This is a genomic window from Streptococcus sp. AS20, assembly GCF_000524255.1.
Lineage (GTDB): Bacteria > Bacillota > Bacilli > Lactobacillales > Streptococcaceae > Streptococcus > Streptococcus constellatus.
The window spans coordinates 1-50,150 of sequence record NZ_JANS01000017.1; the positions used below are offsets into that span (position 1 = coordinate 1).

Annotated in this window: 55 protein-coding genes, 1 tRNA gene, 2 pseudogenes and 1 riboswitch; of the genes and pseudogenes, 52 read left to right on the forward strand and 6 right to left on the reverse strand. The window is 37.9% G+C overall.

The features are described from left to right. The first annotated feature begins 44 nt into the window (after nt 1-44). From HMPREF1514_RS08760 to HMPREF1514_RS08820, 14 genes and pseudogenes are all read left to right on the forward strand, one after another. A tRNA-Pro gene (locus tag HMPREF1514_RS08760) sits at nt 45-118 on the forward strand. Nucleotides 119-538: 420 nt separating this feature from the next. Beyond that, nucleotides 539-1,387, forward strand: coding sequence for an SAM hydrolase/SAM-dependent halogenase family protein (locus HMPREF1514_RS08765; protein WP_006270191.1), 849 nt, complete (start codon nt 539-541; stop codon nt 1,385-1,387). A gap of 14 nt (nt 1,388-1,401) precedes the next feature. Then, nucleotides 1,402-1,947 carry an ECF-type riboflavin transporter substrate-binding protein gene (locus HMPREF1514_RS08770; protein WP_037598773.1) on the forward strand — a complete coding sequence of 182 codons (546 nt, stop codon included), beginning with the start codon at nt 1,402-1,404 and terminating at the stop codon, nt 1,945-1,947. A gap of 144 nt (nt 1,948-2,091) precedes the next feature. Then, complete coding sequence (locus HMPREF1514_RS08775) at nt 2,092-2,298, forward strand: hypothetical protein (RefSeq protein WP_037598774.1); 207 nt, start codon at nt 2,092-2,094, stop codon at nt 2,296-2,298. After that, nucleotides 2,282-2,494 (forward strand): helix-turn-helix transcriptional regulator, encoded by a 213-nt coding sequence (locus tag HMPREF1514_RS08780; protein WP_037598776.1) that lies wholly within the window; start codon nt 2,282-2,284, stop codon nt 2,492-2,494. Before HMPREF1514_RS08775 ends, HMPREF1514_RS08780 begins: the two co-directional genes overlap by 17 nt. Next, a complete protein-coding gene (locus HMPREF1514_RS08785) occupies nt 2,484-2,960 on the forward strand; it encodes a DUF6773 family protein (RefSeq protein WP_037598777.1) in 477 nt (158 codons plus the stop codon). The genes HMPREF1514_RS08780 and HMPREF1514_RS08785 overlap by 11 nt, the downstream gene beginning before the upstream one ends. Nucleotides 2,961-2,973: 13 nt before the next feature. Then, nucleotides 2,974-3,312: a hypothetical protein gene (locus tag HMPREF1514_RS08790; RefSeq protein WP_037598778.1), complete on the forward strand. Its 339-nt coding sequence runs from the start codon at nt 2,974-2,976 to the stop codon at nt 3,310-3,312. A 13-nt stretch (nt 3,313-3,325) separates the two neighbouring features. Further along, entirely contained in the window at nt 3,326-3,493 is a 168-nt protein-coding gene (locus tag HMPREF1514_RS09745) for a hypothetical protein (RefSeq protein ID WP_225908970.1), read from the forward strand. Continuing rightward, nucleotides 3,459-3,806, forward strand: a complete 348-nt coding sequence (locus tag HMPREF1514_RS09800) for a DUF6773 family protein (RefSeq protein ID WP_332252854.1) — start codon at nt 3,459-3,461, stop codon at nt 3,804-3,806. The genes HMPREF1514_RS09745 and HMPREF1514_RS09800 overlap by 35 nt, the downstream gene beginning before the upstream one ends. A 566-nt stretch (nt 3,807-4,372) precedes the next feature. Beyond that, nucleotides 4,373-5,133: pseudogene (locus HMPREF1514_RS08800) on the forward strand (nucleoside phosphorylase). An 11-nt stretch (nt 5,134-5,144) separates the two neighbouring features. Beyond that, on the forward strand, nt 5,145-6,824 hold the full coding sequence (locus HMPREF1514_RS08805; protein ID WP_037598779.1) for an ABC transporter ATP-binding protein: 1,680 nt from the start codon (nt 5,145-5,147) through the stop codon (nt 6,822-6,824). Continuing rightward, nucleotides 6,817-7,653, forward strand: coding sequence for an energy-coupling factor transporter transmembrane component T family protein (locus HMPREF1514_RS08810; protein ID WP_037598781.1), 837 nt, complete (start codon nt 6,817-6,819; stop codon nt 7,651-7,653). The genes HMPREF1514_RS08805 and HMPREF1514_RS08810 overlap by 8 nt, the downstream gene beginning before the upstream one ends. A gap of 32 nt (nt 7,654-7,685) precedes the next feature. After that, complete coding sequence (locus tag HMPREF1514_RS08815; RefSeq protein ID WP_003068106.1) at nt 7,686-8,438, forward strand: SDR family oxidoreductase; 753 nt, start codon at nt 7,686-7,688, stop codon at nt 8,436-8,438. A 15-nt stretch (nt 8,439-8,453) separates the two neighbouring features. Further along, on the forward strand, nt 8,454-9,278 hold the full coding sequence (locus HMPREF1514_RS08820; RefSeq protein ID WP_037598782.1) for a glycosyltransferase family 8 protein: 825 nt from the start codon (nt 8,454-8,456) through the stop codon (nt 9,276-9,278). A gap of 51 nt (nt 9,279-9,329) precedes the next feature. On the opposite strand, the gene rsmG is transcribed toward HMPREF1514_RS08820, so the two are convergent. Next, complete coding sequence (gene rsmG, locus HMPREF1514_RS08825; RefSeq protein WP_037598783.1) at nt 9,330-10,043, reverse strand: 16S rRNA (guanine(527)-N(7))-methyltransferase RsmG; 714 nt, start codon at nt 10,041-10,043, stop codon at nt 9,330-9,332. 147 nt (nt 10,044-10,190) lie between these two features. Between rsmG and HMPREF1514_RS08830 the strand changes: the two genes are divergently transcribed. Together HMPREF1514_RS08830 and htpX are read left to right on the forward strand one after the other, a co-directional pair. Continuing rightward, nucleotides 10,191-10,751, forward strand: coding sequence for a LemA family protein (locus HMPREF1514_RS08830; RefSeq protein ID WP_003068112.1), 561 nt, complete (start codon nt 10,191-10,193; stop codon nt 10,749-10,751). A gap of 1 nt (nt 10,752) precedes the next feature. Beyond that, entirely contained in the window at nt 10,753-11,649 is an 897-nt protein-coding gene (gene htpX / locus HMPREF1514_RS08835; RefSeq protein WP_037598784.1) for a zinc metalloprotease HtpX, read from the forward strand. Nucleotides 11,650-11,717: 68 nt separating this feature from the next. Here htpX and HMPREF1514_RS08840 read toward each other — a convergent pair whose 3' ends face one another. Then, nucleotides 11,718-12,977, reverse strand: a complete 1,260-nt coding sequence (locus tag HMPREF1514_RS08840; RefSeq protein WP_037598785.1) for a hypothetical protein — start codon at nt 12,975-12,977, stop codon at nt 11,718-11,720. A 187-nt stretch (nt 12,978-13,164) separates the two neighbouring features. Between HMPREF1514_RS08840 and HMPREF1514_RS08845 the strand changes: the two genes are divergently transcribed. From HMPREF1514_RS08845 to HMPREF1514_RS08925, 17 genes and pseudogenes are all read left to right on the forward strand, one after another. Further along, nucleotides 13,165-13,701, forward strand: coding sequence for a YceD family protein (locus HMPREF1514_RS08845; protein ID WP_006268073.1), 537 nt, complete (start codon nt 13,165-13,167; stop codon nt 13,699-13,701). A 91-nt stretch (nt 13,702-13,792) separates the two neighbouring features. Beyond that, nucleotides 13,793-15,217, forward strand: a complete 1,425-nt coding sequence (gene gndA, locus HMPREF1514_RS08850; RefSeq protein WP_003071834.1) for an NADP-dependent phosphogluconate dehydrogenase — start codon at nt 13,793-13,795, stop codon at nt 15,215-15,217. Nucleotides 15,218-15,225: 8 nt separating this feature from the next. After that, nucleotides 15,226-15,915, forward strand: a complete 690-nt coding sequence (locus HMPREF1514_RS08855; protein ID WP_003068120.1) for a response regulator transcription factor — start codon at nt 15,226-15,228, stop codon at nt 15,913-15,915. 210 nt (nt 15,916-16,125) lie between these two features. After that, nucleotides 16,126-18,315: a PTS transporter subunit IIBC gene (locus tag HMPREF1514_RS08860; protein WP_037598786.1), complete on the forward strand. Its 2,190-nt coding sequence runs from the start codon at nt 16,126-16,128 to the stop codon at nt 18,313-18,315. 16 nt (nt 18,316-18,331) lie between these two features. Beyond that, entirely contained in the window at nt 18,332-19,147 is an 816-nt protein-coding gene (locus HMPREF1514_RS08865) for an endonuclease/exonuclease/phosphatase family protein (protein ID WP_003068124.1), read from the forward strand. Between the two features lie 182 nt (nt 19,148-19,329). Further along, a complete protein-coding gene (gene nrdR / locus HMPREF1514_RS08870) occupies nt 19,330-19,803 on the forward strand; it encodes a transcriptional regulator NrdR (protein WP_003068126.1) in 474 nt (157 codons plus the stop codon). After that, entirely contained in the window at nt 19,804-20,955 is a 1,152-nt protein-coding gene (locus HMPREF1514_RS08875; protein WP_037598787.1) for a DnaD domain protein, read from the forward strand. Then, complete coding sequence (gene dnaI, locus HMPREF1514_RS08880; RefSeq protein WP_037598788.1) at nt 20,956-21,855, forward strand: primosomal protein DnaI; 900 nt, start codon at nt 20,956-20,958, stop codon at nt 21,853-21,855. Nucleotides 21,856-21,933: 78 nt separating this feature from the next. Further along, on the forward strand, nt 21,934-23,244 hold the full coding sequence (gene der / locus HMPREF1514_RS08885) for a ribosome biogenesis GTPase Der (RefSeq protein WP_037598789.1): 1,311 nt from the start codon (nt 21,934-21,936) through the stop codon (nt 23,242-23,244). 460 nt (nt 23,245-23,704) lie between these two features. Continuing rightward, nucleotides 23,705-26,815 carry a DEAD/DEAH box helicase gene (locus HMPREF1514_RS08890; protein ID WP_037598791.1) on the forward strand — a complete coding sequence of 1,037 codons (3,111 nt, stop codon included), beginning with the start codon at nt 23,705-23,707 and terminating at the stop codon, nt 26,813-26,815. Nucleotides 26,816-26,856: 41 nt separating this feature from the next. Next, a complete protein-coding gene (locus HMPREF1514_RS08895; RefSeq protein ID WP_006269471.1) occupies nt 26,857-27,489 on the forward strand; it encodes a hypothetical protein in 633 nt (210 codons plus the stop codon). Nucleotides 27,490-27,571: 82 nt separating this feature from the next. Further along, a complete protein-coding gene (gene murC, locus HMPREF1514_RS08900; protein WP_037598792.1) occupies nt 27,572-28,903 on the forward strand; it encodes a UDP-N-acetylmuramate--L-alanine ligase in 1,332 nt (443 codons plus the stop codon). Then, nucleotides 28,893-29,406: pseudogene (locus HMPREF1514_RS08905) on the forward strand (GNAT family N-acetyltransferase). Before murC ends, HMPREF1514_RS08905 begins: the two are co-directional and overlap by 11 nt. A gap of 2 nt (nt 29,407-29,408) precedes the next feature. Next, nucleotides 29,409-29,906 carry a GNAT family N-acetyltransferase gene (locus HMPREF1514_RS08910; RefSeq protein WP_037598793.1) on the forward strand — a complete coding sequence of 166 codons (498 nt, stop codon included), beginning with the start codon at nt 29,409-29,411 and terminating at the stop codon, nt 29,904-29,906. A gap of 110 nt (nt 29,907-30,016) precedes the next feature. After that, nucleotides 30,017-31,621, forward strand: a complete 1,605-nt coding sequence (mltG, locus tag HMPREF1514_RS08915) for an endolytic transglycosylase MltG (protein WP_037598794.1) — start codon at nt 30,017-30,019, stop codon at nt 31,619-31,621. A gap of 202 nt (nt 31,622-31,823) precedes the next feature. Continuing rightward, nucleotides 31,824-32,306, forward strand: coding sequence for a transcription elongation factor GreA (greA, locus tag HMPREF1514_RS08920; protein WP_003068147.1), 483 nt, complete (start codon nt 31,824-31,826; stop codon nt 32,304-32,306). A 76-nt stretch (nt 32,307-32,382) separates the two neighbouring features. Next, complete coding sequence (locus HMPREF1514_RS08925) at nt 32,383-32,847, forward strand: 8-oxo-dGTP diphosphatase (RefSeq protein ID WP_037598795.1); 465 nt, start codon at nt 32,383-32,385, stop codon at nt 32,845-32,847. A 132-nt stretch (nt 32,848-32,979) separates the two neighbouring features. Here the strand turns inward: HMPREF1514_RS08925 and yidC are convergent, their stop codons facing one another. Together yidC and HMPREF1514_RS08935 are read right to left on the reverse strand one after the other, a co-directional pair. Further along, nucleotides 32,980-33,897 carry a membrane protein insertase YidC gene (yidC, locus tag HMPREF1514_RS08930; protein ID WP_037598796.1) on the reverse strand — a complete coding sequence of 306 codons (918 nt, stop codon included), beginning with the start codon at nt 33,895-33,897 and terminating at the stop codon, nt 32,980-32,982. Nucleotides 33,898-33,977: 80 nt separating this feature from the next. Beyond that, nucleotides 33,978-34,256, reverse strand: coding sequence for an acylphosphatase (locus HMPREF1514_RS08935; protein ID WP_003068151.1), 279 nt, complete (start codon nt 34,254-34,256; stop codon nt 33,978-33,980). Between the two features lie 31 nt (nt 34,257-34,287). Here HMPREF1514_RS08935 and HMPREF1514_RS08940 point away from each other — a divergent pair, with 31 nt between their 5' ends. The 13 genes from HMPREF1514_RS08940 (at nt 34,288) to yidD (ending at nt 42,649) form a co-directional block, all read left to right on the forward strand. Next, entirely contained in the window at nt 34,288-35,028 is a 741-nt protein-coding gene (locus HMPREF1514_RS08940) for a TrmH family RNA methyltransferase (RefSeq protein ID WP_037598797.1), read from the forward strand. Between the two features lie 45 nt (nt 35,029-35,073). Next, nucleotides 35,074-35,565 carry an HDIG domain-containing metalloprotein gene (locus HMPREF1514_RS08945; RefSeq protein WP_003068154.1) on the forward strand — a complete coding sequence of 164 codons (492 nt, stop codon included), beginning with the start codon at nt 35,074-35,076 and terminating at the stop codon, nt 35,563-35,565. Between the two features lie 25 nt (nt 35,566-35,590). Beyond that, entirely contained in the window at nt 35,591-36,274 is a 684-nt protein-coding gene (locus HMPREF1514_RS08950) for a Bax inhibitor-1/YccA family protein (RefSeq protein WP_003068155.1), read from the forward strand. Between the two features lie 338 nt (nt 36,275-36,612). Continuing rightward, on the forward strand, nt 36,613-36,861 hold the full coding sequence (locus HMPREF1514_RS08955) for a YneF family protein (RefSeq protein ID WP_037598798.1): 249 nt from the start codon (nt 36,613-36,615) through the stop codon (nt 36,859-36,861). Nucleotides 36,862-36,953: 92 nt separating this feature from the next. Further along, on the forward strand, nt 36,954-37,748 hold the full coding sequence (racE, locus tag HMPREF1514_RS08960; RefSeq protein WP_037598799.1) for a glutamate racemase: 795 nt from the start codon (nt 36,954-36,956) through the stop codon (nt 37,746-37,748). After that, the gene (locus HMPREF1514_RS08965) at nt 37,745-38,731 is read left to right on the forward strand and encodes a nucleoside-triphosphate diphosphatase (RefSeq protein WP_003068158.1); all 987 of its coding nucleotides are present in this window, start codon (nt 37,745-37,747) and stop codon (nt 38,729-38,731) included. Before racE ends, HMPREF1514_RS08965 begins: the two co-directional genes overlap by 4 nt. Beyond that, the gene (locus HMPREF1514_RS08970; protein ID WP_006269447.1) at nt 38,707-39,228 is read left to right on the forward strand and encodes a metallophosphoesterase; all 522 of its coding nucleotides are present in this window, start codon (nt 38,707-38,709) and stop codon (nt 39,226-39,228) included. Before HMPREF1514_RS08965 ends, HMPREF1514_RS08970 begins: the two co-directional genes overlap by 25 nt. Beyond that, complete coding sequence (gene cbpB / locus HMPREF1514_RS08975; RefSeq protein ID WP_003071900.1) at nt 39,225-39,686, forward strand: cyclic-di-AMP-binding protein CbpB; 462 nt, start codon at nt 39,225-39,227, stop codon at nt 39,684-39,686. Before HMPREF1514_RS08970 ends, cbpB begins: the two co-directional genes overlap by 4 nt. After that, entirely contained in the window at nt 39,683-40,414 is a 732-nt protein-coding gene (gene xerD / locus HMPREF1514_RS08980) for a site-specific tyrosine recombinase XerD (protein WP_037598800.1), read from the forward strand. The genes cbpB and xerD overlap by 4 nt, the downstream gene beginning before the upstream one ends. Beyond that, the gene (locus tag HMPREF1514_RS08985; RefSeq protein WP_037598801.1) at nt 40,414-41,124 is read left to right on the forward strand and encodes a segregation/condensation protein A; all 711 of its coding nucleotides are present in this window, start codon (nt 40,414-40,416) and stop codon (nt 41,122-41,124) included. Before xerD ends, HMPREF1514_RS08985 begins: the two co-directional genes overlap by 1 nt. Then, nucleotides 41,117-41,680, forward strand: a complete 564-nt coding sequence (gene scpB, locus HMPREF1514_RS08990; RefSeq protein ID WP_037598802.1) for an SMC-Scp complex subunit ScpB — start codon at nt 41,117-41,119, stop codon at nt 41,678-41,680. The genes HMPREF1514_RS08985 and scpB overlap by 8 nt, the downstream gene beginning before the upstream one ends. After that, on the forward strand, nt 41,670-42,395 hold the full coding sequence (locus HMPREF1514_RS08995; protein WP_003076243.1) for a pseudouridine synthase: 726 nt from the start codon (nt 41,670-41,672) through the stop codon (nt 42,393-42,395). The genes scpB and HMPREF1514_RS08995 overlap by 11 nt, the downstream gene beginning before the upstream one ends. Next, nucleotides 42,395-42,649, forward strand: coding sequence for a membrane protein insertion efficiency factor YidD (gene yidD, locus HMPREF1514_RS09000; RefSeq protein WP_037598803.1), 255 nt, complete (start codon nt 42,395-42,397; stop codon nt 42,647-42,649). Before HMPREF1514_RS08995 ends, yidD begins: the two co-directional genes overlap by 1 nt. Nucleotides 42,650-42,681: 32 nt before the next feature. On the opposite strand, the gene HMPREF1514_RS09005 is transcribed toward yidD, so the two are convergent. Next, complete coding sequence (locus tag HMPREF1514_RS09005; protein ID WP_037598804.1) at nt 42,682-44,121, reverse strand: TrkH family potassium uptake protein; 1,440 nt, start codon at nt 44,119-44,121, stop codon at nt 42,682-42,684. A 3-nt stretch (nt 44,122-44,124) separates the two neighbouring features. Further along, entirely contained in the window at nt 44,125-45,474 is a 1,350-nt protein-coding gene (gene trkA, locus HMPREF1514_RS09010; protein WP_006269456.1) for a Trk system potassium transporter TrkA, read from the reverse strand. A gap of 344 nt (nt 45,475-45,818) precedes the next feature. Between trkA and HMPREF1514_RS09015 the strand changes: the two genes are divergently transcribed. From HMPREF1514_RS09015 to HMPREF1514_RS09040, 6 genes are all read left to right on the forward strand, one after another. Continuing rightward, a complete protein-coding gene (locus HMPREF1514_RS09015; protein ID WP_006268308.1) occupies nt 45,819-46,328 on the forward strand; it encodes a tRNA (cytidine(34)-2'-O)-methyltransferase in 510 nt (169 codons plus the stop codon). A 68-nt stretch (nt 46,329-46,396) separates the two neighbouring features. Continuing rightward, nucleotides 46,397-46,623: riboswitch (FMN riboswitch) on the forward strand. Between the two features lie 148 nt (nt 46,624-46,771). Beyond that, nucleotides 46,772-47,335: an ECF transporter S component gene (locus HMPREF1514_RS09020; RefSeq protein ID WP_003068171.1), complete on the forward strand. Its 564-nt coding sequence runs from the start codon at nt 46,772-46,774 to the stop codon at nt 47,333-47,335. Beyond that, on the forward strand, nt 47,325-47,975 hold the full coding sequence (locus HMPREF1514_RS09025; RefSeq protein ID WP_037598805.1) for a phosphatase PAP2 family protein: 651 nt from the start codon (nt 47,325-47,327) through the stop codon (nt 47,973-47,975). The genes HMPREF1514_RS09020 and HMPREF1514_RS09025 overlap by 11 nt, the downstream gene beginning before the upstream one ends. Nucleotides 47,976-47,997: 22 nt before the next feature. After that, a complete protein-coding gene (locus tag HMPREF1514_RS09030) occupies nt 47,998-48,324 on the forward strand; it encodes an MGMT family protein (protein ID WP_037598806.1) in 327 nt (108 codons plus the stop codon). Between the two features lie 41 nt (nt 48,325-48,365). Further along, nucleotides 48,366-49,310, forward strand: coding sequence for a TIGR01212 family radical SAM protein (locus HMPREF1514_RS09035; protein WP_021001949.1), 945 nt, complete (start codon nt 48,366-48,368; stop codon nt 49,308-49,310). Continuing rightward, nucleotides 49,304-49,849: a tRNA (mnm(5)s(2)U34)-methyltransferase gene (locus HMPREF1514_RS09040; RefSeq protein WP_037598807.1), complete on the forward strand. Its 546-nt coding sequence runs from the start codon at nt 49,304-49,306 to the stop codon at nt 49,847-49,849. The genes HMPREF1514_RS09035 and HMPREF1514_RS09040 overlap by 7 nt, the downstream gene beginning before the upstream one ends. Nucleotides 49,850-50,150: the final 301 nt, after the last annotated feature.

The window sequence follows — 50,150 nt, forward strand, 5'->3', positions numbered from 1 at the left end:
GTGCATAGGGAAGAAGTCTGAGGGCTTCGGTTTTTCTACCTATACGGGAAGTAGCTCAGCTTGGTAGAGTACTTGGTTTGGGACCAAGGTGTCGCAGGTTCGAATCCTGTCTTCCCGATATTTTATTCGATATTAGCTTAAATAAATGTTAGTTTTTAACATCTGGAGAGAATAAGTTTATTCTCTCCTTTTTTCGACTTAATATAAATTGTAGTATTGAAAGCGGGAGAAGTATTTTGCTTTTCTCTTTTATATGTAAATGCTACTGGCTTATTTATTATCAACTTCTTGAATCATATGTTACATTCTGGAGAGGTGTGAAATTTTATAAATATTAGGTTAGAAATTATTATGTTTTGCTGGTAATGTTATTTTCTAATATTTGAGATTTGTATTAACTCAAAATAGTTATTTTATATTTAGTCATTTGCTAAGATGGGCGAATAACTATAGATAGTATTTATTGATGTGATAAAAAAATAGATATGGATAAGAAATTTAATTTGTGTTATGATAGAAGTGTGATGAAGGAGAGAAGATGTATAATAATTTACTTGTACTACAATCAGATTTCGGTTTGGTAGATGGGGCTGTATCGGCGATGGTCGGTGTGGCGTTAGAAGAATCTCCAACTTTAAAAATACATCATTTGACCCATGATATTACGCCTTACAATATTTTTGAGGGAAGTTATCGTTTGTTTCAAACGGTGAATTATTGGCCGGAGGGAACAACTTTTGTATCAGTTGTGGATCCGGGTGTTGGCTCTAAGCGCAAAAGTGTGGTTGCCAAAACTGTACAAAATCAGTATATTGTCACGCCAAATAATGGGACACTTTCTTTTATCAAGAAACATGTGGGAATTGTTGCGATTCGTGAGATTTCGGAGGTGGAAAACCGACGAAAAAATACGGAGCATTCTTATACGTTTCATGGTCGGGATGTTTATGCTTATACAGGGGCAAAACTAGCTAGTGGACATATTACTTTTGAGGAGGTAGGACCTGAACTAGATACTGAGGATATCATGGAAATTCCTGTTGTGGAAACGACAATTGGGAATGATTTTGTTAGTGGGGCTATTGATATTTTAGATGTTCGTTTTGGGTCACTGTGGACTTCTATTAGGCGTGAGGAATTTTATACTCTAAGTCCTGAATTTGGTGATCGGTTTGAGGTCACGATTTACAATAATGATATGCTGGTCTATCAGAATCAGGTGACTTATGGGAAATCTTTTGCGGATGTCCGGATTGGTCAGCCAATTTTGTATATCAATTCTCTTTATCGTGTTGGTCTGGCTATCAATCAAGGTTCTTTTGCAAAAGCCTATAATGTAGGAGTCGGAGCGCAATGGAGTATTGAAATCAAACGGATTGAAAAATAATAAAGGAGGTTGTTATGAAAAATAATTCAATAAGAAGTGTTGTCGCAACGGGGATTGGAGCAGCTCTCTTTGTTGTTATTGGGATGATTAGTATTCCAACACCTGTTCCAAATACTAGTATTCAATTGCAGTATGCTTTGCAAGCCTTGTTTAGTGTAATTTTCGGACCTGTCGTTGGATTTTTGACGGGCTTTGTCGGTCATGCACTAAAGGATTCATTGCAATATGGGAATCCTTGGTGGTCATGGGTCATTGCCAGTGGTTTGTTTGGTTTGATTGTTGGGCTATTTCGAAAACGGATTCGTGCTACGCAAGGGACTTTTGAGGTAAAAGATATTATATCTTTTAATGTGATTCAAGTATTAGCTAATGCTATAGTATGGGTTGTTATTGCCCCATTAGGGGATATTTTGATTTACAATGAGCCTGTCAATAAGGTTTTGGTACAAGGTGTTGTTGCAACGATTTCTAATGGCTTAACTGTTGCTATTGCGGGAACAGTGCTGTTGCTGGCTTATGCTCGTACACAAACCAAATCGGGAAGTTTGAAAAAGGATTAGTTATATTTGAGGGCTCAGAAAGAATAATCTGAGCTTTTTTATTTTAAATTTTTTCTAAGGCCATAAAAATGCACAAAATGTTATTTATATATTGCATTTTATAAAATATATTGTGTAATAGTAATGAGGAAGGAATTGAAATTTATGAAAAATGATAAAAAACCAGTAGGAGCAGCTTACATGATATGTCTGTTGCTAGGAATAACTTTTTTATTAGTAGGATTGAGTCAGAAAAATCGGACGTTCATAGTTCTGGGTTTTAGTAATATAATTTTGGGTTTCACCTTGTACGCGACAAAGAAAAAAAGTGATTTTAGTCAAGAGGATAAAGAGAATGGCGAAAAACCTTAAATTAAAAATGGCTCGGGTTGAGCATGATTTGACCCAAGGAGATTTGGCAGACGCGATTGGTGTGACACGGCAAACAATTGGTTTGATCGAAGCAGGGAAATACAATCCTAGCTTGAGTCTTTGTATTGCAATTTGCAAACGATTGGACAAAACATTGGATCAATTATTTTGGGAGGAAAATAAAAATGAAAATTAAAAAGAAACGAGTCTTTCAAGATGAGCGAACGATACAGATGGAACAAAAATTAGGTAATGAGATTGCTTTTTTAGCGGTTATCTTGTTGTTGACATCTATCTTTATTAAAATGACATTTTTACATCTATCAATTGCAGCGTATCTACCGGAAATTGTGATAATAGTAGGAATGGAGCTTTATGCGCTTATTCGTTCTTGGAAGCTTGGTTTGGCAATTCGTCAGTATGATTCAGAAAAAGGATTGAAAAGTCGTTTAGTAAACGGATTTAAGGTGGCATTCATTATTTTATCTGCTTCTTTTGTTGGCAAGTTCTCTAAAATACAGCTATATTTGAATCAGCACTCAATTTTAAAATTTTTAGTTATTCTAGTGACGATTGCTTTGGTTTCTTGTCTTTTGGATAGAGGAGTTGATTGGTTGAATATCAAACGCCAGAGACAATTGGAAAAAGAATTAGAAGAATAGCAAAGGAGAGCAGATGAAATTCATAAAACGTCAGATTTTGGATGAGCGAGAAGAGCAACTGGTCAATAAGGCTGGGACGGAAGCATTTAGTTTGCTGATGATTAGTAATTTTATCTTTTATATTGGAAGTGTCTTTGTCCATTCAGGGGAAATCTATGCGCAGTTATTCTTGGTTAATCATGCTATGTATCAGAACAATCCGTTGCATGCCAAGTTTTTATTGGCTATCCCAATTACATTTTTGCTGTATCTCCCTATCATTCTGGTGTTTAATCTGCTATTAGAAGTTGTTGGAAAATGGCAGAAAAGGCGATTTGAGAAATATTTATCGGAATTAGAAGATGAAGCCTGAGAGGAGGTTTGTCATGAACAAAATAAAGGATTATTTTGATGGCGAAAAGGACGAGCGTATTCGGCAAGGGGCATATATGGCTGAAGCCCTATGCGTTTCGAGTTTTACTTGTCATTTTAAGCTTTGGAATTACTATCAAGTTTTTCCTGTTTCACTTTTCAATAGAATCTTATGTGGATGAATTGCTAGCTATTCTGATTAGCGGCAGAATTTACTTCTTTGTGATGAGGAAAGAAAAAATTGTTGAAAAGAAGAAGCTAGGAATACTCATGACTTTATTCCAAGCATTCTGTTTGACAGTTTTGAGTGGTTATTATCACTATCATTTTGGTGTATTGCATGATAAAACTCGTCCGACAAATGATTTTATTCTGTTTCTATTTGGCAATTTTATCATGTATTTGGTTGCGCTAGGAATACTTAATTGGCTTTTAAATACATACAATCAATCCTGTCAACATAAGATTGACAAGGAAATGGATGATTCTGAATGATAGAAGAGCAGAATGCCTTATATGGCTAAGGAGGTTGGGCTACCCAGCCTCTTTTTGATAAAAGTGAACTACTTTTTGGGTAATCCGTCTGCCCCTCGGCCAGAGCAAACTAGTTTCGGTTCATGTTGTCCGAGGCTCGGATGAAGAAAACTGCTTTTGGTTCATATCGTCCGAGGCTCAGATGGAGCAACCTACTTTTGGTTCATATCATCCGAGGCTCGGCCAGAAGAAAGAAGTTCTTGTTCGTCCTGTCGCTCTAGTCGGCAGTCTTAACGAGTTTTGATTTGCTTTGTCGACTGGGTCGCTAATCTTAACAAGTTTTGGTTTGTTTTGTCGACTGAGACGCCAATCTCAACGAGTTTTAGTTTACTTCGTCGACAAGGTCGACCATTTTAATCATTGTCACATTTTCTCATTAACCAAGTAGGGTCGGCAAGAAGCTGAACTCTTTTTGTTTGGTTAGATTCTTTTACACTTAGGGAGAGTTTTAAGGAACTTCAAAATTGATTTTCATCTTATTTTCTTTTGTGCTACAATAGAATGAGTATATATGGAAGGAGCAGTGGATGATTTTAGAGGAATTTGATAACAATCGCAGAGCGATTATCAATCCAGAAGATTTGATTGAGGCGTTGCCAGATTTTCCTGAGACAGTAGTATCTTGTTTTGCTCATGCAACTTTTGAACGCATGTTGGCTGATTTTCAGCATGATCTGTTGACCTCTACCTCTATGGCAAATATTGAGATTCCAATTTACAGGATTGTTGTAAAAGGTACACCGATTGCTCTATTTAATGCACCGGTTGGTGCATCAGCTTGTGTCGCTATTCTAGAAGATTTGATTGCCTTCGGGATGAAAAAATTGGTCTTATTTGGAACATGTGGTGTTTTAGATGAAGCTATTAAGGAAACGTCCATCATTGTACCTCAGATGGCTATTCGTGATGAAGGAACTAGTTACCATTATCTGCCAGCTTCTGATGAGATAGAAGTGAATGTAGGCTTGCAAGATTTTCTGATTTCCTTTTTAGATGAGAATGGGATTTCTCACTCCGTTGGTAAAGTTTGGACAACGGATGGCATTTATCGAGAGACCGCAGAAAAATTGTATAAGCGTAAAGAAGCAGGAGCCATTTGTGTAGATATGGAATGTTCAGCAGTTGCAGCCTTAGCCGCTTTTCGTAATATTCCCATCTGCCACTTCTTTTATGCGGCGGATCATTTGTCCGAGGAAAATTGGGATATGCGTAATCTGTCGATCATGCAGATTTAGATGAAAAAGACAAAGTAGCTAACTTAGCAATACAAATTGCTCTTGCTTTATAAAGAAGAATGTGATGGAAAAACCAATTATTCAATTTGAAAATTTTAGTTTTCAGTATCAAGTACAGACAGAACCAACATTAAAAAATGTTGATTTGACAATTTATGAGGGGGAAAAAGTCCTGATTGTGGGGCCTTCTGGTTGTGGTAAATCGACGCTTGGCCAGTGCTTGAATGGAATTATCCCCAATATTTATCATGGAGCAATGACAGGAAGTTTATTGATTCAAGGAAAGTCTGTCTTTGATAGGAGCGTCTATGAACTGTCAAATCTCGTGAGTACAGTTTTGCAGGATACAGACGGTCAGTTTATCGGGTTGAGCGTTGCAGAAGATTTAGCATTTGCTTTGGAAAACGACATGGTGGATTTGCCAACGATGAGAGATAGGGTACATTTGTGGGCTGAGAAATTGGAGCTACTGTCGCTCTTACATCAGCGTCCTCAAGATTTGTCTGGTGGGCAGAAACAGCGGGTCAGTTTAGCCGGGGTGTTGATTGATGAAAGTCCGATTTTATTGTTCGATGAGCCTTTGGCAAACCTAGATCCTAAATCAGGGCAGGATACAATTGAGCTGATTGACCAAATTCATGCGGAAGCAGGAACGACGACGATCATCATTGAACATCGTTTGGAAGATGTGCTTTATCGAGCGATTGATCGAATTGTGCTCATCAATGATGGCCGAATTTTGTTTAATGGTAGTCCAGATGATTTGTTGCATACGGATTTACTAGCTGCCAATGGTATTCGTGAACCTCTTTATCTTACAACGCTGCGCCAGCTTGGCTTTCATGTGAAAGATGCTACACAGTTGGCAACTTTAGATCAGATAGACGCATCTTCTATTCAATTTTTGGGAGAGTTGGTTCCTATTCAAAAACCACAGGTGCAAGATTACTTGCTAGAATTGAAAAACGTTCAATTTGCTTATGGGGAGAAAAAAGTTTTAAAGGATATTCATCTAGCAATCTCTAGAGGGGAAAAGATTGCGATCGTTGGAAAAAATGGTGCAGGAAAATCCACGTTAGCAAAAGCGCTTTGTCAATTCATTGAAACGGAAGGAAGCTATACTTGGCAGGGAAAAGACATCAAAAATGACTCTATCAAGGAGCGGGCAGAGCGGATTGGTTATGTGTTACAAAATCCAAATCAGATGATTTCAACAACCATGATTTTTGATGAAGTTGCCTTGGGATTGAAGCTACGTGGCGTTGCAGAAGAAGAAATAAAAAAGCGAGTCTTAACTGTACTAAAAACTTGTGGTCTATATGAATTTCGACATTGGCCTATTTCTGCTTTGTCCTTTGGGCAAAAAAAGCGTGTGACCATTGCTTCCATTTTAGTGTTAAATCCAGAGATTATTCTTTTGGATGAGCCAACAGCTGGGCAAGACCAACATAATTATACAGAAATCATGAATTTTTTGGACGAGTTGAATCAAAAAGGCCACACTATTGTGATGATTACACACGATATGCAATTAATGCTGGATTATTCTGAACGTGCGATTGTCATGCTGGATGGACATATCTTAGCAGATAAAGCCCCTGCAGAAGTTCTGACAGATAAGAAGTTGATTCAGGCGGCAAATCTGAAAGAAACATCAATTTTTTCTTTGGCTGAAAAACTAGAAGTAGATCCGCTAGCTTTGACTGAATTTTACATGCGAGAAAGGGAAAAAAGTCATGCTTAATCAACAAAAACTAATCGGTTACCATGCGGGTACGACCTTTCTTCATCGCTTATCGGGTGCTAGTAAATTGTTGTTTTTCATTTTAGTATCAACTGCAGCAATGATTAGCTATGATACACGTTTATTATTGGTCATTGCGGTTGGATCGCTCTTTTTATTCAAAGTGTCTCATATCCATTTTAAGGATGTATCATTTATTTTGATCTTTGCTGGTCTTTTTGCTGCTTTGAATCTCATCATGGTCTACCTGTTTGCACCTCAGTATGGAGTAGAGATTTATGGAGAACAGACAGTTTGGCTAAGTGGATTAGGTAGTTACACTGTAACAGCACAGGAGATATTTTATCTATTTAATTTATTTTTGAAATATCTCTGCACCATCCCTTTGGCGGTTATTTTTCTGATGACAACTCATCCAAGTCAGTTTGCCTCTAGCATGAATCAAATCGGAATACCCTATAAAATAGCTTATTCTGTCAGCTTAACGCTGCGATATATTCCGGATTTGCAAGAGGAGTTTTACTTGATTAGAATGTCCCAAGAAGCGCGTGGATTAGAATTGTCAAAAAAAGCAAAGTTCAGTCAGCGAATCAAAGGCAATTTGCAAATTATTGTTCCCTTGATTTTTAGTTCGCTGGAACGGATTGATACGATTGCGACAGCTATGGAATTGCGGCGTTTTGGCAAAAATAAAAAACGGACATGGTACACTTATCAGGCTTTTCAGAGGTTGGATATTGAAGTAATTGTACTGGCTGGTTTATTTTTATTATTCAGTCTATTACTCTTTATCGTGAATCACGGTCGATTTTACAATCCTTGGTTATAAATAAGAATGAAAATACATATAGGAGGAAGAAAATGATTGCATTGGTAACAGGAGCTTCGGCTGGTTTTGGACAAGCTATTTGTCGCCGTTTGGTGGCAGAAGGCCATCAAGTGATTGGTGCAGCAAGAAGATCAGAAAAATTAGCGCAACTTCAGCAGGAATTGGGCTTTGCAAACTTTTATCCACTTCAAATGGATGTATCGGATGTGAAAAGTGTAGATCAGGCTTTAGAAAATTTGCCAGAGGCTTGGCAAAAGATTGATATTTTGGTCAATAATGCAGGTTTGGCATTGGGTTTAGATAAGGCTTATGAAGCAGATATGCAAGATTGGCTGACAATGATTCAGACTAATGTTGTTGGTTTGGTTTATCTAACACGCCAGATTATACCACAAATGGTAGAGCGGGATAGTGGGCTTATTATCAACCTTGGTTCAACTGCTGGGACAGTCCCTTATCCGGGAGCTAATGTGTATGGAGCTAGTAAAGCATTCGTAAAACAGTTTTCTCTGAATTTACGTGCTGATTTGGCTGGACATCATATTCGTGTGACCAATATTGAACCCGGTCTTTGTGAAGGCACAGAATTTTCAACTGTTCGGTTTAAGGGAGATAAGCAACGATCTGAAAAATTGTATGAAGGAGCTCATGCTATTCAGCCAGTAGATATTGCCGATACTGTTGCTTGGATTGTTGGGCAGCCTCCTCATGTCAATATTAACCGAATTGAGCTCATGCCTGTTTCACAAACATTTGGTCCACAACCCGTTTTTCGAGAAGAATAGATAGATGGGGAATAAATGATGGAAATAAATCTTTTATTCTCAATTGATGATCACTATATAGAGCCGTTTAAAACGACCTTGTATTCAGTGTATCAGAATACACCGTCAGCTTTGCTGCATGTGTTTGTCTTGCAGAAACAATTGTTAAAAAAGCATGCAGAGATTGAGAGCTTTTGTGAGGCATTAGGAATCGTTTATGATCCAGTTGTGATTGGTGAAAGAGCTTTTGAAGATGCTCCAATCGCTGATCGGTATCCAGAGACAATTTACTATCGTTTATTGGCTTATGAATATCTCCCTAAGGATTTAGACAAAATTCTATATTTGGACGCCGATATTTTATGTTTGAATGATATTTGTTCACTTTATGAAATAGAGTTAGGCGCTTCTTTATATGCTGCAGCTAGTCATGGTTCAGATACTAACATGACAGATTTAGTCAATAAGCTACGCTTACAAAATTTTGAGGCAGAAAGTTACTATAATTCAGGAGTTTTACTCATGAATTTGACAGCAATTCGACAAAAAGTGAAGCGTGACGCTATTTTAGATTATATTGCTCAAAATCGTTTTAAACTTTTTTTACCAGACCAAGATGTACTAAATGCTTTGTACGGGCATTTGACACTCCAGATTCCAGATGAATTATATAATTACGATGTACGCTATAATGTTCTTTATTACGCTAGAAGTAAGGGAGAGTGGGATTTAGACTGGGTCATAAAACATACTGTCTTTCTTCACTTTTGTGGCCGAGATAAGCCTTGGCGGAAAGACTACCACGGCCGCTATGCTGCCCTTTATAAGCATGTCCAGCATTGCTGTAGAAAAGTGGGCTAAATTGGAGATAATAAAGAAACCAAGCAGTTTTAAAGTGCTTGGTGTTTCGTTTTATAAGGGGCGTTTATTAGGAATTCCTGCTTTGCGAGGGTATTTATTGGGAGTTTCTTTTTTCTTATCAACAATAGTGATATAGCGTGGGTCGCCATTTGGAAGTTGATAGCTACTATTTTCTTTGACTTTGCTAAATAGAAGTTTGAGAGCATCGTTAGCCTCCGTTAATTCCTCAGGGGCATTAGTAGCTTTGAGTGCTAAAAGACGTCCACCAACTTTCAGAAAAGGAATGGTTAGTTCGGCTAAGATTTGCATACGGGCAACGGCGCGCGCAGTTACAATATCAAATTGGGCGCGGAAGTCTTTATCTTGAGCAAAATCTTCTGCCCGACCATGATAGAAATGAACTTTTTCCAAATCTAATTCGTCAGCCAAATGATTTAAAAATAGAATGCGCTTGTTTAGAGAATCAATAACCGTCACATCTAACGCTGGATAGAGGATTTTCATAGGGAGGCTAGGAAAACCTGCCCCAGCTCCAATATCCAATAGTTTGATATTTTGGTTTTTAATCCATCCCTGCAAAATGGGTGCAATGGAGTCATAGAAATGCTTGAGATATACTTCTTTTTTTTCAGTGATAGCTGTCAGATTGATTTTTTTATTCCATTCAACGAGCAGTTCAAAATAGCGTTCAAACTGCATCTGTTGTCGGTCCGTGAGTTCAATCTGTTGCTGTTTTAAAAGTTGATAAAATTCTTCGGGTGTCATCATTTGTCCTTACTTGTATCTTCTTGCCTCTATTATACCAAATAATCAGAAGAGAATCTTTAAAATTTCTTTTTTGAAGAAGTTAAAATGTTTATTATTTTCATTTTTCTGGTATAATATCTATAATAAATTAAAAGGAGAATGACTATGTGGATAATTATTTTAGCTATTGTAGTGGTACTAGTGCTGTTTGTAATTGCTAGTTACAATGGTCTTGTCAAAAGTCGCATGCAAACCAAAGAAGCATGGAGTCAGATTGATGTTCAATTGAAACGTCGAAATGACTTGTTGCCAAATTTGATTGAAACGGTCAAAGGGTATGCCAAATATGAAGCATCAACGTTTGAAAAAGTAACAGAACTGCGTCGGCAGGTGGCTGCTGCAACAACTCCAGCAGAAGCTATGAAAGCAAGTGATGCCTTGACGCGTCAGATCTCAGGAATTTTTGCTGTTGCAGAAAATTACCCAGAATTACAAGCAAGTACAAATTTTGTAAAATTGCAAGAAGAATTAACTAATACTGAAAATAAAATTTCGTATTCTCGTCAACTTTATAATAGCGTAACAAGCAATTATAATGTGAAGCTAGAAACATTTCCAAGTAATATTGTCGCTGGAATGTTCAGTTTTAAGCCAGCAGATTTCTTGGCTGTTCCAGAGGAAGAAAAATCCGTACCAAAAGTTGATTTTAGCGGTTTAGGAGACTAATATGCTCTTTGATCAAATTGCTAGTAATAAAAGACGAACGTGGATTCTCTTGATTGCATTTTTTGCTCTCTTAGCGATTATTGGTGCTGCAGTTGGCTATTTGTGGTTCGATTCGATTCTTGGCGGAGTGCTGATTGCCTTTATCATTGGAGGGATTTATGCTTTTAGCATGATTTTTCAGTCTACTGAGGTTGTCATGTCCATGAATGGTGCTCGACAAGTCACGGAAGCTGAGGTTCCTGATCTTTATCATGTGGTAGAAGATATGGCAATGGTAGCCCAAGTTCCTATGCCACGAGTGTATATTGTTGAAGACTCATCACCCAATGCTTTTGCAACAGGCTCAAAACCTGAAAATGCGTCAGTAGCAGCGACAACAGGTCTGTTGAATATGATGAATCGTGAAGAATTGGAAGCTGTTATTGGACACGAAGTGAGTCACATTCGGAATTATGATATTCGAATTTCAACGATTGCAGTAGTGCTTGCTAGTGCGGTAACGATGTTATCGAGCTTGGCAGGGCGTATGATGTGGTTTGGTGGGAGTGGTCGCAGACGTGATAGCCGAGATAATGATAATGGTTTGGGCGTTCTAATGTTGATTTTATCGCTCGTTGCGATTATATTAGCTCCTTTAGCAGCAACGTTGGTTCAATTAGCCATTTCTCGTCAGCGTGAATTTTTAGCGGATGCTTCAAGTGTAGAATTAACTCGCAATCCACAAGGGATGATTAATGCTCTCTTGAAATTAGAAAATAGCGATCCTATGCACCATAAAGTTGATGATGCTAGTGCAGCTCTCTATATTAATGATCCGAAAAAAGAAGGTGGCTTGCAAAAATTATTTTACACCCACCCACCGATTTCTGAACGGGTTGATCGTTTAAGAAAAATGTAAAAAGATTGAGATAGATTCCTATGATTGTGTTGCAATCATGACTGTCTATCCCGATCTTTTTTGCTGTTTTACAATATAAGTGAAAGCAATCTAGTTTTATTCCTATCTTTTCTTAATGAGAGTAGGAGGGATATGATACCGCATCCTGTAAACACCATCCAGGTGATTTTCATATTCCAAATAGCTAGACTGGTAAAAATCATCGTTCCTAGTGGAATAGAGAACGAAAAGAGCAAACTAAGAAAACTAGAAGTTTGAGCTAAAACATCTGAAGGCAGTTTGCTGAGAAGCAGGCTGTTAATTTTAGGATTGACCTTCCCAGCAATATACATCATAAAGAAAATAACAAGTAATCCTAGAAAAACAGGTAAATGATAGAAATTGATAATCCCTAAAATAGGAATTGTTAGAGAAGACCAAAGAGCTAATTTATTGATCGATAATTTGCTAAAATAATCATTTGGGGTAAGACTAGCAGAAATAACTCCTAAAATAAACGTCGTTTCAAAGATTAGTAAAGATTGGCTGAAAGAGAGACCAAATAAAGGATGATCCAATAAATACAAATTATAAAGAGCCATAATAGAGCCACCTAGCGCATTAAGGATGAGCACCTGTAATAGTAATTTGAAAAAATTAGTAGAACTATCTTGCTCAAAAATTAATTTAGAGCCTTGATACATCTGTTTGAATTGCTGCTTTAGCGGAATCGTCTTTATTTGTTCACGTTGAACGATTTCGTGGGTCAAACGGTGACGGACAAAATAGAGTGTTGTAGAAGATAGTAGGAAAGACAGGGCATTGATAAGAGCGACTAGAGTGAAGTTTTGATTGCTAACAGTTAATAGCCAAACACCAAGAGCTTGTCCAGCAAGATTGGATAGATAGGTGAGGAGTTGTGTGAAAGAAAAAGCTTCCATCATATCTACATCAGCAATATTCTTTTTCAAAATAGGCATTTGTAGTCCACTGCGATAGTCGCTGATAGTATCTGAAAGGATATTGATGAGACAAACGGTTGAAAAGGCAATATAGGTACTAGACTTTGTCAAAATAGCTACCGCAGTAAAGACGAAAGCTTGTACATAACCCATATGAATGAGCCAGCGAGCTTTCTGAATCGTTTTATCCGCTTGCATACCGATAAATATCGTAAAAAATGTTGGAATAAGAACGATAAAATTTGCAATTCCCACAGCAAACTTTGGATGTGGCAGACTAGAAGCAAAAACAACAAAAACAATATTATAAATGGAAGAACCTAGAATATTGAACATGCGTGACAAGCTGATAAAAGCGAATACTTTATTTTTGAAGATGAGTTTCATCCTAATCTCCTTTTTATTTGTTGCAATGATTATAGCAGGAACGAGCCTGATTTCAAGGCATTTTCTGTAAGTGGTAATAAAGTATAAGTAAGTGAATGGTATAGTAAAGTAACTTGCAAGTGAACTTTATGTCTTTTTTCAAAAATGGTATAATAAAACTAGAAATCTAAATACAAACGAGGAAATCATGTTACATATTCAAGAAATTCGTAAAAATCCAGATGGTCTTACTTTTGAGCAAGATTTTGATTTGACACAAGAATTACAAATGCGCAATCCAGAAATTTTGAATGTCGCAGACATTGTTGCAAGTGGAAAGGTGCAGTATGAGGATGGCCTTTACTTTTTAGATTATGATTTGTCTTATACCATTACACTAGCGTCCAGTCGTAGCATGGAACCGGTAGATCAAAAAGAAAACTACTTGGTGAATGAGGTTTTCTCTGATGCACATAGTGGGAAAATGGATCAAGATTTGATAGCTGATGATTTGGTGTTGCCGATTGAAAATGAAGTAATCAATCTAGCCGAAAGTGTGGCAGATAATATTTTATTGCATATTCCACTTAAAGTGTTGACGTCCGAGGAGAAAGCGAGTGACTGCATGCCTTCAGGAAATGATTGGCAGGTCATGACTGAAGAAGAGTATCAAAAAAGTAAACAAGCGCAAAAAGAGAAGAATAGTCCGTTCGCCAGTTTGCAAGGCTTATTTGATGAAGAGTGACCCCCTCTTTAACATTGGTTTTTAGCAACAAATCCTTTCTTTTCCTGCTTAAAAATGATAAAATAAGACAAACAAAAAAGAGGAGTGCAAAATGACAAAAGCGAATTTTGGTGTTGTTGGTATGGCTGTTATGGGGCGTAACCTCGCCCTTAATATTGAATCTCGTGGCTATACAGTGGCAATTTACAACCGATCAGCGAATAAAACAGAGGATGTGATTGCATCTCATCCTGAAAAAAACTTTGTTCCAAGTTACGATGTGGAAAGTTTTGTGAATTCTATTGAAAAACCACGTCGGATCATGCTCATGGTTAAAGCTGGGCCAGGGACAGACGCAACGATTCAGGCATTGTTACCGTTTCTTGATAAGGGAGATATCTTGATTGACGGTGGAAATACGTTCTATAAAGATACTATTCGTCGTTCAGAAGAATTGGCAAATTCTGGAATCAATTTTATCGGGACAGGTGTATCTGGTGGTGAAAAAGGTGCGCTTGAAGGTCCATCTATCATGCCTGGTGGACAAAAAGAAGCCTATGAATTGGTAGCAGATGTATTGGAAGAAATTTCAGCGAAAGCGCCAGAGGATGGGGCACCATGTGTAACTTATATCGGACCAAATGGTGCAGGTCATTATGTAAAAATGGTCCACAATGGGATTGAGTATGGCGATATGCAATTGATTGCAGAAAGTTATGATTTAATGCAGCACTTGCTTGGATTTTCAGCAGCAGAAATGGCTGAAATCTTTACTGAATGGAATAAGGGTGAGTTGGATAGCTATCTGATTGAAATCACTGCTGATATTTTGACACGTAAAGATGATGAAGGACAAGATGGACCAATCGTTGATTACATTTTGGATGCAGCTGGAAATAAAGGAACGGGTAAATGGACGAGCCAATCAGCTCTTGATTTTGGTGTTCCACTTCCACTTATTACGGAGTCTGTTTTTGCACGTTATATTTCTGCTTATAAAGAAGAACGTGTTCAAGCTAGCAAAGTTCTTCCAAAACCTACTGCTATTAAATTTGATGGGGATAAGGCTGAATTAATTGAAAAAATTCGCCAAGCTCTATACTTCTCGAAAATCATGTCTTATGCACAAGGTTTTTCACAATTGCGTGTCGCATCTAAAGAGCAGGCTTGGAATCTTCCATTTGGTGAAATTGCTTCTATTTGGCGTGCTGGATGTATCATCCGTGCTCGTTTCTTGCAAAAAATTACAGATGCATATGGCCGTAATGCAGATCTTGCAAACCTACTTCTTGATGAATACTTTATGGATGTTACTGCAAAATATCAACAAGCTGTTCGCGATGTAGTTGCTTTAGCTGTTCAGGCGGGTGTGCCAGTGCCAACTTTCTCTAGTGCGATTGCTTATTTTGATAGCTATCGTGCAGAAAACTTGCCAGCTAATTTGATTCAAGCGCAGCGCGATTACTTTGGGGCGCATACGTATGAACGCAAGGATAAAGAAGGCATTTACCACTATTCTTGGTATGATGAAAAATAGGATAAGCTATGGGGAAGCGGATTTTATTAGTTGAGAATGAAAAAAAATTAGCACAATTTATTAGCTTAGAGTTGCAAAATGAAGGTTATCGAGTGGATCTTCTTGAAACGGGAAAAGATGCTTTAGCATCTGCGAGAGCTAATCAATACGATTTATTCCTGTTGAATTTTATGCTTGAAGATATGACAGGAACGGAGTTTGCTGAGCAATTAAGTTTGATAAAGCCTGCTTCAGTCATTATTGTATTGGATAATCGTGATATTATTTTAAAATATACTGAGGAAATCCAACGTTTTGCTGTTAGTTATATGATAGAGCCTTTCATTGTGATGGACTTGGTCGAAAAAATTTCTGCTATTTTTCGTGGGCGTGATTTTATTGATCATCATTGTAGTCAGATGAAAGTTTCAACATCTTATCGGAATCTTCGCATTGACGTGCAAAATCATACTGTATATCGAGGGAATGAAATAATTTCCTTGACTAGAAGAGAGTATGATTTGTTAGCAACGCTGATGGGCAGTCATCAGGCTTTAAGCCGTGAACAGCTGTTAGAGCGCGTTTGGAAATACGAAGGAGCAGTCGAAACAAATGTTGTTGATGTCTATATTCGTTATCTTCGTAGTAAACTTGATATAGCAGGGCAGAAAAGTTACATAAAAACCGTGCGTGGTGTTGGCTATGCTATGCAAGAATAAACGTGAAGTGCAGGAAATATCGTTTTTCTGCACTTTTCTAATAGGGATGTTTTTTAATCTGTTATACTTTGCAAGTAAAAAATAGGGAAAGTTTTTAAAATATTATATAAAAACGCTTTACAAAATAGAAATATATGATATAATTAAAGAGTCAAATAAATGCAAACGTTTGCGGAAAGCGCTTGCGGAAAATTTTATAAGGAGATATGAATGATGAAAGAGACATTCAAAAACATATTCAGTTTCGAATTTTGGCAAAAATTCGGAAAAGCTCTGATGGTCGTTATTGCAGTAATGCCCGCGGCTGGTTTGATGATCAGTATTGGTAAGTCAATTCCAATGATCAATCCAAACGTAGCTGCTCTTGTTACAACAGGCGGTATTCTTGAGCAAATTGGTTGGGGAGTTATCGGAAACCTTCACATTTTATTTGCATTAGCTATTGGAGGTAGCTGGGCAAAGGAACGTGCTGGTGGTGCATTTGCGGCCGGACTTTCATTTATTTTAATTAACCGTATTACAGGGGTCTTTTTTGGAGTAACTTCAGACCTTCTTACAAAACAAGGAGCTACTGTAAAAACTGTCTTTGGTGGAACCATTAAGGTGGCTGATTATTTTGTAAGTGTACTTGAAGCTCCTGCTCTTAATATGGGGGTGTTTGTTGGTATCATTGCCGGTTTTGTTGGAGCAACTGCTTACAACAAATATTATAATTACCGTAAATTACCAGATGCGCTTTCATTCTTTAATGGTAAACGGTTTGTGCCATTCGTTGTTATTTTGCGTTCTACAATTGTGGCTTTGATTCTTGCAGTATTTTGGCCAGTTGTTCAAACTGGAATCAACAATTTTGGTATTTGGATTGCTAACTCTCAAAAGACAGCTCCAATTCTCGCACCATTCTTGTTTGGTACTTTAGAACGTCTTCTTTTACCATTTGGACTTCACCATATGTTGACAATTCCAATCAACTATACTCAATTAGGTGGGACATATGAAGTGTTGACAGGGGCTGCTAAAGGAACGACTGTATTTGGTCAAGATCCATTATGGTTGGCTTGGGTAACAGACCTTGTTAATCTAAAAGGTTCACACGCTGACCAATATCAACATCTTCTAAATAGTATTACTCCAGCTCGTTTTAAAGTTGGGCAAATGATTGGTTCATTTGGTATTTTGATGGGGGTTGCCTTTGCAATTTATCGAAATGTAGATGATGATAAGAAACATAAATACAAAGGGATGATGATTGCAACAGGACTTGCAACTTTCTTAACAGGTGTTACAGAACCAATCGAATACATGTTTATGTTTGTTGCAACACCTCTTTATTTGGTGTATGCTGTTGTGCAAGGGTTAGCCTTTGCTATGGCAGATATTGTTCACTTGCGTATGCACTCATTTGGTTCAATCGAATTTCTGACTCGTACTCCACTAGCCATCAATGCTGGTTTGGGTATGGATATTATTAATTTTGTTTGGGTAACAGTGCTCTTTGCAGTTGGAATGTATTTTATTGCCAACTTCATGATTAAGAAATTTAACTACGCAACTCCAGGACGTAACGGAAACTATGAAACAGCTGATGGAGAAGATAGTCCTTCGTCTGCCCCAGCTGGTGGCAAAGTAGCAGAAGCATCTCAAGCTGTGAATATTATCAATCTTCTTGGTGGACGTGCAAATATTGTTGATGTTGACGCATGTATGACACGTCTTCGTGTAACTGTTAAAGATGCAGAAAAAGTTGGTACAGAAGAGCAATGGAAAGCCGAAGGAGCTATGGGCTTGGTGATGAAAGGTCAAGGTGTTCAAGCAATTTACGGACCAAAAGCGGATGTTTTGAAATCTGACATTCAAGACTTACTTGACTCAGGCGAAGTGATTCCTGAAACTCTTCCGAGCCAAATGACAGCTTCACAAGCTGCCGAAGCGAGCTACAAAGGCGTGACAGAAGAAGTTGAGACAGTCGCAGACGGTGAAGTGATTGCGATTACAGATGTCAAAGATCCAGTCTTCTCTCAAAAAATGATGGGTGACGGATTTGCTGTTGAACCTGAAAATGGCAAGATTTACTCACCAGTAGCAGGTACGGTTAGCAGCATTTTCCCTACAAAGCACGCTCTCGGTCTCTTGACTGATAATGGTCTTGAAGTGCTTGTTCATATCGGACTTGATACAGTCAGTCTTGAAGGTAAACCATTTAAAGTGCATGTTGCAGAAGGACAAAAAGTTGCAGCAGGTGATCTTCTTGTGACAGCTGATTTAGAAGCTATCAAAGCAGCAGGTCGTGAAACTTCAACAGTTGTTGTCTTCACAAATGCACAAGCGATTAAATCTGTATCAGTTGAAACATTCGGCAAAGTAGCAGCGAAAACAGTTGTTGCTAAAGTAGAATTGTAGATAGAAAAGAGAAATCATGGCAAAATTCCTGACTTTAAATACTCATAGTTGGATGGAAGATGAGCAAGAAAAAAAGCTAGATCAACTAGCTGAGCGGATTCTTCAAGAAAAATATGATGTCATTTGCCTGCAGGAAGTCAATCAAGAAATGGAGTCTGAACAGGTTGTTCAGGCTCCGTTTTATCATGCGGTAGATGACGCCATTGCGATTCATAAGGATCATTTTGTATATTGTCTCGTGGAGAGATTGGTGGAGAAAGGTCTTATTTATCATTGGTCTTGGGCTTATAATCATATTGGATTTGATCGGTTTCATGAGGGAGTTGCTATTTTATCTTTAAATCCATTGAAAGCAAGTGAGTTGTTGGTTTCTGAGACCAACGATCCAACGGATTATCACACTAGAAAAGTACTTTTGGCGGAAATAGAAGTTGCTGGACGGCTTGTAACAGTGGCTTCCTGTCATCTTTCTTGGTGGGACAAAGGCTTCCAAGAAGAATGGGTACAAGTAGAAAAAGAATTGTTGCAGCGCGATATGCCTCTAGTATTGATGGGAGATTTTAACAATCCCGTCGGTTATGAGGGCTATCGGCACATTCTAAAAAGTCCGCTTGCTCTGCAAGACAGTCATGTTGTTGCGGCTACAGTCATTGGTACAGCAACAGTTGAAGGTGACATTGCTGGCTGGACTGGAAATAAGGATGCTCTGAAAATTGATTATATCTTTACAAGTAAAGATTTCAACATTGAAAAATCTGTTGTTGTCTTTGATGGCAAATCAACACCAATGATTAGTGACCATTTTGGATTAGAAGTAGAAGTGACATTTTAACAATCAAAAGCGAGAAGTTTTGAAATGAAATTTCTCGTTTTTTGATTGTCATCTTTTCGGAGTGAATGTTTTCTAAATAGATAGCTGAAATTTCACTATACTATGGGAATACCAATTTACTAGCTTTTGTTATTTCTTAAAACATGGTATAATGAAGTATTAAGAATTCAGGAGGGAAGCAGATGCGTTGTCCTAAGTGTGGTGGTAGTAAATCGAGTGTTATTGACAGTCGGCAGGCTGAAGATGGTAATACAATTCGTCGTCGTCGTGAATGTGAAGAGTGTCAATATCGTTTTACAACTTATGAACGTGTAGAAGAACGGACGCTCGTTGTCGTTAAAAAAGATGGCACGCGGGAACAATTTTCAAGAGATAAGATCTTTAATGGAATCATTCGTTCGGCGCAAAAACGTCCTGTTTCTAGTGATGAGATTGAGGCGATTGTTAGCAGAATTGAGCAAAAAGTGCGTAGCAATAATGAAAATGAGATTGCGAGTGAGTTTATCGGAGGTCTGGTAATGAAAGAATTAGCGGAATTAGATGAGATTACCTATGTTCGCTTTGCCAGTGTCTATCGTAGTTTTAAAGATGTGAGCGAGTTGGAAAACCTCTTGAAGCAGATTACAAAAACAGCTAAAAAGAAAAAGGAACAATAAATGAAACCCAATGATCAATTTTCTTTTGTGAAAAATAATCTGATCAGTCAGGATAGTACAAATTTAATTCGTCTGTATTTGCCGATTTTAGGGCTTGATGCGACCTCTATTTATCAATATTTGCTCGCTTTTTGGGATAATGGGAAATCATCTTATACTTTTGGACACATTTTGAATCATCTCAATCTGGGAATGAATGCCTTACAAAAGAGTTTAGAAATTTTGTCTGCTATGCGGTTAGTAGAGCTTTATCATGCGGAGAATTATTTTCAAGTTTATTTGCAGCCGACTTTATCTGCTGTTGACTTTTTAGCTAATCCTGTTTATAGACGTCTTTTGGAAAAGAAGATTGGTGAAGCTGCGGTAGAGGCTTTGTTACCTAGTCAACCAAGGGGTGAGAAGCAAGATGTGAAGCTGTCAGAGATTTTTCAAGTAGAAGAAACGAAGGTGGAGACACAAATAAAGCAGAATCATTTTGAGTTGGACTATTTTAAACAATTGATGGCACGTGAAAACTTGCGCTTTGATAATGAAAAAGAAGATTTGCTGGTACTCTTTGCCATTGCAGAGAAAAAAAATTGGACCTGGTATGAGACCTATTTGTTAGCTAAAAAAACAGCTGTCGGTCATGTGATTTCAACTAAGCGAATGAAGCAAAAATTACAGCAAAAAGTTTCAAATGAACTGTTTTCAACTCAAGAGCAAACGATTCTTCGAGAGGCTAAGAGTAAAACAGCTCTGCAATTTTTGGCGGAAATCAAGAAAGCTAAGCATGCAACGATTACACACGGAGAGCGTCAGTGCTTGACAGAAATGGCAAATTTGGGCTTGTTAGATGAAGTGATCAATGTAATTTTACTATTGACTTTTAATAAGGTAAATTCAGCCAACCTTAATGAAAAGTATGCTTTAAAAGTAGCAAATGATTTTTCCTATCAAAAAATCTTCTCAGCTGAAGAGGCTGTGGTGTATATTCGCGAACGTTATCAAACACAGCATAGCAAAAAAGCAGCGAAAGATTCTGATCCAAAGAGCAATGTTCCTGACTGGAGTAATCCTGACTATAAGAATGAAACAAGTGCTGAAAAGCAGGCTGAGCTAGAGGAGCAAAAGAGAAAACTTTTAGCGAAATTAGATCAAGGAGGTGACTAGATGGAACGTGTTGGACAAGCAATGTCACGTAGAAATGGTGCGCAGCAATTTGATTATGATAAATTGGTCGAGCAAATCATGGCTGATCCAGATGTGGCGGCTTTTATCCAGTCAGAAGGGATGACACCAGCTGAAATCAAACGAAGCATTTCTAAGTTTAATCAGTATATTTCTGAGCGAAATCGTTTTTTACTAGGCGATAAGGCTTATATTGCTAAGGGATATAAGCCAATTTTAGTGAAAAATGAGGGATATGCTGACGTTTCTTATGAAGAAACTCCAGAGCTAGTTGAAGCACAGAAGCAAGCAGCTATCAATGCGCGCTTAAACCTGATTAGTCTTCCGGCTAGTCTCAAGGAAGCTAGTTTGGCAAAAGTGGATTTAGACGATGTTGGTCGTTACAAGGCTTTTGAGTTGCTGACGAATTTTGTGGCAGATTATCCAAACTATAAAAAAGCGATTTACCTTTATGGTGATTTTGGCGTGGGTAAAAGTTACATGATGGCTGCCTTAGCACATGATTTGTCGGAAAAACGCAGTGTTTCCACGACGTTGCTTCATTATCCTAGTTTTGTGTTGGATGTAAAGAATGCCATTTCTTCCGGTTTGGTGAAGGAAAAGATTGATGAAGTAAAAGTAGCACAAGTCTTGATTTTGGATGATATTGGTGCGGAGCAATCAAGTCCTTGGATGCGAGATGAGATTTTGCAGGTTATTTTGCAGCATCGGATGCAGGAAAATTTGCCAACTTTCTTTACATCAAATTTTAATTTTGCGGATTTGGAACGCCATTTTGCTACATCCAAAAACGGAGATGAAACTTGGCAGGCTCGTCGGGTCATGGAAAGAATAAAATTCTTAGCAGAGGAAGTGCGTCTGGAAGGAGAAAATCGCCGGTGAATGAAATAGTTCATTGTTAGATGAGAAGTTACTTTATGTAGATCAGTTGACTAGTGAATAAATAAGAAAGAGGAAAATATGGCTTTACCAACCATTGCCATTGTCGGTCGTCCCAACGTTGGCAAATCAACACTTTTTAATCGGATTGCCGGGGAACGGATTTCTATTGTTGAGGATGTTGAAGGGGTCACTCGTGACCGTATTTACGCGACGGCTGAATGGCTGAATCGCAAGTTTAGCATGATTGATACAGGTGGTATTAATGATGTGGATGCTCCTTTTATGGAGCAAATCAAGCACCAAGCAGAGATTGCTATGGATGAGGCAGATGTTATCGTTTTTGTTGTGTCTGGAAAAGAAGGTATTACAGATGCGGATGAATACGTGGCTCGTATGCTCTACAAGACCCATAAGCCGATTATTCTAGTGGTCAATAAAGTAGATAACCCAGAGATGCGTAATGAAATTTTTGATTTTTATGCGCTGGGCTTGGGTGGCCCTTATCCCGTTTCTTCCGTTCATGGAATTGGCACAGGGGATGTCCTAGATGCCATTGTTGAAAATCTACCGAATGAGGAAGTGGCTGAAAATCCTGATATGATTAAGTTTAGTCTGATTGGCCGTCCTAATGTCGGCAAGTCTAGCTTGATCAATGCCATCCTGGGTGAGGATAGGGTTATTGCCAGTCCTGTTGCTGGTACTACGCGTGACGCCATTGATACGGTCTTTACGGACAGTGAAGGTCAGGAATTTACCATGATCGACACGGCTGGTATGCGCAAGTCAGGCAAGGTCTATGAAAATACAGAGAAGTATTCTGTTATGCGAGCTATGCGAGCGATTGACCGATCTGATGTGGTGCTTATGATGCTCAATGCTGAAGAGGGCATTCGCGAGTATGACAAGCGCATTGCTGGTTTTGCTCATGAAGCTGGTAAAGGAATCATTATCGTTGTGAACAAGTGGGATACGCTGGAAAAAGATAACAAGACCATGCAAAATTGGGAAGCAGATATTCGCGACCAATTTCAGTATCTTTCTTATGCACCGATTGTCTTTGTATCAGCTCTTACCAAGCAGCGTTTGCATAAGCTTCCAGAGATGATTAAAAATATCAGTCAAAGTCAAAATACCCGCATACCGTCTGCAGTGCTCAATGATGTCATCATGGATGCTATCGCAATTAATCCGACGCCAACTGACAAGGGCAAACGCCTCAAGATTTTTTATGCGACTCAAGTAGCAACCAAACCGCCAACCTTTGTCATCTTTGTCAATGAAGAAGAACTCATGCACTTTTCTTACCTTCGTTTCCTAGAAAATCAAATTCGTAAGGCCTTTGTTTTTGAAGGGACACCAATTCATCTTATTGCCAGAAAGCGGAAGTAGGGCGGAGCCAGCTAAACAAGGACTGGCATAAAAATAATAGGAGAAGCACAAGGTGATTAGTTTAATGTACCTATGTGAGAAAGAAATATGAATTGGATGAATGTTTCTAGGGCAGTGCTCATTGGAATTGCAAGTTTAGATTATACGAATATTTACTACGATGATAGACAGTATAAACCATTTGGTTTTCGTTAATGGTTATCACTTTTTAGTCTGATATTTGTAGGAGTTGCACATCTTTTCTTGACTGCCATAACGTTGGGAACCATTTGACTTATGATAACAAAATTCTCTTTCCCTTTACTGGAGATTTGGCTCTTTTTAGTGTTCCTAGTAACACGCACTAAATGCTATAAAAAGCTCAAAGAAAATATTTTTTAAAAGAAAGCAAGAAATAGCTTGCTTTTTTCTTTATGCCGAAAATATGATATAATGAATAGATAAAATAAAGGTGGTACTTATGGCAAAATTGATTCCTGGGAAGATTCGGACAGAAGGGACGACTCTTTATGAAGCAGGGAAAATTGAAATTCTTAAAGTGAAAGATCGGATGATTTACAGCCGAGTTGAAAATCACAATCTGCGATATAGCTTGGACGACGAAGCCATTTTTTGTGCCTGTGATTTTTTTCAAAAAAAGAAATATTGTGCTCATCTCGCAGGATTAGAATATTTTCTAAAAAATGACCCCGAAGGAAAAGTTGTTTTGGCCAATCTGGAAGAAGAACAGACAACTTCTGAGGCAACACAAACAAAGGTCTCTTTTGGCAGTCTTTTTTTGGATAAAATTCTTCTAACAGAAGAAATACCTGTTCGATATGAATTATCGGCAGTTGGGCAAGAAGATGATTATACAGGACAATTTCTGTGGACGTTGCGTATCAGTCGTTTACCCGATGAACGCTCTTATGTTGTTCGAGATATTCGTGCTTTTTTAAAAATTGTTGAAAAAGGCGATTATTATCAAATCGGAAAACACTACTATGAAAAAATGCAATTAGCTGCTTTTGACGAAGCCAGCCAAGAGGTGATTCAGTTTTTACGAGGGCTTGTTTCTTATCAGCAAGATCAAGATGCTTCTTTTATTTTTCCAAATGCAGCTAGACATCTTTATTTTCCATCTAGTCTGTTTGAGGAAGGCTTGAATCGGCTTATGAATTTGCCGCATTTCCGCTTAGAATACAGTCTTTATGACTATGACGAAGTTTTTTTCCAAGATTTACATGCCGAAGTAGGAATTTATGATTTTACAGTAGAGGAAAATTCAGATTATTTTGAACTCACTATTACGGAGCAAAATTATAAAATTCTATACGGTGGTGACTTTATTTTTTATGGAAATCATTTTTACCAATTAACTGAACAGCAAAAGCGTATGATTCAGGTGATGCGAGAATTGCCTGTGGACACCGATCGTAAAAAACGCCTGCAATTTGATACAAGTGATCAAGCGAAACTGGCTTCAGGATTACTAGAATTTCACAAAATCGGCTCTATTCATGCACCAGAAAGTTTGGTGATTCATACTTTCACCCCGTTATTTAATTTTGAGTTGTTAGAGTCTAAAAAAATCAGTCTCAAAATTCAGTTTGATTATGGAACTCGTATAGTCGCCAGTCGTTTGGAGTTAGAGAAATTACCATTTGCTAGTGATTTTCAGTTAGAGCAGAAAGTTTTTCAACAAGCTCTGTCTGCTGGTTTTGAAGCAAATTTTGTAAGCAAGCGTCCTCCGCTGCAGCCACAAGAGCTTTATTCATTCTTCACATCAACTCTTCCTCGTTTCAAACGATTGGGAAAGGTAATTGTATCAGAAAATTTGGCAGCTTTATACCAAGTTGAAAGACCGACAATTTCGATTCAGACAAATGGTGGTTTGCTAGATATCGGTTTTGACTTTACCAGTATTGACCAGGCGGAAGTGGATGATGCTTTAGCAGCTCTTTTTTCGACCAATGATTATTTCATCAGTAAATCTGGCAAGGTGCTCGTTTTTGATGAGGAAACAAAAAGAGTCAGCAAAACCTTACAGGATTTACGAGCTAAAAAAGGAAAAAATGGTATTTTCCAGACACAGCGGATTGCTGCCTATCAGCTATCTGAATTGTTCAAATGCCAAGAAAAAGTGAGCTTTTCAGAAGAGTTTCGCCATTTAGCTTTTGATTTGACGCATCCGGAGGAATTTACACTGCCGCCATTAAAAGTGGAGGCAACTTTGCGTGATTACCAAGAAACTGGTGTCAAGTGGATAAGCATGCTTGACCGTTACGGGTTTGGTGGTATTTTAGCAGATGATATGGGGCTTGGGAAAACACTCCAAACGATAGCCTTTTTAAGTAGCAGGCTAAAAAAGGAAACGAACGTCTTAATTTTGGCGCCGTCTAGTTTGATTTACAATTGGCTGGATGAGTTTGCAAAGTTTGCACCAGATATTGATGCGGCAGTCATCTATGGCTTAAAATCAATAAGAGATAACTTAATTGCAGAAAGCCATCAGGTGATGATTACAAGTTATGCCTCTTTCCGTCAAGATGTTGAAGAATATAGTCAATTGAACTTTGATTATCTCTTTTTAGATGAAGCACAGGTCATGAAAAATGCGCAAACTAAGATTGCTCATCATTTACGAAATTTTGAGGTCAAAAATACTTTTGCTCTTTCTGGAACACCGATTGAAAATAACCTCAGCGAATTATGGTCTATTTTTCAAATTGTTTTGCCAGGATTATTACCTAGCAAAAAGAACTTTTTGAAACTGCCTGCAGAAACTGTTGCTCGTTTTATCAAACCATTTGTCATGCGGCGAAAGAAAGAAGATGTCTTGCAAGAATTGCCAGAACTCATCGAAGTTTCTTATCGCAATGAGCTTGCAGATAGTCAAAAGGCTATCTACCTAGCGCAACTAAAACAAATGCAGGAGCGTGTGCTTACTTCTACAGAGGAAGAACTGAATCGTAGCAAAATGGAAATTTTGTCTGGTTTGATGCGGTTACGTCAAATCTGCGATACTCCCACGCTCTTTATGGAGGACTATCATGGAGATAGTGGCAAACTAGAAAGCCTGCTAGAACTATTAGAGCAGATTCAGACAGGAAGCCACCGTGTGTTAATCTTTTCTCAATTCCGAGGAATGCTAGACATTATCGAAAAAGAATTGAAAAAGATGAAAATGGAGACATTTAAAATTACAGGTTCTACACCAGCAAAAGAGCGGCAAGAAATGACAAATGCTTTTAATAATGGGGAAGGAGACGCCTTTTTAATCTCTTTAAAAGCTGGTGGTGTTGGCTTGAATCTAACTGGTGCTGATACTGTTATCTTAGTAGACCTTTGGTGGAACCCAGCAGTAGAGTCTCAGGCAATTGGTCGAGCTCACCGTATGGGTCAAGAAAGAAATGTAGAAGTATATCGATTGATTACGCGAGGAACGATTGAAGAAAAAATTCAAGAGTTGCAGGAAAGCAAGCGTCATCTCGTATCAACTATCCTAGATGGAACAGAATCCCGTAGCAGCCTAACCGTTGCTGAAATACGAGAAATTCTAGGAATTTCTACAGAAACACTTGAAAAATAGCACCAATAGGTTATAATGAAGTGTTGAAAGGAAATGTGCTCATGAAAGAAAAAACTTTTCCATTGATTTCTGATGATGAGATTATGCTATCAGAAATGCCGCGTATGAACCTTTACGATGAAAGTGATCTTATCAGCAATATTAATGGTGACTATGTTGATAAAAATTATTTAGAATGGGAACCAATTGTAAAGAAAATTGCAGATAGTCAAGTAAAAGAAGGAAAAGCTTACCAAGCAACTTCAGCTATTCCGTCTGCTGAAGTCGCCAAACCTGCCCCAAAAAGCTATGCAGAATTGGCTAGAGAAGAAGCCAGAGCGGATTTAAAAAAGAAACGCTCAGCAGCTTATTTGACTTCAGACTTTATAACTAAAAAACGCTCCCATCCTGCTGTTAATACTGCTAATACAGCTATTTCACATCAACCAACAGCATTTTTCCAAAAGGAAAATGGTAGTGGGTTATCAAAATATAGTCGAAATTTAAAGCAGGATCATTATATTTTAGCAGATATCAAAGTAAATACCTCTTTGCCGAAGGAATCACCCAAAAAATCTAAAAATAATTATGACTTTTTAAAAACAAGTCAAATTTATAACAAAAAAGAATTGCAAAAGCAAAGAGAGCGTCGGATAGCGCAAGAGCTAAATTTAACACGGTTGGAAGAAAAATAATCGAATGTTGACAAAAAGTAAAGACGTTTTGGTGTGAACGCGATTTCACCTATTTAATGTTCTTTGTATTTAAGGAGAAATTATGACAAAAACCTATCATTTTATCGGGATTAAGGGCTCTGGAATGAGTGCCTTAGCATTGATGCTGCATCAAATGGGACATCAAGTTCAAGGAAGCGATGTTGAAAAATACTATTTCACTCAACGTGGCTTAGAACAAGCAGGAATTAAAATCTTGCCTTTTGACGAAAAAAATCTTCAAGCAGATGTAGAAGTTATTGCAGGAAATGCTTTCCGTCCGGATAATAATCTTGAAATTGCCTACGCCGATGCAAATGGCATTTCTTATAAGCGTTACCATGAATTTCTTGGAATCTTTATGCGTAATTTTGTCAGCATGGGGGTGGCGGGTGCACATGGAAAGACATCAACGACTGGCATGTTAGCACACGTTTTGTCAAATATTACAGATACTAGTTATCTCATCGGTGACGGTACGGGACGTGGCTCTGCAAATGCGAAATATTTTGCGTTTGAAGCAGATGAATATGAGCGTCACTTTATGCCTTATCATCCTGAATATTCGATTATTACGAATATTGACTTTGACCACCCAGATTATTTTACCAGCTTAGAAGATGTTTTCAATGCATTTAATGATTATGCTAAACAAGTTAGCAAAGGGGTGTTTGTTTACGGTGAAGACAAGGAGTTGCGTCGGATTACAGCCAATGCTCCTATTTATTATTATGGTTTTAAGGAAGGAAATGACTTTGTCGCTCATGATCTGCTTCGTTCTACGACGGGTTCCAGCTTTAAAGTTTCTTTCCGCGGAAAAGAATTAGGAGAATTCAAGATTCCTAGCTTTGGTCGCCACAATATTATGAATGCAACAGCTGTTATTGGTTTATTGTATACAGCTGGATTTGATTTGACTTTGGTTCGAGAGCATTTGGCTACTTTTGGTGGTGTGAAACGTCGCTTCACTGAAAAAATGGTGAATGGAACGACAATTATTGATGACTTTGCTCATCACCCTACTGAAATCATTGCAACTTTAGATGCAGCTCGCCAGAAATATCCAAGCAAAGAAATCATTGCAATTTTCCAACCCCATACCTTTACTAGGACTATTGCACTTTTGGATGAATTTGCAGAAGCTTTGAATCAAGCAGATGCAGTGTATTTAGCACAGATTTATGGTTCTGCACGTGAAGTGGATCATGGAGATGTCAAAGTAGAAGATTTGGCAGCGAAGATCGTGAAAAAAGCAGACATCATTACCGTTGACAATGTTTCTCCCTTACTAGAACATCCAGATGCAGTTTACGTTTTCATGGGGGCTGGTGATATTCAAACCTATGAATATTCTTTTGAACGCTTATTATCCAATTTGACAAGCAATGTCCAGTAATCTAACTCCTCAAGTCACTCTTCGAGCAGCTATTTTGGAAGATTTGGAAACAATAAAGGCTATCGAACAGGTGAATTTTTCCACAACAGCGGTTGGTGCAGAAACTATTCAAAAATGGATTGCACATGTTCCCATGCTTAATAGCAGAATTAAATGAAAAAATAGCTGGCTACATCGTAGGGTCAGCCGTTTTTTCACGTCATTTAACAGATGAGTTGTTTGAAAAAGTGGCAGAAAATCCAGATTCGGGTGGTTTCATTGCTATTCAAAGTTTGTCTGTTCATCCGGATTTTAAAGGACAGGGAATTGGAACTCTGCTACTTGCAGCTTTAAAAGAAAAAGCAGTCGTTCAAAATCGACAAGGGATCAATCTAACTTGTCATGATTATTTGATTTCCTATTATGAAATAAATAATTTTAAGAATGAAGGAATTTCAGATTCCGTTCATGCTGGAGTCGTTTGGTATGATATGGTTTGGGATAATCCGTATTTTAAGGAGTAAAAATGAAGATTAGACAAGCAAATTTAGCAGATTTGGATGCTATTACGGCTATTGAGTTGGAGAATTTTGGACCAGAGGAAGCCTTAAGTCGAGAGATTTTAGAAATTCATATTCAAAAATTAACAACAAGTTTCTTAGTCGCTGAACGAGGCGGTCAGATGTTAGGCTACCTAGAGGGACCTGTTCGTCCAGAACGCCATCTAGTAGATCAATCCTTTACTTCAGAAGTAAAAGATTATAGTCATTTACCGAATCATTATATTTCGTTGACCAGTTTATCGATTTCTAAAAATGCGCAAAATATGGGACTAGGTCGTAGCTTGTTGGATGCAATGAAAGAGATTGCTATTCGAGACCAGCGCTTGGGAATCAACTTAACTTGTCATGATTATTTAGTCGGCTATTATGAAAAGCATGGTTTTATCAATGAGGGCCTGTCTCAATCTACCTATGCAGGTGAACTTTGGTATGATATGGTTTGGGAAACGCCTAGTAATTGAGAGACGTATTGATTATTTCGTAGAAAGCCTGAAAGAAAGGCTTTCTCTTATTGCTTTTCTTTTCCTTTTAAGATATAATAGTAGGGATATTGAACAAGGAGGTCAACTATTTGGCTGAAGATTCACAAGAAAAAGAAGGGTTGAGTTTTAAAGAGCAAATTCTGCGAGACTTAGCTAGAGCAAAGGGGACTGAACAACCTACCCCTGTAGAAAAATCTAATGATTTACACGAAAAGTTGGGGCTAGGCCAATCGACACTTCCTTCTATTCAGGAAGAAGAGGAAACACTTGCTTCTGAAATGGATATACCACAGGTGCAAAAAGAAGAAACTAACGAGCCAGAGCCAGCTCCATTAGAAAGTCCTCTTCCAACCATTGAGCAAATAGAAGCCGAAGCGGCAGCTAGGGAAGAGAAAGAGTTTAATACTCATACAACGAAAGTCCCTGTTTCTTACCCAATCAATAAAGCGGTCGAAGAAATCAAGGTTCCAGAAGAATTGGTTCAGCCTGCAGTTTACGGAACAGAGAAAGAAACAAAGCAACTTTCTCGTTCAAATCGGACTTCTCAGATAGTCACTACTAAGAAGCGTCAAAACAAAATCGCAGGAAAAATTGTTAAAACTGTTTTGATATTACTGCTTTTAGGAATTGGAATAACTGGTTTCTTTGCTTATCGTTATGTTGCGTCGGCACTACAACCAGTTGATGCGAAAAATACCAAGTATGTAACGGTTAAGATTCCGACTGGATCGAGCACCAAAGAAATTGGAACGGTCTTGGAAAAAGCTGGTTTGATCAAAAATGCTCAGATTTTTAGCTATTATGCCAAATTTAACAATTATGCAGATTTCCAATCAGGTTATTACAATCTACAAAAGAGTATGAATTTGGATGCAATTGCTAAAAAACTACAGCAAGGTGGAACGGATACTCCGCAAGATCCATCAATGGAAAAATTGACGATTCCAGAGGGATATACGATTGAACAAATTGCAAAAATGATTGCGAAGCTGAAGAAAAATAAATTATCTTCAGAAGCTTTCTTAAAGAAAATACAAGATGATAATTTTATTACTCAGGAAGCTGCGAAATATCCGAAATTATTGGAAAACCTAGCTAAAAAAGAGAGTGGTGTAAAGTATCGCTTAGAGGGCTATCTTTTCCCTGCTACTTACAATGTGACAGATAGTACAACAGCTGAAACTCTCATTGATCAAATGTTAGCTGCAATGGATAAGACTATGTCACGATATTATGATGTTTTAGCAACGAAGAACTTGACGGTGCACGATGTTTTAACAATTGCATCCTTGGTTGAAAAAGAAGGTTCAACAGATCAAGATCGGAAAAATATTGCAAGTGTTTTTTACAACCGTTTGAATCAAAATATGCCTTTACAAAGCAATATTGCAATTCTGTATGCTCAAGGAAAACTTGGACAAAAAACGACCTTATCGGAAGATGCTGCAATTGATACGAATATTGATTCGCCTTACAACGTCTATAAAAACACTGGTTTAATGCCTGGTCCTGTAGATAATCCGAGCCTCTCTGCTATTGAAGCGACAGTTAATCCAGTTAAAACTGATTATCTATATTTCGTAGCTAATACAGAAACAGGCAAAGTTTATTTCGCAACTACCTATGCAGAACATGAGAAAAATGTTCAGGAGCATGTCAATAGTAAATTGACAAAGCCAAGTAGTTCGAATTAAAAGGAGTAGGGCAAAATTGGTACTTCGTAGAACTTGATTTGATTCTCCTTTAGCGCAATGAAAATTAGGTCTGAATAGAATGCAATAAGCATATTTTAGATTGGATGGAGATTGTGCCTTGCAAAGGAATCACACACGATATTAGAAAGTTGGGACATTATTGTCCCAATCTCTTTGTTTAAAAAATAGAAAGAAGAAAATAATGGCAGAAAAAACTTATCCTATGACCCTTGAAGAAAAGGAAAAACTTGAAAAAGAATTAGAAGAACTTAAATTGGTTCGCCGTCCTGAAGTAGTAGAGCGTATTAAAATTGCTCGTTCTTATGGAGATTTATCAGAAAATAGTGAGTATGAAGCAGCCAAAGATGAGCAAGCTTTTGTTGAAGGACAAATATCTAGTCTAGAAACCAAGATTCGTTACGCTGAAATTGTAGACAGCGATGCAGTAGCTCATGATGAAGTCGCTATTGGTAAGACCGTTACGATTCAAGAAGTTGGTGAAACAGACGAAGAAGTCTATATGATTGTTGGCGCAGCTGGAGCAGATGCTTTTGCTGGAAAAGTCTCTAATGAAAGTCCTATTGGACAAGCTCTAATTGGCAAGAAAACAGGTGACACAGCTACAGTTGAAACACCTATTGGTAGTTATGATGTAAAAATCCTAAAAGTCGAAAAAACAGCATAATTAAAAAAAGGAAACGCGCCCCATGGTATCATCACAATCACGGGGCGCGTCTCAGTAAAACATAGAGGAGGGAAACATGTCCCATCAGTCCCAAGTGATTTTAACCAACATGTGTCTAATTGAAGATGATCAGAATCGTATTGTTATGCAGATTCGGGACCCAAAACGGTATTCTTGGTCAGGAGCAGCTCTACCTGGCGGACATATAGAAGAAAAAGAAAGTCTCCACCAAGCAGTTGTGCGTGAAGTATATGAGGAAACGGGATTAACAATCCATCGTCCTAGACTGGTTGGTATGAAACATTGGTATACGGCGGAAGGTATTCGTTATCTGGTCTTTCTTTATCGTACAAATGAATTTTCTGGTCATCTTCATTCGTCAGAAGAAGGTGAAGTTATGTGGGTGGCACGTGAAGAGTTAGACACTCTCGAATTGGCTTATGATTTAAAAAATCTACTACGTATTTTTGATGATAAATCGTTGTCAGAATTATTTTATAGTGAGCGCTTAGAAAATGATTTTGTTCGTGAATTTTGGTAAGTTTATTTTTAAATGAGAATATTCTGTCATTCAAGTTGGTGTTTGAAAAGATGGAGTGTTGTTTCATAGTAGGATGATTTTCTGATTGAACGGCAAGCAAAAAGCTGGAATGATTATCCCAGCTTTTTTTGTTTATCTTGAACGTTGTTTTCCAGCATTACGATTTTTCTTTTTATTTTGTTTTCTATTTTCGATAACGGCCTGTGCTTGAGGGGTTACATCCTTTTTATAAGTAGAATTTTTAATGGCTTTAGGTGGGTTATTTTTGTATTCTTCAGCTACGCGTTTTCTGAGCTGAGGACGAATGTAATGATTGATAATCAATTGTTGAATGATCATAATGAAACCGCCGACTACCCAGTAAAGTGTTACACCTGCTGGAGCTGTGAAAGAAAAGATAACAATCATGAGCGGGCTCATGTACATCATTTTTTTCATTTGTTCTTTTTGAACTTCATCAACACCGACAAGAGTTAAAGCAGACTGGATGAAATACAAAACACCGACGATAGCAGTAAGGAGAATGCTGGCTTTTCCAAGTGGAATACCTAAAAATACGCTGTGTGCAATTCCTTCAGTGTATTGAGCTGAAAAGTACAAAGCCGAGAAGAAAGGCAATTGAATCAATAATGGTAAGCAGCCAATCCCGCCAAACATGCTGACACCATTTTCTTTTTGAGCAGCCATGAGTGCTTGCTGAGCAGCAAGTTTTTCTTCTTGTGTTTCAGCATTTTTCATACGTTCTTGGATAGGCTCAAAAATAGGCTTCAAGTAGTTCATCTTTTCAGATTGATAAGTTGCTTTCCATGATTGATAAAGTCCCAGTGGCAAAATGATCAGCCGCACAATCAGGGTAACAATGATAATAGCAACACCAAAACCTAGCCCCATGTTATTAGCAAAATACTGAATGGCAAGGCTCATTGGTCTTCCAATGATATCCCAGACAAACCCAGCAGGCTTACCATCTTTTACTTGCACACATCCTGAGAGCAGCAGAAGCATAGATAACCCTAATCCTGAGAATAAAATACGATTTAATTTTTTCACGTGTTTGGTTTCCTTTTTCTAAAAAATAATACCTTTCTATTCTACTGTTTTTTTTCTAAATATACAATAGTTCTTAGGACTTAATTTGCAATTTTAAAATCTGAATAGGATTCAAAATTCGTCATTGTAACATCTAAATAGCTGACTTTTGAAAATGGCGTTGGTCCTTTGCGGATTTCTTGGATAAATTTTGCCATAAGGGCAGAGTTTTCTGCTTGTGCCAAAATCTCTACGGTACCATCTTCATTATTCCAGACACGCCCTGTAATGCCACCAATTTCTGTAGCAAGCCTATAGACTCCCCAACGGAATCCGACCCCTTGTACGCGACCTTGCGCAATCATTCTTACTTTTTGCATGCGAGCCTCCTTTTTGTGATATAATATACCTATGAATATTATAACCTCAAAAGCGAATAATGTGGTAAAAAATACTAAAAAATTACTTCAAAAAAAGTATCGGAAGGACTCATACTTAATTGAGGGTTGGCATTTATTTGAAGAAGCAGTAAATGCACAAGCTGAGATTCGACATATCTTTGTTTTAGAAAATTTTTTTGATAAAGTGAAAGATTTTTCTCAAGTTCATGTGGTAACCTCAGAAATTTTGACTGATTTGGCTGATTCGAAAACGCCGCAGGGCATTGTGGCAGAGATTGCATTTGAAAAACAATCTGCTCCTTCATTTCTCAAAGGGAAATATCTCTTTTTAGAAGATGTGCAGGATCCCGGAAATGTAGGAACGATTATCCGAACGGCTGATGCAGCTGGTTATGATGGAGTGTTTATTTCGCAGCATTCGGCAGATATTTACAATCTGAAAACTCTGCGTTCCATGCAAGGCAGTCATTTTCATTTGCCTATTTATCGAGTAAAAACAGCAGATTTTCTTGAGCTTGCCAAACAAATACAATTGCCGGTCTTGGCAACGACACTTTCAAAAGATTCGATGGATTATCGAGAATTAGCACCAATGACAGATTTTGTTCTTGTATTGGGAAATGAAGGGCAAGGAATCAGCCAGCAGATGATGGATAAGGCAGATCAACTGGTTCATATTTCGATGAAAGGACGAGCTGAGAGTTTAAATGTCGCCGTTGCAGCAGGAATTCTCATCTTTTCTTTAAGTTAAAATTTAGAAATATATTTATAATTTGAAGCACATGGAGGTGGTTCTATGCTTTATAAAGAAGATAAAGAGTATATGGAGCATGTTGGACAATTGATTGCTCAACCACGCGTCCAGAAATTAAAAACCATAACACATCACATTTATTCCAACCGTTTGGAACATTCGATTCATGTTAGTTATACGAGTTATAAAATTGCTAAGAAATTAGGTTGGGATGCAAAAAGTACCGCGCGTGGAGGTCTTTTGCACGATATGTTTTATTATGATTGGCGTGAAACGAAATTCAATAAGAGCCATGCTTGGGTACACCCTCGGTTAGCGGTGAGGAATGCACGGAAAGTAACCAAACTAAATAAAGTCGAAGAAGATATCATTCTCAAACACATGTGGGGTGCAACAGTAGCGCCACCGCGGTATAAAGAGGGCTATATTGTCACCATGGTGGATAAATACTGGGCAATCAAGGAAGCAATAGCACCAGTTCGGAAAAAGATTGCTAAAAGAAGACTTTTCCACAGAAAAATGTTAAAATCATAACATATAACAATAAAGGAGAGAGCTTATGAACAATACAATTATTCAAGAAAATAGTGGCATCAATAGTTTTTATGCAAAAGTATACTCTTTAGTTGGAATGGGGATTGGTATTTCTGCTCTTGTATCAGCACTAATGCTGACCATCTTTCAAGATGTGATTTTGTCTGTCATGACAGGAAATACTTGGATTTTTTACTTAGCAATTTTTGCTGAGCTGATCCTTGTCTGGGTAGCTTCGGGCATGTCTGCTAAAAACAATCCAGCTGCATTGCCAACTTTTCTAGTTTATTCGGCTTTAAATGGTTTTACGATTAGTTTAGTGTTGGCTCTTTACACACAAGCAACAGTTTTAGCAGCCTTTGTTACTTCTTCTGCAATGTTTTTTGCGATGGCACTGATTGGCAAATTTACTAAGAAGGATTTGTCTGGTCTAGGCAGAGCTTTTATTGCAGGTCTGATTGGAATTATTATTGCTAGTTTGGTGAATATTTTTCTTAGGAGCTCTGGACTGGATTTCATCATTAGTATTATTAGTGTGATTATCTTTTCTGGCTTGATTGCTTGGGATAATCAACGAATCCGTTATGTCTATGAGCAATCGGGAGGAAATGTAGCAGCTGGTTGGGCAGTTTCATTGGCCTTGAGCTTGTATCTTGATTTTATCAATTTATTCCTAAGTATTCTTCGTATTTTTGGAAGAGATAATTAGGAGTGAAAGAAATATTAATGATTGGAAGTGGGACAAAAATCGGTAACTCGAAGAGTTCGATTTTGTCGTCCCATCCCCGCAACGATGGCTAGGCTTTAAAAAGCTTGATATAAGCGCCTTTAAAGCCAGACAGTAACTGCCGTCTTGCAAATTTTGCTACATAGTTTTAGGAGACTGAGAATTTTTGTCTCAGTCTCTTTTTGTTTATGAAAGAATGAGCTTGTTAGATGTCTTAGCCCATTGACAAGAGTATCGTTTTCTATAGTTTGGACTTTGAAAAATAGACAATTTTTGATATAATAAGAAGATGTAAAAAGGGAAAAGAGGATTACATATTTATGAATTTACTATTAGCTATTTTGTTGATTATTCTTGCTTTTTTTGGTGGCATGGTCGCTGGCATGTATCTTGTCCGCAAACAAATTGAAAAAGAATTTGCAGACAATCCACGTTTGAATATCGATGCTGTCCGTACGATGCTATCCGCAAACGGACAAAAACTAAATGAAGCAAAGGTACAACAAGTGTATCGTCAAATTAAAAATCAACAAAAAGCAGCACTTGAAAATGCTAAAAAGAAAAAATAATCTTTGTTTTATACGATAAATTGATTTTTAAAGAGATAAATGAATGGGGATTTGGGACTTGCACCCAGTCCCTTCTTTAGAAAGAAGAACTTATGGATAATCGACCAATTGGTTTTTTAGACTCAGGCGTGGGCGGTTTGACAGTTGTTCGTGAGTTGATGCGGCAACTTCCACATGAGGAAGTAATTTATATTGGCGATTCTGCACGTGCGCCTTATGGTCCCCGACCTGCAGAGCAGATTCGTGAGTACACATGGCAATTGGTACAATTCCTTTTAACCCAAAATGTCAAAATGATTGTTCTCGCCTGCAATACAGCTACTGCTGTGGTTTGGGAAGACATCAAAGAAAAATTAGATATCCCGGTTTTAGGAGTCATCTTACCAGGAGCTAGTGCAGCAATCAAAGCATCTCAACATGGAACGATTGGCATTATAGGAACGCCAATGACGATTCAATCAGATATTTATCGTCAAAAAATCGAACGTCTCTTACCAGAAGTGAAAGTGACGAGTCTTTCCTGTCCCAAATTTGTACCGCTAGTAGAATCTAATGAACTGTCGTCTAGTATTACGAAAAAAGTGGTGTATGAAAGTTTAATGCCTTTAAAAGGCAAGGTGGATACTTTAGTACTAGGCTGTACTCATTATCCTTTACTAAAACCAATCATTCAAAATGTGATGGGACCAACTGTGAAATTGATTGACAGCGGAGCAGAATGTGTACGGGACATTTCTGTCTTGCTAAACTATTTTGAAATCAATCATAGCAGAGAAGGAAAACTCCCGCAACACTGCTTTTTTACAACAGCTAATGCGAAAAGGTTTGCTGAAATTGCAGAAACGTGGTTAAACAAAAAAATAAATGTGGAGCATGTAACATTATGAGCAATAAAGTTTATGAGTATAAAGATGCTCAAGATTGGTATGTTGGAGAATGGTCTTCCTATGGCGGCGGATTCTATTTTAAAGATGTCATTTCAGAAGAACTTAGTCGAATGGAGGAAGAGCTCCGTCAATTAGTAGTTGAAGGACAGTCTTTTTCTGTTGCAGTGATTCAATATAACTCAATCATGTCTTTTGTTCAATTCGTCTTGCAACTAATCAATGAAAATCAAGCATCACAGTTTCAGGCACAATTTCATAAGGGTGCTATTTTAATCACGGAAAAGGGACAATTAGTTTTAGTGCACTTACCTGAAAAAGGTGTCAAATTAAATGTTTTCTTTTCTCAACAAGAATTGTCAGGTTTGACAGTAGGAGATACGATTTTAATTGCTACTCGTAATGAGGGAAAGACCGCTGAATTCCGCAGAATCTTTGAAAAATTAGGCTATCAGATTGAAAATTTGAATGACTATCCTGATTTACCAGAGGTCGCAGAAACTGGGATGACTTTTGAAGAAAATGCTCGTTTAAAAGCAGAGACTATCTCTAAGCTGACTGGCAAAATGGTATTGGCAGATGATTCAGGCTTAAAAGTAGATGCGTTAGGTGGTCTGCCTGGAGTTTGGTCTGCTCGCTTTGCTGGAAATGATGCGACAGACTTAGAAAATAATGCAAAACTACTACATGAATTGGCAATGGTTTTCGAGTTGAAAGATCGCTCAGCGCAGTTTCATACAACTCTTGTGGTAGCAAGTCCTACTAAAGAAAGTCTAGTCGTGGAGGCTGACTGGGCAGGCTATATTAATTTTGAGCCAAAAGGGGAGAATGGATTTGGCTATGATCCGTTATTTTTAGTAGGTGAAACAGGCAAAACATCTGCAGAATTAACAATGGAAGAAAAGAATGCTCAATCACATCGAGCTCAAGCAGTTCAAAAATTAGTGGAGGTATTTCCAACATGGCAAAACAAACTATCATCGTAATGAGTGATTCTCATGGAGATCGTGCTATTGTAGAAGAGATCAAGACCTATTATCTCGGAAAAGTAGATGCTATTTTTCATAATGGTGATTCTGAGCTGCCAAGTGATGACGAAGTGTGGCAAGGAATTTATGTTGTAGCAGGGAACATGGATTTCTATGGTGGCTATCCAGATCGTTTGGTGACGGATTTAAATGGTACCGTTATTGCACAAACTCATGGTCACCTTCAGCATATCAACTTTGGTTTTCAAAAATTGGATTTATGGGCACAAGAGGTAGATGCGGATATTTGTTTATATGGGCATTTGCATATTCCAGATGCGTGGATGGAAGGAAAAACGCTCTTTTTAAATCCGGGGTCGATCAGTCAACCACGAGGTGTTATTAATGAGCGACTTTATGCCAAGGTAGAGATTACTGATGATGCATTCCATGTAGATTACTATACACGTCAACACGAACTATACTCTCGCCTCTCAAAGGAGTTTTCTCGATGATTGCCAAAGAATTTGAAAATTTTCTCTTACAGCAAGAAGACACTTTTTTAACACCGGCAGAAAACTTGGCTGTCTTGATTGATACCCATAATGCAGACCATGCTATTTTATTACTGAGTCAAATGACATACTCACGAGTACCGGTAGTGACAGATCAGAAAAAGTTTGTGGGTACGATTTCGCTAACAGATATCTTGTCTTATCAAATGCAGCACGAAATCCCTGATGAGGAGTTTATGACAACTGATATTGTGCATATGGCAAAAAAAGATGACCTAACTGTCGGCCCAGATTTTACATTGACAGAAGTACTACATAAATTAGTAGATGAGTCCTTCTTGCCAGTTGTTGATCAGGAAAATACGTTTCAAGGAATTATTACGCGCAAATCTATCTTAAAAGCAGTCAATGCTCTTTTACACAGCTTTGCGAATGAATACGAGATCCATCCAAAATGAAAGAAGAAATAATCACCTTTTTAGAAAGAAAAAATTTATCTGACAATTCAAAAACAGCTTATTTTTATGATTTGGAGCAGTTTATAGATGTGATTCATGCAAAAATTACAGATACTAATCTTCGAATTTATCGAGCTTCTATTGCTGACTTCAAACCTTCTGTTCAAAAGCGAAAGCTATCTGCTGTCAATCAATTTTTGTATTATTTATACAACAAACGATTCATTTCAAATTTTTATCGCCTGGAGTTGCCAAAAGTTGGAATTCCGAAAGAACACGATGCGGAGATTTTGGACTTATCTAATTTTTATGCCGATACAAATCAATATAACGGTCGTTTGATTGCACTTCTCATTTTGGAAATGGGGCTGTTACCAAGTGAAATTTTGCAGTTAAAAGTAGCAGATGTAAATCTAGATTTTCAGATTATTCGCATTGAGAAAGCAGGTCAAAAGCGTATTGTTCCTATTCCAGATCAATTGATTGGAGAACTGGGAACAACTCTGGAAGGGACTTATTTGTTAGAAAAAAATGGGAAAACCTATTCACGGCAATGGGGCTTTCGTCAATTAGAGGCTTTTTTGATTGAAAAAAATCAAGCTACTTTATCTGCTCAGAGTTTGCGAGAGCAATATATTTTACGTCAGCGAGAGAAAGGCGTAGAAATATATGAAATTGCGCGCAATTTAGGTTTGAAAACAATGATGACGTTGGAAAAATATAGATAATGGACATAAAAATTAAAGATTTTGAAGGCCCGTTGGATTTATTACTTCATTTGGTGTCAAGATACCAAATGGATATCTATGATGTGCCGATTACAGAGGTTATTGAGCAGTACTTAGCTTATGTAGCGACCCTTCAAGCTATGAAGTTAGAAGTGACAGGTGAATATATGGTCATGGCGAGTCAGCTCATGTTGATTAAAAGTCGGAAGCTCTTGCCAAAAGTGGCGGATACCGTAGAAACTGAAGAGAATCTGGAGCAAGATTTACTTGCTCAAATCGAAGAATATCGGAAATTCAAATTGTTAGGTGAAAAAATGGCAGAGCAGCATGAAGAACGGGCTCTTTATTATTCCAAACCTAAAATCGAATTGGTATATGAAAATGCTGAGTTACGTCATGACAAAACAACGATTGATTTGTTTCTGGCCTTTTCAAAGTTGATGACACAAAAAAGAGAAGAATTTGCTCAAAATCACACAACCATTGTCAAAGACGAATATAAAATTGAAGACATGATGAATGTAATATGCAATCGTTGCCATTTACAAGAAAAAATTGCTCTTCAAGCAATCTTCTCAGAAACAAAAGATATAAATGAAGTCATTACTCTATTTTTAGCAACATTGGAATTGGTAAAAGTGCAAGAAATTCAAGTGGTGCAGGAAGAAAATTTTGGGAATATTTATCTAATGGGAAAAAGAAATGAGTAAATTAGCAGAGATTGAAGCCTTGCTCTTTGTAGCAGGTGAGGACGGCTTGCGTGTCCGTCAACTAGCAGATCTCCTCTCTATACCGCCTACGGGTGTGATACAGAGTTTGGAGAAATTAGCAGAAAAATATCGAAAAGACGAAGATTCAAGTCTTGCTCTATTAGAGACATCGAATGCTTATAAAATTGTTACCAAACAAGATTTCGCTGACCTTTTGCGGGAATATTCAAGAGCTCCGATCAATCAAAGTTTATCAAGAGCTGCACTTGAAACCTTGTCGATTATTGCTTACAAGCAGCCCATTACAAGAATTGAAGTGGATGAGATTCGTGGTGTCAATTCTAGTGGTGCAATCTCTAAGTTACAGATTTTTGATTTGATTCGCGAAAATGGGAAAAAAGAAGTGCTTGGTCGCCCAAATCTTTATGTGACGACTGATTATTTTTTGGATTATATGGGCATCAATAGTCTAGAAGAATTGCCAGTAGTGGAAGAAACAGAGTTAATAATAGAGGAAAGTCAACTATTTGTTGAAAGGATAGAGGATGAGAATTAATAAATATATTGCCCATGCTGGGATTGCTAGTCGTAGAAAAGCAGAAGAATTGATAAAGCAAGGGCTGGTCACTGTAAACGGACAAGTTATTCGTGAATTGGCAACGACGATCAAGTCTGGAGATCGCGTGGAGGTAAATGGTCAGCCAATTTACAATGAAGAAAAAGTGTACTACCTCTTAAATAAGCCACGTGGTGTTATTTCAAGCGTGACAGATGACAAAGGTCGTCAAACAGTAGTTGATTTGTTACCAAATGTCACAGAACGGATTTATCCAGTAGGGAGGCTTGATTGGGATACGTCAGGTGCCTTAATTTTGACAAATGATGGAGATTTTACAGATGAAATGATTCATCCTCGAAATGAGATTGATAAGGTCTATGTCGCTCGTGTCAAGGGGGTAGCTGATAAAGAGGTCCTTCGACCGTTGACAAAAGGTGTAAAAATTGATGGTAAGAAAACTAAACCAGCTGTTTATGAAATTCTGAAAGTAGATCCGGTTAAGAATCGTTCGATTATCCAGTTGACGATCCATGAAGGGCGAAATCATCAAGTAAAAAAGATGTTTGAGGCTGTTGGTTTGCAAGTAGATAAACTTTCCCGCACGCAATTTGGCCATCTAAATTTAACTGGTCTTCGTCCAGGTGAAGCTCGCCGTCTCAATAAAAAAGAGGTCAGTCAGTTACATAATCTAGCTGTTACAAAGAAAAAATAATGAAAAAAGTCCTTATCGCGCTAATCCATTTTTATCAAAAATTTATCTCACCGGCTTTTCCACCTTCCTGTCGTTATCAGCCAACTTGCTCAAACTACATGATTCAAGCGATAGAAAAACATGGCATCAAGGGTTTGTTGATGGGGATTGCACGTATTTTGCGTTGCCATCCATGGGCGAACGGAGGAGATGATCCTGTACCGGATGATTTTAGCTTGAAACGCAATCACTCAGAAAATAAAGAAACTCACTAGTCTATTGACTGGCGAGTTTTTATTGGATCTAGTTACCGTTTGGACCAAGTTTGTGGCATAAAGAGCAGAATCATCGGGTAAATTTCTAAACGTCCAGCAATCATAGCAAGAGAAAGCAGGAATTTGGAAATTGGACCAAAGATTGCAAAGCTATCTGTTGTACCAAGCATTGGTCCAATGTTGTTGAAACAGCTAAGAACAGCGCTCACCACGGTCATCAAATTATTATTATCTAGACTGACAATGAAAATAAGACTGATGATAATCATCGTATAAAGCACAAGGTATTTTAAGATTTTATGCTGTGTATCTTTGTCAATCACGCTATGGTTGACATGCAGGGTCAGTACACGTTTTGGTGAGAGAGTGGATAAGACTTGATTTTTAGCAATGCGGACTAAGATTAAGCCACGAGCAACTTTTAAACCTCCTGCAGTTGATCCGGCAGAACCTCCTATACACATGAGAATGAGGAGAGTAAATTGAGAAAAGAGTGGCCAAGAGGTAATGTCACCAAGACCAAAACCAGTGGTGGTGATGATATTCGCTACTTGGAAAAGAGAAATTTCTAAAGTCTTAGCTATATTTTGATAAATATGAAAGACATTCAAACAGATGAGAAGAGTAGTTGATGTTACAATAATGAGATAGGTCCGCAATTCTTCATCTCCAAAGAATGCTTTAAATTTTCTCAATAGTAAAAAGTAGTAGAGGTTGAAATTTACTCCAAAAATAAGTACTCCAAAACTAACTAGATACGTAATGAGAGAGCTGTTATAGTGAGCAATACTATCATTGTAAACTGCAAAGCCTCCTGTACCAGCTGTTCCCATGGCGATGATAAAGCTATCAAATAAAGGCATTCCTGCAAGGTAATAGATTACTACAAAAATAGCAAAAAGTGCCAAATAGAGTAAATAGAGAATTTGTGCCGTGTCTTTTAATTTAGAGACAACTTTACCAAAGACAGGACCAGGAACTTCTGCTCGCATCACTTCCAAATGGCTATTTTTATTATTTTCCATGATAGCAAGGGCAAAGACGAGGACTCCCATACCTCCGATTAAGTGGGTGAAACTACGCCAAAAGAGTAGAGAATGTGATAAGACAGAGACATCTGGTAAAATAGAGGCACCTGTTGTTGTAAAGCCTGAACTAATCTCAAAGAAAGCATCTATGAGATGAGGAATTTGTCCTGAAAAAACAAAAGGAAGAGCCCCGAAGAAGGACCAAAGTATCCAGCATAAGGCGACAATTAAAACCCCTTCTTTGGCATAAATATGATGATTTTTGGGCTTAAAAGAACTGCCTAAAAGTCCGACCACCAAGAGGATTCCAATTGTGATGCTAATGGAAAGTAAATTTTGATGAGGCTCGCGATAGATGAAAGCCACAATGAGTGGAACTAGAAGTAGTCCAGCTTCAATGATTAACAACTTGGAGATGAGGAAACGAATCATATTTCTATTCATGGCTTACCTCTCTAACAAATCATATATTTGTGTGATACTTTGAATGAGCGTTGTGACAATGATTTGGTCACCTATTTGAATGTAATCCTCACCCGTCGGGAAAATAGGTTTTCCATTTCGGATAATGGCTGCAATTAAGACACCTTTCTTTAGTTTCAAACTAGAAAGTGGTCTTCCAGTCATTTTATTTTCTTCCTTGATTTGAAATTGCAAGGTTTCAAGTTGTCCATTAGCTAAGTGGTGCATAGCTTGTAAATCAGAATACTGAGCATTCACACGTCCGCGGACAAAGTGCATAATTGTATCCACTGCAATTCTCTTAGGCGTCACAATACTTGAAAATTCCTGACTGTCAATGATTTCAAGTAAACTAGTCCGATTGACTTTCGTGATATTTTTTTGAACCCCCATGCTTTCAAGGAACATAGAAGAAATGATATTTTCTTCGTCTACACCAGTCAGGGTAGCAACTGCATCATAGTGTTGAGCACTTTCTTCTAGTAAAATGTCTTTTGCAGTACCATCACCTTGAACAATATGTAAATGCGGAAATTCTTGACTAAACCATTCAGCATGTTTTGAATTAATTTCAATCACTTTCAGTTTGATTTTGCTATTTTTTAGAATATTGAGTAGGTAATAAGCAATCTTTCCTGCTCCAATGAGCATCAAACTTTTTATAACTTTTGGTCGAACGAAATTATGGAAAAGAATAACATCCACCCGATTTCCAGTGACATAGATTATATCATTCTGCAAAATGGTAATTTCACCATCTGGAATGAGCAATTGATTATCACGTTCAATAGCACAAATCAAGACATTTCCAAATTTCTTCCGAAATTGAGATAAAGTCATCTGACACAGATTACTATTTTGTTTGACTTTAAATGCCATTAAACTGACACGTCCATTTGAAAAATGCTCTACAGAAAGCGCGTTAGGAAATTCGATGATATTTGCAATGTACCGGGCTGCTAGTAGCTCAGGATTAACAATGAGCGAAAAACCAAGAATATTTTTTTCTTTAAAATAAGAATTTGAATATTCTGGATTGCGAGCGCGGACAATCGTTTCTTTTGCCCCCATTTTTTTAGCCAGCACAGACGACACCATATTGACTTCGTCATGCTCTGTCATGGAAATGAAAATATCACAATGCTCTACATTAGCCTGCTCTAAGATTTTAAAATTAGCACCGTTACCGACAATGCCCATAATATCATAACGTTTTGTGATCCGATTGAGTACGGACTCATTTTGCTCGATGAGAATCACATCATGTTTTTCAGCCACAAGTGAACGGCAGAGTGCAGATCCGACCTTACCGCCACCAACGACAATAATTTTCATGTTATACCTCCCAAGTATACTTCTATATCATACTCTTTTTTTGCAAAAATTTCATCATTTTGAAGAAAGAAAAATGTATATTTTGTCCCATTAAAGCGTTCTGATGAAAACGACAAGAGAATTCTTGAAAAAATTGACAAATAATCTAGAAAATATGAAAATTTTAAGCTTTTTTTGTTGACATGTGCAAAGAAAGTGATATACTAAGAAAGTACCTTCATTGATTTACCTCAAACCTGTTGTGATGTAAGTTAATGATGCCTTAACCACGCTGTTTGCTGAGCTTGACTCCGAGCAGTGTGGCTATTTTTTTATAGTAGTAATGAAATCAGGAATGAAAAATTATGATATGTAAAAACCACATTGTTCTTTTTGAACCGCAAATCCCACAGAATACGGGTAATATTGCTCGGACTTGCGCAGCAACGAATTCACCGCTTCACATCATTTTACCAATGGGATTCCCGATTGATGATCGCAAGATGAAACGAGCAGGTTTGGACTATTGGGATAAGCTGGATATTACTTATTATGACAATTTAGAAGAGTTTATGAGTAAAATGGATGGACATCTCTATTTGATTTCTAAATTTGCGGAGAAGATTTATGCAGCAGAAAATTTTACAACCGCTGGAAATCATTATTTTATGTTTGGGCGTGAGGATAAAGGATTGCCAGAGGATTTTATGCGTGCTCATTCTGAAAAAGCCCTGCGTATTCCGATGAACGATGAGCATGTCAGAAGTCTGAATTTGTCAAATACAGTTTGTATGATGGTGTATGAAGCCCTGCGGCAGCAAGATTTTACAGGATTAGATCTAGTACACGAATACGAACATGACAAATTAAAATAATGGTGTCAGAATAATTTTTGTATATCAGATAAAACGCTTGCTCTTGCAGGCTTTTTTTGTTATGATTAAAGGGTCTTCAGGGCAGGGTGAAATTCCCGACCGGCGGTAATTTTCAGTCGTTGATAATCTGTTACTTTTTATGAAATGTTATAATTTCTTGATATAGCTTTGAAGTGTAACATACTCTAAAAATAAAAGCCTTGTCAACTAAATAAACTGTTTTAAGTCCGCGAGCATGAGCTGATGTGGTGTAATTCCACAACCGACAGTACAGTCTGGATGGGAGAAGACGAAAGGCAGGGGAGAAGTCCCAAGACTGTGGCTTTTAATTTTATTTAAGGAGACTTCCTTATACTATCATAAAGGTTTCACTGACTGGGATAAGTTATTCTTCAGCAAGCCTTTCCAGCTTCTCTAATTTAATAAAATTGGAGGAACCTGTTATGACACATACACGCAAAATGGCTATTATTGCCATTCTTTCAGCTATCTCATTTTTGCTGATGTTCTTTGATTTCCCGATTTTGCCGGGAGCCAGCTTTTTGAAGTTGGATTTTAGTATTTTACCAATTCTATTGGGATTAGTGGTACTGAATCTGAGAGGAGCTTTAAGCATTTTACTGGTTCGTTCAGTGCTCAAACTTCTACTGAACAACCAAGGGGTCAATACCTACATTGGTTTGCCGATGAATATCATTGCAGTTGCTGTTTTCGTAATCGCTTTTGCGCTTATTTGGAAAAAAGAACAGACAATCGTTCGTTTTCTGATTGCTTCTGTGGTGGGAACACTGGGATTGACTGTGGCAATGCTTCTTTTGAATTATATCTATGCAATTCCGCTATATGCAACGTTTGCTAATTTTGATATTTCAAAGATTCTTGGTGTAGCAAATTATCTGTTTGCGATGGTCATTCCATTTAATCTATTGGAAGGTGTAGTTTTTGCAATTGCCTTTTGGGTCATTAACTTGCTTTTAAAACCGATTTTAATTAAATATGAAAAATAAACAAACTTTTTTAACCAAGGGCTCTTTTGCCCTTTTACTTTTTGTGATTCTAGGCTATGTTGTCAAGTTTCATCCTAATTATTTAAAAGACTTTGATAGTCTGATTCAGATAACTTTACGTGGAGATTTGCCACATACTTTGACATTTTTCTTTTCTAGCGTAACGAGTCTGATTAATACGCCCGTTATTATGACCTGGGTCGCAGTTTTGGCTGGTTTTTTCCTTTATAAGAAATGGTGGAGTGAGGCTATTCTTTTAATTGGGAATCTTGCCTTGACGGGGATTTTAGTTGCTTTTTTGAAAAATATCTATCAACATTCGCGTCCTGCTATTCAACATTTGGTAGAAGAAGGTGGATTTTCTTTTCCGAGTGGGCATGCCTTGGCTTCTACACTAATCTTTGGTACGCTGTTGATTATCGTTAGTCAACGAATAAAATCAGTGCAGACGAAGCGTATCTTGCAAAGTTTGATGATTGTGATGATTTTTATCATTATGACGTCACGTGTGTATCTGGGAGTACATTATCCGACAGATGTGTTGGGAAGCTTTCTCTTAGGTCTAGGAATTTTGCATGTTGAATTTCCTTATTATGATAAGTTGCGTTTTCAATGGCGTTTCAAAGGAAAACAAAAATAGCATTGCTACAAGGAAAAAGATGATGCAAAAAGTGTTAAATGACAAGTTAGTACATCAAATTTTATCAGTTGTGTCCTGTATTCCCTTGGGGAGCGTAGCGACATATGGGCAAATTGCGCAGTTGATTGGGCGAGAAAGAAATGCTCGTTTGGTAGGTCGCGTCCTGTCTCAGGCTGGACTTTATGGGAAGTATCCTTGCCATCGTGTGGTTAATTCCGCAGGACGCTTAGCGCCAGCGTGGGAGGAGCAGAGACATCTCCTTTGGGCCGAAGGAGTGACTTTTAAAACGAATGGCTGTGTGGATTTAAAAAAACACCAATGGAAGCCAACGGATATTAGTAAAGTGTAAATGGAACTCCGAGCGCGAGTTCTGTTTTATTTTGTGGTACAATGAAAGTTATGAAACCTTATAATTCTTTGAATGCTTATTATCGAAAACTATTTGGAGAGAAGACTTTTAAAGTTCCGATTGATGCGGGATTTGATTGTCCCAATCGAGATGGAACGGTTGCTCACGGTGGCTGTACTTTTTGTACGGTGTCAGGTTCTGGTGATGCGATTGTAGCTCCTGAAGCACCGATTCGTGAACAATTTTATAAAGAAATTGCCTTCATGCATCGAAAGTGGCCTGAAGTCAAAAAATATCTAGTTTATTTTCAAAATTTCACCAATACCCACGATAAGGTAGAAGTTATTCGTGAGCGTTATGAACAGGCCATCAATGAGCCAGGGGTTGTAGGTATCAATATCGGTACCAGACCAGATTGCCTGCCTGATGAGACGATTGCCTATCTAGCAGAATTATCTGAACGTATGCATGTGACGGTAGAGTTGGGCCTGCAGACGACTTATGAAACTACTTCGCAATTGATTAACCGCGCACATTCATATGAATTATACGTTGAAACGGTTCAACGGCTGCGGAAATTTCCAAAAATCGAGATAGTTTCCCACTTAATCAATGGTTTGCCTGGTGAAAGCCATGAGATGATGATAGAAAATGTTCGCCGCTGTGTGACAGACAATGATATTCAGGGGATTAAATTACATCTTTTGCATTTAATGACTAACACACGGATGCAACGAGATTATCATGAAGGACGCTTGCAGTTGCTTAGCCAAGATGAGTATGTTGCTATTATCTGTGATCAATTAGAAATAATCCCTGAACATATCGTCATTCATCGAATTACAGGAGATGCGCCACGGGACATGCTCATTGGACCCATGTGGAGTCTCAAAAAGTGGGAAGTGCTAAATGCGATTGAGCAAGAAATGAAACGTCGTGGTAGCGTGCAAGGTTGTAGGGCAAAGGAGCAAAGATATACATGTTGAGACCGTTGGAGATGGCACATGCCTTTTTATCAGAAATCATAACCAAAGAAGATATAGTCGTAGATGCTACTATGGGAAATGGATATGATACTCTTTTCTTGGCACAATTAGCTAAAAAAGTCTATGCTTTTGATATTCAAGAACAAGCTATTAAGCAAACCACTAAGCGCTTGGTAGAAGCTAAAGTAGACAATGTTGAATTGCTTTTAACAGGTCACGAAAATGTGGATCAATACATTGAAACTATTAAAGCAGCTATTTTTAATTTGGGCTATCTTCCATCGGCAGATAAGTCGGTGATTACCCAGCCATATACAACTATACAGGCCTTGGAAAAATTATGTCAGCGTTTAGAAGCTGGCGGTCGGATTGCGGTCATGATTTACTATGGGCATATAGGTGGTGATGTGGAGCGAGATGCAGTTTTGGATTTTGTTGGTCAGTTGCCACAGCAGGAATTTACAGTCGCTCTTTATAAAACTATCAATCAAATCAATCAACCGCCTTTTTTGGTAATGATTGAGAAATTTAATTCGTAATTAACTCAGTCAGAATAGCGTAAAGCCTAGTTAGGCTGAAAAATATTACATATACCCCTGCTGCTAGTTGATTTTGCTTCACAAAAAAGCCCATTTGGTGTACACTGCAAGTGAAGAAAAAAGCAGAGAGGTAAACCAAATGGACACTTTCCATTATATACACCGAATCGTCATCCTCTTCAACTCAGTATGCCACAGCTTCGTGAAGTCTGATGTGACTTATATCAAAAGATCGCTCCTAATGAGCTGGTTCATCGTAAGAATGTAGAGCAATACAAGGTTTCAGATGTTTCTGTTTTGT

What these genes read in the sequence shown, in the direction of transcription:
- HMPREF1514_RS08765 (WP_006270191.1), top strand. Translation starts at nt 539, where the DNA reads ATGTATAATAATTTACTTGTACTACAATCAGATTTCGGTTTGGTAGAT.
- HMPREF1514_RS08770 (WP_037598773.1), top strand. Translation starts at nt 1,402, where the DNA reads ATGAAAAATAATTCAATAAGAAGTGTTGTCGCAACGGGGATTGGAGCA.
- HMPREF1514_RS08775 (WP_037598774.1), top strand. Translation starts at nt 2,092, where the DNA reads ATGAAAAATGATAAAAAACCAGTAGGAGCAGCTTACATGATATGTCTG.
- HMPREF1514_RS08780 (WP_037598776.1), top strand. Translation starts at nt 2,282, where the DNA reads ATGGCGAAAAACCTTAAATTAAAAATGGCTCGGGTTGAGCATGATTTG.
- HMPREF1514_RS08785 (WP_037598777.1), top strand. Translation starts at nt 2,484, where the DNA reads ATGAAAATTAAAAAGAAACGAGTCTTTCAAGATGAGCGAACGATACAG.
- HMPREF1514_RS08790 (WP_037598778.1), top strand. Translation starts at nt 2,974, where the DNA reads ATGAAATTCATAAAACGTCAGATTTTGGATGAGCGAGAAGAGCAACTG.
- HMPREF1514_RS09745 (WP_225908970.1), top strand. Translation starts at nt 3,326, where the DNA reads ATGAACAAAATAAAGGATTATTTTGATGGCGAAAAGGACGAGCGTATT.
- HMPREF1514_RS08805 (WP_037598779.1), top strand. Translation starts at nt 5,145, where the DNA reads ATGGAAAAACCAATTATTCAATTTGAAAATTTTAGTTTTCAGTATCAA.
- HMPREF1514_RS08810 (WP_037598781.1), top strand. Translation starts at nt 6,817, where the DNA reads ATGCTTAATCAACAAAAACTAATCGGTTACCATGCGGGTACGACCTTT.
- HMPREF1514_RS08815 (WP_003068106.1), top strand. Translation starts at nt 7,686, where the DNA reads ATGATTGCATTGGTAACAGGAGCTTCGGCTGGTTTTGGACAAGCTATT.
- HMPREF1514_RS08820 (WP_037598782.1), top strand. Translation starts at nt 8,454, where the DNA reads ATGATGGAAATAAATCTTTTATTCTCAATTGATGATCACTATATAGAG.
- rsmG (WP_037598783.1), bottom strand. Translation starts at nt 10,043, where the DNA reads ATGACACCCGAAGAATTTTATCAACTTTTAAAACAGCAACAGATTGAA.
- HMPREF1514_RS08830 (WP_003068112.1), top strand. Translation starts at nt 10,191, where the DNA reads ATGTGGATAATTATTTTAGCTATTGTAGTGGTACTAGTGCTGTTTGTA.
- htpX (WP_037598784.1), top strand. Translation starts at nt 10,753, where the DNA reads ATGCTCTTTGATCAAATTGCTAGTAATAAAAGACGAACGTGGATTCTC.
- HMPREF1514_RS08840 (WP_037598785.1), bottom strand. Translation starts at nt 12,977, where the DNA reads ATGAAACTCATCTTCAAAAATAAAGTATTCGCTTTTATCAGCTTGTCA.
- HMPREF1514_RS08845 (WP_006268073.1), top strand. Translation starts at nt 13,165, where the DNA reads ATGTTACATATTCAAGAAATTCGTAAAAATCCAGATGGTCTTACTTTT.
- gndA (WP_003071834.1), top strand. Translation starts at nt 13,793, where the DNA reads ATGACAAAAGCGAATTTTGGTGTTGTTGGTATGGCTGTTATGGGGCGT.
- HMPREF1514_RS08855 (WP_003068120.1), top strand. Translation starts at nt 15,226, where the DNA reads ATGGGGAAGCGGATTTTATTAGTTGAGAATGAAAAAAAATTAGCACAA.
- HMPREF1514_RS08860 (WP_037598786.1), top strand. Translation starts at nt 16,126, where the DNA reads ATGATGAAAGAGACATTCAAAAACATATTCAGTTTCGAATTTTGGCAA.
- HMPREF1514_RS08865 (WP_003068124.1), top strand. Translation starts at nt 18,332, where the DNA reads ATGGCAAAATTCCTGACTTTAAATACTCATAGTTGGATGGAAGATGAG.
- nrdR (WP_003068126.1), top strand. Translation starts at nt 19,330, where the DNA reads ATGCGTTGTCCTAAGTGTGGTGGTAGTAAATCGAGTGTTATTGACAGT.
- HMPREF1514_RS08875 (WP_037598787.1), top strand. Translation starts at nt 19,804, where the DNA reads ATGAAACCCAATGATCAATTTTCTTTTGTGAAAAATAATCTGATCAGT.
- dnaI (WP_037598788.1), top strand. Translation starts at nt 20,956, where the DNA reads ATGGAACGTGTTGGACAAGCAATGTCACGTAGAAATGGTGCGCAGCAA.
- der (WP_037598789.1), top strand. Translation starts at nt 21,934, where the DNA reads ATGGCTTTACCAACCATTGCCATTGTCGGTCGTCCCAACGTTGGCAAA.
- HMPREF1514_RS08890 (WP_037598791.1), top strand. Translation starts at nt 23,705, where the DNA reads ATGGCAAAATTGATTCCTGGGAAGATTCGGACAGAAGGGACGACTCTT.
- HMPREF1514_RS08895 (WP_006269471.1), top strand. Translation starts at nt 26,857, where the DNA reads ATGAAAGAAAAAACTTTTCCATTGATTTCTGATGATGAGATTATGCTA.
- murC (WP_037598792.1), top strand. Translation starts at nt 27,572, where the DNA reads ATGACAAAAACCTATCATTTTATCGGGATTAAGGGCTCTGGAATGAGT.
- HMPREF1514_RS08910 (WP_037598793.1), top strand. Translation starts at nt 29,409, where the DNA reads ATGAAGATTAGACAAGCAAATTTAGCAGATTTGGATGCTATTACGGCT.
- greA (WP_003068147.1), top strand. Translation starts at nt 31,824, where the DNA reads ATGGCAGAAAAAACTTATCCTATGACCCTTGAAGAAAAGGAAAAACTT.
- HMPREF1514_RS08925 (WP_037598795.1), top strand. Translation starts at nt 32,383, where the DNA reads ATGTCCCATCAGTCCCAAGTGATTTTAACCAACATGTGTCTAATTGAA.
- HMPREF1514_RS08935 (WP_003068151.1), bottom strand. Translation starts at nt 34,256, where the DNA reads ATGCAAAAAGTAAGAATGATTGCGCAAGGTCGCGTACAAGGGGTCGGA.
- HMPREF1514_RS08940 (WP_037598797.1), top strand. Translation starts at nt 34,288, where the DNA reads ATGAATATTATAACCTCAAAAGCGAATAATGTGGTAAAAAATACTAAA.
- HMPREF1514_RS08945 (WP_003068154.1), top strand. Translation starts at nt 35,074, where the DNA reads ATGCTTTATAAAGAAGATAAAGAGTATATGGAGCATGTTGGACAATTG.
- HMPREF1514_RS08950 (WP_003068155.1), top strand. Translation starts at nt 35,591, where the DNA reads ATGAACAATACAATTATTCAAGAAAATAGTGGCATCAATAGTTTTTAT.
- HMPREF1514_RS08955 (WP_037598798.1), top strand. Translation starts at nt 36,613, where the DNA reads ATGAATTTACTATTAGCTATTTTGTTGATTATTCTTGCTTTTTTTGGT.
- racE (WP_037598799.1), top strand. Translation starts at nt 36,954, where the DNA reads ATGGATAATCGACCAATTGGTTTTTTAGACTCAGGCGTGGGCGGTTTG.
- HMPREF1514_RS08965 (WP_003068158.1), top strand. Translation starts at nt 37,745, where the DNA reads ATGAGCAATAAAGTTTATGAGTATAAAGATGCTCAAGATTGGTATGTT.
- HMPREF1514_RS08970 (WP_006269447.1), top strand. Translation starts at nt 38,707, where the DNA reads ATGGCAAAACAAACTATCATCGTAATGAGTGATTCTCATGGAGATCGT.
- cbpB (WP_003071900.1), top strand. Translation starts at nt 39,225, where the DNA reads ATGATTGCCAAAGAATTTGAAAATTTTCTCTTACAGCAAGAAGACACT.
- xerD (WP_037598800.1), top strand. Translation starts at nt 39,683, where the DNA reads ATGAAAGAAGAAATAATCACCTTTTTAGAAAGAAAAAATTTATCTGAC.
- HMPREF1514_RS08985 (WP_037598801.1), top strand. Translation starts at nt 40,414, where the DNA reads ATGGACATAAAAATTAAAGATTTTGAAGGCCCGTTGGATTTATTACTT.
- scpB (WP_037598802.1), top strand. Translation starts at nt 41,117, where the DNA reads ATGAGTAAATTAGCAGAGATTGAAGCCTTGCTCTTTGTAGCAGGTGAG.
- HMPREF1514_RS08995 (WP_003076243.1), top strand. Translation starts at nt 41,670, where the DNA reads ATGAGAATTAATAAATATATTGCCCATGCTGGGATTGCTAGTCGTAGA.
- yidD (WP_037598803.1), top strand. Translation starts at nt 42,395, where the DNA reads ATGAAAAAAGTCCTTATCGCGCTAATCCATTTTTATCAAAAATTTATC.
- HMPREF1514_RS09005 (WP_037598804.1), bottom strand. Translation starts at nt 44,121, where the DNA reads ATGAATAGAAATATGATTCGTTTCCTCATCTCCAAGTTGTTAATCATT.
- trkA (WP_006269456.1), bottom strand. Translation starts at nt 45,474, where the DNA reads ATGAAAATTATTGTCGTTGGTGGCGGTAAGGTCGGATCTGCACTCTGC.
- HMPREF1514_RS09015 (WP_006268308.1), top strand. Translation starts at nt 45,819, where the DNA reads ATGATATGTAAAAACCACATTGTTCTTTTTGAACCGCAAATCCCACAG.
- HMPREF1514_RS09020 (WP_003068171.1), top strand. Translation starts at nt 46,772, where the DNA reads ATGACACATACACGCAAAATGGCTATTATTGCCATTCTTTCAGCTATC.
- HMPREF1514_RS09025 (WP_037598805.1), top strand. Translation starts at nt 47,325, where the DNA reads ATGAAAAATAAACAAACTTTTTTAACCAAGGGCTCTTTTGCCCTTTTA.
- HMPREF1514_RS09030 (WP_037598806.1), top strand. Translation starts at nt 47,998, where the DNA reads ATGCAAAAAGTGTTAAATGACAAGTTAGTACATCAAATTTTATCAGTT.
- HMPREF1514_RS09035 (WP_021001949.1), top strand. Translation starts at nt 48,366, where the DNA reads ATGAAAGTTATGAAACCTTATAATTCTTTGAATGCTTATTATCGAAAA.
- HMPREF1514_RS09040 (WP_037598807.1), top strand. Translation starts at nt 49,304, where the DNA reads ATGTTGAGACCGTTGGAGATGGCACATGCCTTTTTATCAGAAATCATA.